Source organism: Nostoc sp. (assembly GCF_036916975.1).
GTDB lineage: Bacteria > Cyanobacteriota > Cyanobacteriia > Cyanobacteriales > Nostocaceae > Nostoc.
Genome location: NZ_JBALFF010000001.1, coordinates 1 through 43,831, shown reverse-complemented (window position 1 = coordinate 43,831; position 43,831 = coordinate 1). Strand labels below are relative to the sequence as shown.

Annotated in this window: 41 protein-coding genes and 1 pseudogene; 27 read left to right on the top strand and 15 right to left on the bottom strand. The window is 41.2% G+C overall.

All coding sequences use genetic code 11. The features are described from left to right. On the top strand, nt 1-187 hold a 187-nt coding region (locus V7K73_RS00205), incomplete at its 5' end, for a hypothetical protein (protein WP_334876033.1). A 244-nt stretch (nt 188-431) separates the two neighbouring features. On the opposite strand, the gene V7K73_RS00200 is transcribed toward V7K73_RS00205, so the two are convergent. From V7K73_RS00200 to V7K73_RS00165, 8 genes and pseudogenes are all read right to left on the bottom strand, one after another. Further along, nucleotides 432-1,034 carry a Uma2 family endonuclease gene (locus V7K73_RS00200; protein ID WP_334876031.1) on the bottom strand — a complete coding sequence of 201 codons (603 nt, stop codon included), beginning with the start codon at nt 1,032-1,034 and terminating at the stop codon, nt 432-434. A gap of 224 nt (nt 1,035-1,258) precedes the next feature. After that, nucleotides 1,259-1,759 (bottom strand): annotated as a pseudogene (locus V7K73_RS00195) (DUF3598 family protein). Between the two features lie 264 nt (nt 1,760-2,023). Next, nucleotides 2,024-2,524 (bottom strand): CRISPR-associated protein Cas4, encoded by a 501-nt coding sequence (gene cas4 / locus V7K73_RS00190; protein ID WP_334876028.1) that lies wholly within the window; start codon nt 2,522-2,524, stop codon nt 2,024-2,026. A 23-nt stretch (nt 2,525-2,547) separates the two neighbouring features. After that, a complete protein-coding gene (gene cas6 / locus V7K73_RS00185) occupies nt 2,548-3,426 on the bottom strand; it encodes a CRISPR system precrRNA processing endoribonuclease RAMP protein Cas6 (RefSeq protein ID WP_334876026.1) in 879 nt (292 codons plus the stop codon). Next, a complete protein-coding gene (cas5d, locus tag V7K73_RS00180) occupies nt 3,395-4,126 on the bottom strand; it encodes a type I-D CRISPR-associated protein Cas5/Csc1 (RefSeq protein WP_334876024.1) in 732 nt (243 codons plus the stop codon). The genes cas6 and cas5d overlap by 32 nt, the downstream gene beginning before the upstream one ends. Next, the gene (gene cas7d, locus V7K73_RS00175) at nt 4,110-4,571 is read right to left on the bottom strand and encodes a type I-D CRISPR-associated protein Cas7/Csc2 (protein ID WP_334876022.1); all 462 of its coding nucleotides are present in this window, start codon (nt 4,569-4,571) and stop codon (nt 4,110-4,112) included. The genes cas5d and cas7d overlap by 17 nt, the downstream gene beginning before the upstream one ends. A gap of 45 nt (nt 4,572-4,616) precedes the next feature. Next, nucleotides 4,617-5,375, bottom strand: coding sequence for a type I-D CRISPR-associated protein Cas10d/Csc3 (gene cas10d / locus V7K73_RS00170; protein ID WP_334876035.1), 759 nt, complete (start codon nt 5,373-5,375; stop codon nt 4,617-4,619). A gap of 233 nt (nt 5,376-5,608) precedes the next feature. Continuing rightward, nucleotides 5,609-6,880, bottom strand: coding sequence for a hypothetical protein (locus V7K73_RS00165; RefSeq protein WP_334876020.1), 1,272 nt, complete (start codon nt 6,878-6,880; stop codon nt 5,609-5,611). Nucleotide 6,881: 1 nt separating this feature from the next. Here V7K73_RS00165 and V7K73_RS00160 point away from each other — a divergent pair, with 1 nt between their 5' ends. The 3 genes from V7K73_RS00160 (at nt 6,882) to V7K73_RS00150 (ending at nt 7,667) form a co-directional block, all read left to right on the top strand. Beyond that, nucleotides 6,882-7,106: a hypothetical protein gene (locus V7K73_RS00160; protein WP_334876018.1), complete on the top strand. Its 225-nt coding sequence runs from the start codon at nt 6,882-6,884 to the stop codon at nt 7,104-7,106. Then, nucleotides 7,107-7,448 (top strand): hypothetical protein, encoded by a 342-nt coding sequence (locus V7K73_RS00155; protein ID WP_334876016.1) that lies wholly within the window; start codon nt 7,107-7,109, stop codon nt 7,446-7,448. Between the two features lie 81 nt (nt 7,449-7,529). After that, nucleotides 7,530-7,667, top strand: coding sequence for a hypothetical protein (locus V7K73_RS00150; protein WP_334876014.1), 138 nt, complete (start codon nt 7,530-7,532; stop codon nt 7,665-7,667). Nucleotides 7,668-7,766: 99 nt separating this feature from the next. Here the strand turns inward: V7K73_RS00150 and V7K73_RS00145 are convergent, their stop codons facing one another. Continuing rightward, on the bottom strand, nt 7,767-7,961 hold the full coding sequence (locus V7K73_RS00145) for a hypothetical protein (protein WP_334876012.1): 195 nt from the start codon (nt 7,959-7,961) through the stop codon (nt 7,767-7,769). 43 nt (nt 7,962-8,004) lie between these two features. On the opposite strand from V7K73_RS00145, the gene V7K73_RS00140 reads away from it, so the two are divergent. After that, on the top strand, nt 8,005-8,286 hold the full coding sequence (locus V7K73_RS00140) for a hypothetical protein (protein WP_334876010.1): 282 nt from the start codon (nt 8,005-8,007) through the stop codon (nt 8,284-8,286). Here V7K73_RS00140 and V7K73_RS00135 read toward each other — a convergent pair. Then, on the bottom strand, nt 8,167-8,841 hold the full coding sequence (locus V7K73_RS00135; protein WP_334876008.1) for a phospholipase: 675 nt from the start codon (nt 8,839-8,841) through the stop codon (nt 8,167-8,169). The two genes, V7K73_RS00140 and V7K73_RS00135, sit on opposite strands and share 120 nt — an antisense overlap. Before the next feature lie 23 nt (nt 8,842-8,864). On the opposite strand from V7K73_RS00135, the gene V7K73_RS00130 reads away from it, so the two are divergent. From V7K73_RS00130 to V7K73_RS00110, 6 genes are all read left to right on the top strand, one after another. After that, nucleotides 8,865-9,620, top strand: coding sequence for an AAA-like domain-containing protein (locus V7K73_RS00130; RefSeq protein ID WP_334876006.1), 756 nt, complete (start codon nt 8,865-8,867; stop codon nt 9,618-9,620). A 405-nt stretch (nt 9,621-10,025) separates the two neighbouring features. Next, complete coding sequence (locus V7K73_RS00125) at nt 10,026-11,441, top strand: AAA-like domain-containing protein (protein WP_334876004.1); 1,416 nt, start codon at nt 10,026-10,028, stop codon at nt 11,439-11,441. Nucleotides 11,442-11,775: 334 nt separating this feature from the next. Further along, nucleotides 11,776-13,074 carry a lipase family protein gene (locus tag V7K73_RS00120; RefSeq protein ID WP_334876002.1) on the top strand — a complete coding sequence of 433 codons (1,299 nt, stop codon included), beginning with the start codon at nt 11,776-11,778 and terminating at the stop codon, nt 13,072-13,074. Between the two features lie 136 nt (nt 13,075-13,210). After that, the gene (locus V7K73_RS29725; RefSeq protein WP_442936714.1) at nt 13,211-13,315 is read left to right on the top strand and encodes an RRXRR domain-containing protein; all 105 of its coding nucleotides are present in this window, start codon (nt 13,211-13,213) and stop codon (nt 13,313-13,315) included. 328 nt (nt 13,316-13,643) lie between these two features. Then, nucleotides 13,644-14,918: an alpha/beta fold hydrolase gene (locus V7K73_RS00115; protein ID WP_334876000.1), complete on the top strand. Its 1,275-nt coding sequence runs from the start codon at nt 13,644-13,646 to the stop codon at nt 14,916-14,918. A gap of 217 nt (nt 14,919-15,135) precedes the next feature. Continuing rightward, complete coding sequence (locus V7K73_RS00110; RefSeq protein WP_334875998.1) at nt 15,136-16,230, top strand: hemopexin repeat-containing protein; 1,095 nt, start codon at nt 15,136-15,138, stop codon at nt 16,228-16,230. Between the two features lie 156 nt (nt 16,231-16,386). Here the strand turns inward: V7K73_RS00110 and V7K73_RS00105 are convergent, their stop codons facing one another. Beyond that, nucleotides 16,387-16,605: a hypothetical protein gene (locus tag V7K73_RS00105; protein ID WP_334875996.1), complete on the bottom strand. Its 219-nt coding sequence runs from the start codon at nt 16,603-16,605 to the stop codon at nt 16,387-16,389. Nucleotides 16,606-17,170: 565 nt separating this feature from the next. Between V7K73_RS00105 and V7K73_RS00100 the strand changes: the two genes are divergently transcribed. The 11 genes from V7K73_RS00100 (at nt 17,171) to V7K73_RS00050 (ending at nt 37,673) form a co-directional block, all read left to right on the top strand. Then, entirely contained in the window at nt 17,171-18,034 is an 864-nt protein-coding gene (locus V7K73_RS00100) for a DUF4231 domain-containing protein (protein ID WP_334875995.1), read from the top strand. 51 nt (nt 18,035-18,085) lie between these two features. Continuing rightward, nucleotides 18,086-19,525, top strand: a complete 1,440-nt coding sequence (gene gntT / locus V7K73_RS00095) for a guanitoxin biosynthesis MATE family efflux transporter GntT (protein WP_334875993.1) — start codon at nt 18,086-18,088, stop codon at nt 19,523-19,525. A 486-nt stretch (nt 19,526-20,011) separates the two neighbouring features. Beyond that, nucleotides 20,012-23,416: a non-ribosomal peptide synthetase gene (locus V7K73_RS00090; RefSeq protein WP_334875991.1), complete on the top strand. Its 3,405-nt coding sequence runs from the start codon at nt 20,012-20,014 to the stop codon at nt 23,414-23,416. Further along, on the top strand, nt 23,413-29,547 hold the full coding sequence (locus tag V7K73_RS00085) for an amino acid adenylation domain-containing protein (RefSeq protein WP_334875990.1): 6,135 nt from the start codon (nt 23,413-23,415) through the stop codon (nt 29,545-29,547). Before V7K73_RS00090 ends, V7K73_RS00085 begins: the two co-directional genes overlap by 4 nt. A 108-nt stretch (nt 29,548-29,655) precedes the next feature. After that, nucleotides 29,656-31,821, top strand: a complete 2,166-nt coding sequence (gene pabB / locus V7K73_RS00080; RefSeq protein ID WP_334875988.1) for an aminodeoxychorismate synthase component I — start codon at nt 29,656-29,658, stop codon at nt 31,819-31,821. Nucleotides 31,822-32,035: 214 nt separating this feature from the next. After that, nucleotides 32,036-32,632: a hypothetical protein gene (locus V7K73_RS00075; RefSeq protein ID WP_334875986.1), complete on the top strand. Its 597-nt coding sequence runs from the start codon at nt 32,036-32,038 to the stop codon at nt 32,630-32,632. Nucleotides 32,633-32,648: 16 nt separating this feature from the next. Next, complete coding sequence (locus V7K73_RS00070) at nt 32,649-33,308, top strand: cupin domain-containing protein (RefSeq protein ID WP_334875984.1); 660 nt, start codon at nt 32,649-32,651, stop codon at nt 33,306-33,308. Nucleotides 33,309-33,414: 106 nt separating this feature from the next. After that, entirely contained in the window at nt 33,415-33,705 is a 291-nt protein-coding gene (locus V7K73_RS00065; protein WP_334875982.1) for a chorismate mutase, read from the top strand. Nucleotides 33,706-33,798: 93 nt separating this feature from the next. Further along, on the top strand, nt 33,799-35,214 hold the full coding sequence (locus V7K73_RS00060) for a GNAT family N-acetyltransferase (protein ID WP_334875980.1): 1,416 nt from the start codon (nt 33,799-33,801) through the stop codon (nt 35,212-35,214). 94 nt (nt 35,215-35,308) lie between these two features. Next, nucleotides 35,309-36,286, top strand: coding sequence for a hypothetical protein (locus V7K73_RS00055; RefSeq protein WP_334875979.1), 978 nt, complete (start codon nt 35,309-35,311; stop codon nt 36,284-36,286). A gap of 241 nt (nt 36,287-36,527) precedes the next feature. After that, nucleotides 36,528-37,673 carry an aminotransferase class I/II-fold pyridoxal phosphate-dependent enzyme gene (locus tag V7K73_RS00050; protein ID WP_334875977.1) on the top strand — a complete coding sequence of 382 codons (1,146 nt, stop codon included), beginning with the start codon at nt 36,528-36,530 and terminating at the stop codon, nt 37,671-37,673. A 677-nt stretch (nt 37,674-38,350) separates the two neighbouring features. Here the strand turns inward: V7K73_RS00050 and V7K73_RS00045 are convergent. Then, entirely contained in the window at nt 38,351-38,632 is a 282-nt protein-coding gene (locus V7K73_RS00045) for a hypothetical protein (RefSeq protein ID WP_334875975.1), read from the bottom strand. A 202-nt stretch (nt 38,633-38,834) separates the two neighbouring features. On the opposite strand from V7K73_RS00045, the gene V7K73_RS00040 reads away from it, so the two are divergent. From V7K73_RS00040 to V7K73_RS00025, 4 genes are all read left to right on the top strand, one after another. After that, on the top strand, nt 38,835-39,056 hold the full coding sequence (locus V7K73_RS00040; protein ID WP_334875973.1) for a hypothetical protein: 222 nt from the start codon (nt 38,835-38,837) through the stop codon (nt 39,054-39,056). A 268-nt stretch (nt 39,057-39,324) separates the two neighbouring features. Beyond that, on the top strand, nt 39,325-39,963 hold the full coding sequence (locus tag V7K73_RS00035) for a MarC family protein (protein ID WP_334875971.1): 639 nt from the start codon (nt 39,325-39,327) through the stop codon (nt 39,961-39,963). Between the two features lie 193 nt (nt 39,964-40,156). Then, a complete protein-coding gene (locus V7K73_RS00030) occupies nt 40,157-40,435 on the top strand; it encodes a DUF2934 domain-containing protein (protein ID WP_334875969.1) in 279 nt (92 codons plus the stop codon). Between the two features lie 105 nt (nt 40,436-40,540). After that, complete coding sequence (locus V7K73_RS00025) at nt 40,541-40,738, top strand: hypothetical protein (RefSeq protein WP_334875967.1); 198 nt, start codon at nt 40,541-40,543, stop codon at nt 40,736-40,738. Between the two features lie 198 nt (nt 40,739-40,936). Here V7K73_RS00025 and V7K73_RS00020 read toward each other — a convergent pair whose 3' ends face one another. The 3 genes from V7K73_RS00020 to V7K73_RS00010 all read right to left on the bottom strand — a co-directional run bounded on the left by V7K73_RS00020 (nt 40,937) and on the right by V7K73_RS00010 (nt 43,182). After that, the gene (locus tag V7K73_RS00020; RefSeq protein ID WP_334875965.1) at nt 40,937-41,578 is read right to left on the bottom strand and encodes a phosphatase PAP2 family protein; all 642 of its coding nucleotides are present in this window, start codon (nt 41,576-41,578) and stop codon (nt 40,937-40,939) included. 95 nt (nt 41,579-41,673) lie between these two features. Then, the gene (locus V7K73_RS00015; protein WP_334875964.1) at nt 41,674-42,861 is read right to left on the bottom strand and encodes a DUF2252 domain-containing protein; all 1,188 of its coding nucleotides are present in this window, start codon (nt 42,859-42,861) and stop codon (nt 41,674-41,676) included. A gap of 153 nt (nt 42,862-43,014) precedes the next feature. Next, the gene (locus V7K73_RS00010; RefSeq protein WP_334875962.1) at nt 43,015-43,182 is read right to left on the bottom strand and encodes a hypothetical protein; all 168 of its coding nucleotides are present in this window, start codon (nt 43,180-43,182) and stop codon (nt 43,015-43,017) included. Between the two features lie 174 nt (nt 43,183-43,356). On the opposite strand from V7K73_RS00010, the gene V7K73_RS00005 reads away from it, so the two are divergent. Continuing rightward, nucleotides 43,357-43,653: a hypothetical protein gene (locus tag V7K73_RS00005; protein WP_334875960.1), complete on the top strand. Its 297-nt coding sequence runs from the start codon at nt 43,357-43,359 to the stop codon at nt 43,651-43,653. Nucleotides 43,654-43,831: the final 178 nt, after the last annotated feature.

Here is a 43,831-nt window from a genome sequence, read left to right as displayed (position 1 = left end):
TATGTACTCAAATGTTCCATCGGAACGCCATCGCTTTAACCATCGGTGGGATGAGCTTTTAGATGCCCACACATCACCATGTGGTAAGTCACACCGCTTACCTGTCGAAGTTTGGTTTCACACTAACCCCGCAGCATCAGACACTAATTTTGAAGCGGCATTACTAAATTTTATTTTTAGAGAATAGTGTTCGTGGCGGTTGTCGCTCAAATGTGATGAAAAGATTTTGGTTGATACGGAAAGAGTTCAGTCTTGATGATTTACGTCAAGATGAAAGAATTTATAAATCTTTTGATGAATTCATTGCGGGAGTTTCAACCAATGGCTAAAAAACAAAATTGCTCTGATTTACCCAGTGCCTCTGCCAATTTACCAGGGTGAGTTAATGTTTTCTGGCTTACTTGATATTTTCGTAAAAGAGTTAGCCACGCCTAAAAATTAATGCGACGATAGATTTCAGACAGAGGAATTTCTACGTTGTTTAAACTGTGCAGAACAATCCCATGCTCAAGGTGAGAGTGAACTTGCCATAGCCAGCGATCGTTACTATTACGATCCAAGTTATGATACTGCTCTATGTAGGGTTCAGTTTGGCTGACAAGCAGATATTCACAGAAACTGGCAAGAGAACGATATTTTCTGAACTTGTCCCCTCGATCATAAGCTTCAGTAGAGGGTGATAAAACTTCGACAATAAGCATTGGATTCAGAATTTCATCATTGCGATTGCCATTAAACTCTGGTTCACCATTAACAACCATCAAATCAGTATAAGTACCGCATTGATATTCAGGAATCCAAACTCGCAAGTCGCTGTTATACAAACGAAAATCCGTGTCTCTCAGTAAAAATCCTAAGTAAATTAAAAAGTTGCTGGCGATCGCACTGTGAGATTCCGAACCTCCCGACATAGTAATAATCTCTCCATTGCGGTATTCATGGCGTTCTGGGTTGGTTTCTTCCATAGCCCGGTACTCGTCTAACGTCAGGCGAGTTGTTATTACATCTGGGGGACTGGTTTGAGCAAAAACCATAATTAACCTCTTAAATAATTAGCTCTAAAACTATTATCAGCAAAGGAAAGAAGAATTGCTATTGAACGGTGGAATGCCGCAGCCTCCAAGTGGGGCTACGATGTGCTTCCATCGGCTGGTGCTGATATGTTTTATTGCCTTTGGGCAAGAATTTATCAAATACCGATAAACGATTCCTTATAAAAGTGCCTAAAGTCATAGTAAAACATTTTTCAAACAACCTCTTAAACGTTGGATATCAGGAAATTTAATTCAGTTGACCAATATTTACTATGGAACCCATTACAATCTTCCCGAATATTTGCTATATGAAATAAATTTCCGCTCTCGTCGTAAACAATACCTACACTATGCCGTAAATCTTCATATCGAAAGAATAATTCTATCCCAAAATACGAGTTGGGTTTTAACTTCACTGTTGCCCAAGTAGCATGACCCTCAGCAAAGAAGTATCCTCGCATCGTCTCGCGTGATGGGTGAAAAAGCCCATTATCTAAGCTATTTGGCAGAAAATTAAATTACCAACTCTCTTGCTTATTTTCGCCATTTGCATAACTATAAGTATTAGTATGGACAATTTTAGTCTTTTCGAGATTGCTTTTAAAACTTCTCAGACTTTGAAATGATTCTTTGACATCACCAACTGGTGTATATCGCGTCCAAATTCCATGCCAATTGAGCAAATGGTTAGTACAATAATTCCAATTTCGTTCTTTTGCATCCATAATATTTGTGTCCAAAATATATTTAAAATCTCCTTGTTAAAAATAGTATTATAATCTCTACCAATTCACCAACGGCAAAGAAATACTGGTAGAGACGGCGTGGTCTTGGGAGTGGGAACGAGTGCTGGAATATGCCAGAAGTTGAAATGGCGATCGCTAAACGAGGTTGCCATAAGCATAGCTACTCATTTTTAATCCCGCGAACGGGTTTCATTTATTTGAAAGTATAGGTTTGGTTCTTATGCAACTCTCTATTGACAGGTTTCAATCCTGCGAACGGGTTTCATTTATTTGAAAGCTGGAGGAGAGAACAATAAGCGGGCGCGGGCTGTTTAAAAGTTTCAATCCCGCGACCCTTTCGCGGCGACGGTTGGCGTAGTAGAAAATTTCCCCGAAAGGAATAGAGCCTCCCATGCGTTCTTCGAGACACAAAGCCGCACCACATAGTTGAAAATGATCGCTCTTGTGGTTCGCCATCCGCCCTTTTTTAAACTCCAAAGGGATTAACTGCTTATCTTTTTCTTCCACAGCATCGATAATTCCATTAATCAGAAGGCGATCGCTCCATACCCACTGATGCCGATAAATTACCTTATCACCTTCAACCTCCTTCCCTTCATCATCAACATTGCGGTGTAAATGGCGACCAATGATAATATGTTCGTTATCCGCATTTTCCCCAAGTTCATATTCCAAAAAGAAACGACGAGGGCAATATTCCCAAGCATTTAAATAAGCTAAGGGAAGATAGTATTGTTCGTTCATGGTTTGTTAGAAAATACAAATTTTTAAATAGTAACTGATGAAGGGTTATGGGTTTTAGACTTCTTCAGATTGAATGGCTTTTGCGCCACGTTTATTTGCAAAGCGAGTTGCGTCTGTCCCATTCCTATAGCAGTTTTACGCCCGACACCAGCGAAGAAGGCAAAATTTGCCAAAATGGTTGCAATCCGAGCCGTTTCAGGGCTATTAAATCTGTAGCGAACCCAACCCTGCGCCCCAATTTCCGTACCTCCTTCCATTTTAAGTGCATAGGTTTTGAGGTCGTAAGCTGTAACTAAAGCATTCCAATCACAAGTCGGGAGATGATATTGTTCTGGTGCAAAAATATTCCACCGCCGATGCAGCGAGTTAAATACCAATTCGGGTAATGGAAAGGTCTGTACACTTTGATTTTGCTTGAAGCTAGTAGGAGAGAGAAAATGCATTTCAATATCGGTCAAAACTTGCATTGGGTGTGACAGTAATGCATAATCAGCCGCACCTGCTAATTGATGCGTTTCCGGCAACGCGTACATATTCCGCAGTACAAATGGAAAATCAGCCAACACTAAAGATTGGGTTTCTGACTGTTCAAACCCACGCATCAAAGGCTCAACTAAACTTCCATCCAATAAACAAATCCGAAAATAAAAATAATCTCCTACACGCACCCCACCCTGACGACGGTTTCCCAATAAGCCCGAAATAGCCAATGGTGAATTTTGACTAGCATGGATAGTTTCGGCAACAGATGGGTTTGCAGCAGCGAACCATTTAAGTACTAGTGCGTGCAATCCACGAGATAAAGTAGGTGATATGTTTCCCACATCCGCAGCTGCAAGTTCGATAACGATTGAATGTAATGTAGAACATTTATGCTGTTGCAACAACATATCCGGCTCCATAAAATATTCCTGTTGATAGATAAATTTCTTCTGGCATTTGTTGATATTGTTCTACAGATAATGTAGTTTTGAAAGTTTGCCAATCATCTTTTTTAGTCACTGAATACTCTCCATGTAACTGTGCCTGACTTACTAAACTAACAGGAGGCATTACAATGCGGTTATAAAGCAATATGCGAGTATCGCTTGATAAATCTAATGGATTTAAAGGATGCAAACATATGTAATCACCAGATTTAGATTGCATGACTTGATCAGGGATTCTTACCGCTTCAACTCTAATTTTTGATGCCCATTTTCCTAAACGTATCCAACGCGGTATTTTCAAAGTCTCTGGAGCAATAATATAAGTCCGATATTGGCTGCCAACAGCTAATTCTTTAGCTCGACCGTAATTAATTGGGTAATTTTTATCTGCACCTTTATCCCCGAACTGTTTTGACTTTCCATAATAGCCAACTTGAGCAGCTTTAAAGGTATTAATTTGATATGACCAATTGATAGGTTGGGCAGGAAATACATAAATACCCGCTTGATTTAGATGAAGAAGATTTTGTTCAGCACTTGCATCTAAATATGTCGGTTTTTGTGCTAGCTCCCCTTGCAGCCTATATGGTTGGGGAATATAGTGAATTGCAAAAAGTGCAAAACTTAGCGCCCAATTATGTAAATATTTTTCAGTCTCATAGAGAATCCCCATCTCTCGTGTGTTCGTAAGCGCTTAAAGAAAAAGCAGAGTCGGAGTATACTTTAGAACGTTCTGACCCACTATCACCGATCGCAAATCCATAGATAATACAATCAGGGCATTTTTTACAGGATTTTTCACCGTTGTATTCGCAGTATTTATCTTTATTAGTTTCGTCTGCGCTAGTGAGGTTTAAGCCACGAAGTAGTTCGCGTCCAGCAAGTCGTTCGGGAGTAGTTTGTTTGCGCTTGAACATTACCAAACGGCTGATTTGTTTTTTACTTTCATCCGTCATTCCTAAACCCGCCTGTGTTCGTGCAGTATTAAGAATTCCATCAGTTTGGAATACAGGGAATGATTGACTATGACGCAGCAGGATGAAGTGTATATACTTTCCAGATGCCAAGCGAGGAAACGCAGATTGGAATTGGGGTTTTAGAGTTTTGAGAATACTCATGATTTTGCTCCTGATAATTTAGAAAGGGGAATCAAAGATAGAAGTTTAGGATGATTTAGCAGATTTTTCTTGCAAAGCTAACCAACGATAGGCAAACTCTGCACCCGATTTAATTCGATTTCGATTTTCTTGCAATAAAGCGCGATCGCCTTTATAAAGGTCAAGAAATAGTTCATGTACACAGGTTGTCATGAATGTATGAATTGCAATTAGTTCACGTTCCTGTCGTATAGACCTATCTATTGATTTATCCATTATTAAAGGACGTTTATAAACTTCTTGACGTTCTAATCCATCCTGAAGCTGTCCAGAAGCTTGAAAAATTAAATCATCTACATCTACTTGCTGAGGAACTGACAAAATCATTTCCAAAGCTTTAGAAATTGGTAGTAAAATTGTGTGGCTAGACTCTCCTAAGTTTGCCTGGTAAAATATACGATATTGTTGAACTAATTTTTCAATTAATTTCATTAGATAAACTCCTTTATTTGTTTCTGAACTATCTTGTTTAACCCAAAGCTGGGCATATCGCCAATAACGTTTAACTTCTTCTTGGCTAGGTATATCTCGTTTATCGCGTCGTAATCCTTCTGTTGCTAAAGAAAAAATGTTAAGTACATTTGTTGTTACCTCACGAACTGTTTTAATTAAATCTCGCCACTTGGCATCTGGTGGCAAACTACGAGTATCTAAATGGAGACTGTAAGCAAATAGAAGCCGCTGTATTGCATTTTCAAAATCCTGAATTCGCAAGGAATTAGGCAATCCGAGCAAATTCCAAAATGATGCAGGTGCATCAAGGATGACAGACTCCCTGAAATCACTATCACTGTTGTAAAGTGGAACATGACTTTAATGAGCAAATAGGTTGTTTTCCCGCCTTTGTTTTAGCGTCAGTATAAACTGTAAATTCGGCCTCAAACGAAGGATGATTACTTTTCCATCCTTTAACTTCTAAATACTCGATTAAGTAAGTATAGAAAATATCTTGTATAGGGCTAGAATATGATGTTAATAAGTTATTTTCACCCCCCCACTTAGCTACATCTTTCGCCCATATCTCCATGCGTTCTGAGATATCTTCTAGCTTTAAAGTTGCATGAGTAGCAACATAATATGCTGCTGCATGATACCAACCATAATTGACACCCCCTGATTGGAACTGAGTTTCTTCGGGAGATACTTTGTCTTGAATTCCTAAAGTGATGAGCATCCAATCTATATTGACACTCCCTCGGTTCAACACCACAATCCTGATTTTCAGCCAACAAAGAAGCAGATTCACCCTGTGCAAAATCTACAAGCGTCAGCGATGTGCAGTCCGTTACCGCAGGTAACTCTTCTTCCAACTCTGACACGCCTTGAACAGTCTGAGGCGACGCGCCCCCCAAGGGCGCGTGAGCCGTCTCCTCCTCACGCGGAATTCGTGTAAGCGTGTCAGAGATACACCTCTGAATCCGCTTGTACGGTGACTGTGGTTTGCTAGCAGCAGCGATTAATTCTGTTTCCTCGGTGGTAAGTTCCGCCCAGTAGTCTGCTTTTATTACCTCGTACTCTTGCGCCACTGCCCAATAGTCCTGCCACGTACACCCAGGTTTTGCAAGTACCTGCCGAATATCGGTAACGGCTTGGGGCAACATTTCCAATTGCTCGGCCCGATATGCGATCGCAGTTGGTGTCGGCTCACTCCCCAAGATTATCGCTGCCGCTTCAAGCGCTTGGGTATTGTTCATAGCGCTGGCTAAGTTCTTCAATGCCATACCCATCAGCCGTAAGCATTCCTGAGCATTTTCTTTTGGCGGTTCCTGCGCTAGCGATCGCAAATCAATAGTTTTCTCTAACGCCTGTTTTACCTGCTTGTTCAACGCTTTGGTCGCCTGTTGGCTCATAGTATTTACCCATTCTTGAGAAGGGCGCTGTTCAACCGCGTTTTCCAAATCCTGAATACGCTGCCTAAGCTGTTGGTTCTCAGTTTCCAACTGCCGTAGTGATTCCATTTCGTCTAGGCGCTGCTGCAACTGAATATTTTGCTCTTTCTGCTGCTTGTACAGATTTTGCAGAGATTGGATTTGCTCAATTACTTGTTCTTCTGCTCTGGCCGATACTTCCGCTTGCAAACCAATTCTCAATTCCTGAGAAAGTCGCTCTAACTCAAGCTTATGTTGCTCTTTAATTTGGGCGATCGCTTCCGTATATTCTGGTGAATATTTCCGCTCTCTGGTAAACGGAACGCTGGCAGCATCACAAAAGCGATCGCCCCGTCTCGCAAACTCAGCGATCGCCTTTTCCCCAATTACGGAGATTTCCATTATGAACTATACAACACATACACAGCAAGCAATTTCTACTTCTTCTCATGACGAGCAAGCCCTAGCCCAAGCTGAACTATACACCCACCTCGAATCCCAAGCCGAAGCTGTAGCCCCAACCCTTGACCCCCTGACTGCTCGTGACCGCCGCATCATCAGCGAGATTATTCAGGTGAAACCCGAATCAGTGCGTACAATCTGGATAGAAGGCGGCATTACAGTATAGGTGCAATTAGTCAGTGCCGGACGGCTACCCTTCGACCGCAACTGGTTCGCTACAAGAGTTGCAGAAGTAAAAGCGACGTTACCAGAAACCCCACGGGAACGGAACGAGCGCTTGAGCGATGAATTAGAGGAAGCTTGCACTGTTTTTGGTCTGTACCACGGAGAGATTGACTGGCTCTCGTTTAGCACCAAACTTTACCGAGACGGGCATAATGTCTGCTTCATCGGGTGCAATCAACAAGGCTGGTACGCAAGACCAAGACAGTACGGAGTCAATCGTGTGGCTGCTAGTGCAGAACTTGTGATTGGGCTGCTGGGAGTCCGAGCGACAGTAGCGGCGTAAGTTGCTGCAAGTGAGAAAGGCGATCGCACATCAAGACAACTGCGTAGTTTACCGCCGTAGGCATCGCCTCTGCAACAGAATTTGATTAGTGCCATCGCCGAAATCTGTGTTTCTCCGATGCAGGAAATAGAGGCACTGAGGATTTTGATTTATCGGGGAGAAGCAGCTTGTCGGCAGTACTTGCGTTCGGTGCTAGTCAAACAGAGAAAGGCTTCTTGAAGAAGAAGAGGCAGGGAAGTAGGAGGAGCTTTGCTAGCAAGAGGAGAAGAAGAATTACTCTCAGATAATTCTCTTTTCTCCCTTGCCTGTATTGCTCCCTCATGACTCGGCTAGACTTTCTGAAGATGGAATCAAACCCAATTGATGACGGGCAAGAGTTCCTTGAACGTGAAGCGCAAATCCTTTTTCCCAAAACAGTCGATGCATTTCTGACTCATTCCATCCTTCCATTGCTTGAATCCGTTTTGCTGCTTCATACAACGGTTCTGGAATAGAAACTGCGATTTGAATCATTTTTGGTGTAGTTTTCTTAGGCAATCGCTACAGCGATGTACAAGTGATAGAAGCACTCCGAATCATGCGTGACCACGGGGCAGAGGTTGACCCCGACTCTGACTCTTTTAGCCCAGACATCACAGAAGAGTTGGAGAAAGTGTTTGAACTGGCTGGTGCAGCAATTAATAACCATTTGCACCTGCCAGCATCAGAACAAGAAGCATCAGCGATTCAACAAGCAACCAATATGGCGGCTAGTATCATCCCGAACGTCAATCATCAGATGATGGCGGGAATGATTCGAGTGGTGATGAATGGCGCGGTAGCCCAAGCAAGCTTTTGATTCCACACCTACCGTCAGCGATCGCGGATCGTGAAAAACTTCAGGTAGTCTTTTTCCCGGCCAAATATCTTGGCGAAAACTACTGGCAAACTCCCGCAGCAAAGTAGATGTTGGCACTTCACTGTTGTGCGGTCGGTTGACATTAAGAAACATTCGCACATTTAATTCTGGGCTTAAATCCATTCGTTCTGCCAGCACCATAAATAACTCTCGTGCTTTTTGTTTTTTATCAATAGCAAAGCTAGAAATGAGAACGCTTATTTTGGCAGTGTTAAACAACTCGCGCACAACAACACCAGTATCGCGGCTTTGAGAACCAGCAATTTCTGGGCTAGTCCAAACCAAATCAACGCGATCGCTCACAGCTTGGGATGTACTTCGTTCTTCTGCCAGAAGTCGCAGTGTATAAGCAATATGCTGAGAATGTACGCCGATGACATTGAGACGGTTAAGTTCATCAACAATGTCTCGATTTAAAGCCGCAGGGATGTAGTTCGCTACATTCGATGTGGAAAAGGGCGGGGAAAGTCTGCCAGTTTCCAAAGCGACTGCCAAGAGAAGTTCAAAATAATCGCATTTTGATATTTATTGATAATATTAATAGCCTGCTAAGTTTGAATTTCCCGGTCAACAATTTTTTTATCTGGATTCGTTACTGTTACGAGCAGCAGGCACACAACCCAAACTTTAAACGTTTGGGTTTTGCTTTGTTTGGTGTAGCTAGTCCATCTAACCTAATTGTTGATCGACATGGAACCCCCTTTAAGATTGGTCAAGCAATTAAATTATGTGACTTTCAATCACATGAACTTATGCCCCTGCTTGAAGGTTTACAAGAAGTAGTCAGCCAGCCACAGGCAATATTGCTGCATATTATCCATTGGACAAGAGGACAGCCGTTTCTCACCCAAAAGCTTTGTCAGTTAGTTGTGCAAGTTGCCTTAGAAAATTATAAGGCACCGATTACCATACCGAACGGTACTCAAGGATATTGGGTAGAACAGTTGGTGCGATCGCGCATTATTCAACATTGGGAATTCCAAGATGAACCTCAACATCTCCGTATCATAAGAGATCGCTTACTTTTTGACGAACACAAAGCAGCAAAGTTATTAAACATTTATCAACAGGTGTTACAAGTAGAGGAACTAAGGAATAGGAACCCGATAGAGAACTTGATACCAGCCGATAATAGTGAAGAACAGACAGAACTGTTGCTATCTGGTTTGGTGGAAAATTATAACGGCTATCTGAGAGTTAAAAATCCGATTTACCGGAGCGTTTTCACTCCTCAATGGGTATCAAGACAGCTAGAAAATCTTCTCTTTTATTGATAGGAGCTAGTAATCAGAATACATTTGTTAGATAATATTTTTGCAACACACCAACAAAAAAGGCATAAATTATATAAGTTAAAAATATCACATTATTTAATCACATTTGTACAAATTCAGGCAAATACAAGTCCTTTATTTCTTCAGAGAGCTTTTGGAAGACTACCATCAAAACACCGAGTTGAAAAGTAGGAAAAGTAGGAAAAGTAGGAAAAGTACATAATTGATGTGAGCATTTACTATCAAGCTAATATAATGGAACTTAGTTTATTAGAGATCCTATGGATTTTACGAAAAATGAAAGAATAGTGTATTAAAAATTGCTACGTTAAATTCCAGTTTCAGTAGACAAATAGAAAAAATATTGCTTGTGACACTCATTTATAATAAACATACGCAATACTAATGTATAAAAATAAACGAGTACGAGGAGTTGTACTAACATCCACAGGAATTAAACGGTTACAATCAGCAATTCTTTCTGTGGAGATAGTAGAAAATAAAGGCGAACACTTGAATTTAGAAGAAATAAGCTCGCGCATTCATGTTTCTACTAGAACTTTGAGTAAATTATGGTCTTTAAGTGAAAGTGTAGATCAAAAAACTATAAAACTCTGCTTTAGCGCTTTTAATCTAGAATTACACAGCGAAGACTACACCATAGTCAAGAAAGCAAATGAGACTGAAACATCTGAGTTATTGTCTATTGCAAATATAGAAGAAGATTTTTCTCAACGTTCCGAATTAACCTCATTTGTCGAAGAACATGACACACAAACTGAACAGATAGAAAATCTTTGGTCATACCCGGATGGCCCCGTACCTTTACATTCTCACTTTTATATTGAACGTCCTCCACTAGAGAGAAAGGTTTATCGAGAAGTAACTACTAGTGGCTGCGTGATTCGGATTAAGTCTCCCAAGCAGATGGGTAAAAGTTCTCTTGTGTTGCGGCTTTGTGCGTTTGCACAGAAACTTGGGTATCAGACTGTGAATCTGAATTGCTACCAATTCGATAGTGAGTGTCTAACTGATTTAAATAAACTGTTGCGTCGTCTTTGCTGGAAAATTGCTACTCAATTAGGTATTGACCCCAACCTCAAAGAAAAATGGAATGAAGAAATTGGCTACAACTTGAGCAGCGGCTTTTACTTAGAAAACTATTTGCTCGATCAATGTCCAAGCCCAGTGGTTTTAGTGTTGAATGAAGTTGACCGTTTTTTTGAATATCCTCACATTTGTCATGAGTTTTTTGCTTTGTTGCGGTCATGGTGTGAGGAAGCACGACAGAATCCCAAGTGGAAAAAGCTGAGGTTAGTAATGGTTTACTCAACCGAAGAGTACATCTCTACGGGTATCAACCTCTCTCCTTTTGATATTGGTCTACCTATTCGTCTGAACGATTTTACTCAACCACAAGTAGAAGATTTAGCTAGGCGGTATAGTTTAGACTCGTTTAAAGCTAAAGATTTTGCCCAATTAATGTCATTAGTAGGAGGACATCCAGCACTAATTCAGATGAGTTTGTACTATCTTAGGTTTCAAGAAATGACCCTGCAAGAAATAATAGAGGAAGCGATGGCCAATGGTGGCATCTACCGCGATCATTTATGGCGACAGTTGATGAAACTGCAAGAAAATCCTAGACTTGCAAAAACTTATGTTGAAATTCTGGCAGCAAAGCAAGGTATTTCTCTTAATCCTATTGAGACTTACAAACTTGAAAGTTTGGGATTAATTCGCTTTGAGAGCGATCGCATCTTACCGCGTTACGGACTCTACCGCGCCTATTTTGCAAAACAGCTATGCGAAGTTTCTTAACTATCTTAACTTTCCTTGCATTTTCGCTTCTTAGCTGAGAATATCTAAATGCGTAGATACCATAGAAAATTAATCGTTTTCCGGTTCGCAATCAGAATGATCTGCAACTCTCAGTTTGCGATCGCTGCCTCATCAGTCTGTATTTTTCCAAAGTGATGAAACCCTTGTGAATAATACATTTGCACTTTTCTTAGTGCCATTCATCCATACTGTTATAAAGCAGTTATAAAGCATATATGAGGATATCGTTAAACGTTTAATAACTGTCTTAACTGTCCTTGCTTCTCTATCTCAATTCATGTTATTTTACGTACTTGCACTTAGATAAACCATCATGAAGGATAAAAAAATGACGGTACAAGACCAGACTCTTTCTACTCTTTCTGAGAAACAGACAACGTGGGCTCTTGGATGGTTAATTAATGAAATTGCGACTGAAGAAGTACTGCCATCTGATGATCATATAGTATTGCCAAATCCTGCTCAGAAGTTGGAAGACTTGCTCGCTCGCCGTATAGACTTTTACCTGAAGGAAGATCCGAAGCTTACAAAATTTATTGGCGGGTGGGAGCAGGTCTGGGGGCCGTTTGTTTACCTAGCTCCGCCTCCATTTAATCAATATGCAACTAATGCAATTTTTGTGGCAAAGCAAGACAATAAATACGTTATTAGTGTTGCCGGTACGAATCCTAAGTCTCTTCACAACTGGTTGATTGAAGATTTGTACGTTGCAGTCCGAGCGGATTGGGGTGATTATGCTGACACAGATCCACTACTTCCTGCCAAAATATCTATGGGAACTAAGATTGGTCTTGACAATCTCTTAAGACCACATCCAGGATCATCGACAACTATCGTTGATTTTCTCACAGACCTGTTAAAAGAAGCGGGCGGAAAAATAGATATTACAGTAACGGGTGCTAGTCTAGGCGGTGCGTTGTCTCCTGTCCTGGCACTTGCTTTAAAGGAGAAAAAAACAACATGGGACCCAAATGAACAAGCTACATTAAAGGTTGTTACATTTGCTGCACCTACACCAGGCAATTTGGCTTTTGCACAATACTATAGCCTGCGACTTGGAAATACCACAACACGCGTTTGGAATAGTCTCGATATTGTTCCCCATGCCTGGAATACGAGTCTGCTGAGTCAACTTCCCAGCCTTTACGATCCTGAGATTAGCTTTAACCCTCTTATTGACAAGTACGTGAAGATAGCTAAACGTTTGTCAATTCTAGGAAATTATACTCACCTTATCCCGAATGCCCCTCCATTAAAAGGTACATTTCGACCTATACCTATAAAACAAAATTCAGAAAAAAGTTCTAAGCAAGTAGAACTAGATGTTCAGTCGTTAAAGTCTCTCAAATCAGCACAAACACAAGAAACACAATATTTGTCTGTGTCAGATGAAGATATCGAAAGATTCGGTCAATTCTTGCAACAGGCTGTGCAGCAACATATATATGCGTACTTCGATTTACTGGAGTTTCCATTAGAGCTAACAGAGTTTCTTACTGATAAAGAACAACTCCCACCGGATTTAAGACTTGAAGATGCACAGCCAAAGGCTACTAAGAGCGTGGTTAGTAAACTGTTGGAATACTCTGCGAACCCTGATGTAGAGCAGTAACCCTTAAACGAATGGCACGCTTGAAAAGATGAAACCCTTGTTAGGGCGTTTGTGTAGGGGTGTGGGCGTGTAAGGCTATAGCGGATATATTATAATTCCAATTGACTTGTTTGGATTTTAATTTAAATCTAATTCTTTGCCCTACACCCCAAGAAAGAGCAAACCTAGATTTTTAAATCGTACTCGCCCCCAGGGTTGGTTAGCGCCAAGCCTTAACTCTTTTCTTCGGTTTCCAGACTGACGACATGGTTCGAGCTATTGTTCCCACTGGGAAGTTTGCAGGCGTTCATGTTGGTAGGCTAACAGTCCCTTGAAAGTGGCGTTTTTGAAATGAGAACAACGCCCTTGCTTGGTTAGCCCAGTCCGGCATAAATACTGCAAACTAATTCACAGAGTTGACGGTTACAGTTATGCTCTATAGTCCGCGAAAGTGACCACGGGGATACTCCCCGTGGCGCATTTCGCAGCTTTGTCCACCGAAGCAGCGATTAGAGGCATACCGATCGCTTTGGGACAGTTAAGCAATAAAATCTAGAGTTTAAAAAGCAAATATCTACCTAAAACTAACCATGAAAAAGGCATTATTGTGCTGCTTTGCAATAATTCTAGCAATGTGGGTTGCGGTAAGCCCTGCGATCGCGTTATCGCCTGACAAGCCGGGTTTACTGCCCACATTCTACGACGTACCTGACGATCTCGTGCCTGGGGAGCCGGGTTCGATTATCAAGCTTGAGAGCGTCGATGCACCTGAAAATGCACGGGCTTGGCGCGTGGTCTATCGGTCGCAGAAAGCCTCTGGAGACCCGGTTGCCGTGTCAGGGCTGATCATTGCACCAAAATCCCCTTCACTAGGGAGCAAACTTCCCGTTGTCAGCTGGGCGCACGGTACTGTTGGTGGTGCGCGGTATTGCGCCCCGTCCAACGTTCCTAACCCGGTTACTGATTTCGTCGGCTATCCCTCTTTCAATAGCACCGTGCCGAATGACTATGGCATACCCGGACTATCGACCTTTATCAAGGCGAAATACGTCGTTGTGGCGAGCGATTACCAAGGCTTGGGTGCTGGAGAAAAACACGAATACGCCGTTGGTCTGAGCCAAGCACGGAACGCACTCGATATTGTCAAAGCAGCCCAGACAGTGACACCAGCAGGCAAGAAGGTCGCGCTACTGGGATGGTCACAAGGCGGACTGGCTGCGGTGACTGCGGGCGAAAATGCCTCCTATGCGCCTGATCTGGATATTGTGGGCATAGCGGCCTTGGCCCCGGCAAACCCAGCATCCTTTGTGATTCCCGAAATTGCTGGGCAATCTACCGGAGGCCCCCGAATCGGTCGGCTGATTCTCCTGAACACAGCTTATACCTGGGCGTATCCCGATTTGCATCTGAGTGACGTATTCACCGAGACTGGGATGGAAGCAGCCAAGGCCGCTGCTCGGCAGTGTATTCAGCAGTTGTCGGTGACAGGGGACACCGCAGAAGCACAAAACGATAAACCGGATATGACAAAACCAGCAGACCCTTCGGTTCTGTTCAAACCGACAAACGCCAATCTTCACGCATGGGTAGCTAAATTCGCCGAAAATGCGATCGGAAGACATCTTTTTCAGTCCCCTGTGCTGGTCATGCAAGGGACTGCCGATGACATAATCCCTGCGGCTTCCACAGACCTTTATGTAAAGGACGCTTGTAAATTCCGCGCCCCGATCCGTTACATAAAATATAAAGCAAAAAACCATCGAACTCTATTACCGGCTGCGGAGGATGACTTTACAACTTGGATCGCCAAGCGATTCGACAATATAGCGGCACCCTCCAATTGCCCCGACGGTGAAATTCAGTAAATTCGGGGAAACCTGGTAAAAAGGCAACTTTTAGCTGAATTCATCCCACGCTTCCTTTCGAGGTCATGCTTTGCCATGAGTATCGAAAGCTTAAATTAGCTGATAACGGTTGTAAAAGATCCTAAAGTCACACCCGTACTACGAGCTACAAAAGTTTTTTCCTGAATCAGGAAATGCTCGGTCTGCAAATTACATTCAACTTCAATGGAGAATTCAAATGGAAAATCAAAAAAGATATGTCAAGTTATCTGTGGGCTACGAGCTTTTAGGAGTTAAATACGAATACAAACACTTTTTTACATCGACCTGTACAGAATCGTACAGCAAGTATCTGTGCTTATCTACTGACGATGCCTATGTTGCGTATTTGACAATGGAGATTTTCGATACTGATCGATGTTCCTTCAAGTTTTATGATGGCCCCTATAAAGACCAATGGATATGCAATGATGGCGGCTATCTCTACGTAAAATCCGACTACAGTCATTTAGCTGGTAATTTCAGTGATAACGGATCTACCGTAAAATTATGGACTATTCAGAATGGAACTAAATATTGGTTCAAAAAAGGGAATAAGTACAAAAATGATTATTGCGGCGATTATTTCTATATCGTGACAACGACTAATGAGAGTGATGCACTCACTTTTAGTATCACAGACATTTCTTCTGGTCTCCTCAACCCCCGCGATCGCCCCATCCCAAATCCTTTCAAAAAAGCTTATTTTTTCAAAGGAGACCAGTATATCCAGTTTGATATTGCTGCTGATCGAGCCGATGAGGGTTATCCAAAACCGATTAAAGGCAATTGGCCGGGATTAGATGCCTTCGCTGACGGGTTCGATGCTGCCGTCCATTGGGACAATGAGAAGATTTATGTGTTCAAAGGCTCTGAGTATATTAGCTACGATGCGCCTACTGCTCAAATTGATAGTGGTTATCCGAAACCGATTAAAGACAATTGGGCTGGAATGGATGACTTCAATAAAGATATTGATGCTGCCGTCAATCTAGGGAAGGGCAAAGTTTATTTCTTCAAAGGCCATTATTATACTCGTTATGAGATTGCTGCCGAGCGAGGGGTAAGTGCTAGTTATGATATTTCATCTTATTGGCCTGGAGTTCGTTTTAACAATATCGATGCCGCCCTGAATCTAGGTAATGGTAAAGTTTATTTATTCAAAGGATCTGAGTTTATTCGCTACGATATTGCTGCCGACAAAGCCGATGAGGGTTATCCAAAACCGATTAAAGGCAATTGGACTGGACTAGATGCCTTCGCCGATGGAATCGATTGTACAACTGCGTTTTAGCCAACGATTTTAGCCAGAAGCTCAAAATCTTCAAAACCATCGATTTTTGGCGTTCCTGAATCGAAGTATGAATTTACATTTTTCGAGATAACTAAACAACAATTCTTTCCCCCCGTCTTCATATTTAAGGCGGGGGTTATTTATAAATCAAAAATATTATGTCCCATCTAGAGCTATCAGCAAATTATTTTTAAAAGAGCGAAATTCTGATAAATGTTTACCGTTCTCTAATACTTTGGAAATCAAGGTAAACACTGGAAACACAAGGGTTGGTTTTATATCATCAAGTAAATCTCGGATATGGTTATTGCTCGGAATTTGATATACCCCAAACGGCAGGGGAAACGCATCTAAATTGTCTTGACAAAATACCATCTTAATGAGTGAGCATATAAGAGAATCTTTAATTTAATTCAAATGCGTATAAAATTTTTGATGAGCGCCTTAATTCAGTATCAGCATCGTTAGCTACATCTAGCTTTTCTTTCTCTTCATTGACTCACAAATCGCGTTGCTCCCATGTTGTAATAGCCAAGTATTATAAAGTTATTATAAGCAACTAAGATGTTATGTAAAATTTGTTTAAAGGTTGTCTTAACTTTCTTAACTGTCCTTGCATCTTTAAAACCGATCACGAGATAATACAAACATTAGTTCTAAAAAAGTCCGCAATTAATAGACCAATCATAAGTAGACTTTTATGAACAGGGCGGTCTTGTTGACATGATGCGACCGCCCTGGCTAGTATTCGGGACATTATTCGCACAATGATAATGATCTTGACAGAAATTGAAAAGCGGATATAAAAGCCGATTTTTAGTTTGTCCGATTTAATTTCTGGCACTTCCATCGGAGGAATTCTGGCACTCGGATTAGCTAAACCCCGATTAGGTTTAGGTGTATTCGCTAAATTTCCTTGTAAAAAGTTGAGTAAAATAAAATGACTATTTCTGAGGCAACTGATTTTGAACAACAAAACCCAAAAAAAATTTTCAATCCTGATGAAAATTCATTATTGATCTTGAGCCAGAAAAAACTCTTTACTTTGAAAGTAGTTGAGTATTTATTACTTGCGGCTTTTTTCTCTGTCGGCATTTTTATTATTTTTTATTCTGATGATAAAACACTTGTCACTACTGGAGTAATATCTTTAACTATTTCTTTTTTTTTGTTATTAATCAATAGAGAGTTAGTTCAAGGCGTTAAAAAGTTTATTAATAAGTTAGAGATTACTAGAAAAGCACAACTTTATACCTATCTATTGAATAATAATTCGGGCAATAAAGATACAGCAACTCTAACAAGAGAGAAAGCTTTACAGTATTGCCAAGATTTGATTGACGATTATAAAAGAGTTCGGAGTTCAGCGAGAAACCTTTATTATGGACTACAAATTGCAACAGTTATTTTATCAGGAGTTACACCAATTCTAGTCTTGGTAGACAAATTAGAAGCAGGACAAGCTTGGCTCAAGTGGCTACCTGTTCTCTGTCCAGCTATCGCCTCTATAGTCGCTAGTATAGTTACCTCTTTTCCTTTCCAGAAAAATTCGATTGCTGCTAATACCGCAGTTGAATTGTTGGAGGCTGAACAAGAGAAGTTTATATTGGGGGTGACTCCATCTTACCGTTCCTATGATGTGTCCGACGAAACTCAACAGCAGCAAAGGGCTAGCCAAGCATTAGAATATTTTATTGTGCAAGTGAATAATATTCATCTCAACCAACTACAACAAGCTCCTGAACAACAGTCCGAGAAGGCAGAATCATCTTCACCTAATGAGTTAAAGCAAGAGCAAAGTTAATAACATTTGGCAGCAATTTTAGCTTAACTTAGGTTACAGGGTGCAAAAACAATGAACATAAGATTTACAAACCAATATGAATTTATACCGCGCTACTTTCGCCTAGCTCTTGCCAACGTCCTATCGAATATTATGGTACCACTGGCTAATTTAGTCAGTGTCATCTTCTTAGGTCATCTTGAAGAAATTCACCACTTTGCTGGAGTCATCCTCGCTGGAAACTTGCTTAACTTTCTCTACTTCGTTTTACTCTTTTTACGAATGGGAACTACTGGAGTAACAGCGCAAGCAGTCGGGCGAGATGACCGAGAAGGTGTATTGTTGGTAGGACTGCGTAATGGTTTAATTGCTCTGGTGCTGGGGATTGCGATTATACTCTTGCAATACCCTTTGGGAGAGCTTGGGTTTGCCCTACTAAATGTTACCCCAGAGATCAAATCTTCAGGTCTTGCCTATTTCAACACCCAAATTTGGGCAGCGCCTGCGGTTTTGATCAATTTTGTATTGATAGGTTGGTTTCTAGGACGGGAAAAAAATAGCTTAGTTGTGGTGTTGTCAGTCGTTGGGAATGGAGTCAAAATCGCACTTGACTACTTGTTTATTATCCACCTGGGATGGGAAAGTACAGGGGCAGGAATTTCTTCTGCAACAAGCCAATATCTATCGTTATTGGTGGGATTGATCTTTTTTTGTACAGAAATCCAGTGGATTGAGGTACGAGCCGTAGCTGTAAAAATATGGGAAATCTCAGCTATAAAATCTAACTTGACCCTCAATGGAAACATTTTTATCAGCAATTTAGTTCTTATGTTTATCTCCTTAACATTTAACTATCAAGGAGTACAGATGGGGACGATGATTTATGCTCAAAATGCCTTGCTGGCGCAAATAAACACTTTGAATACATATTTTGTAGATGGACTGGGATTGGGTACAGAAACTTTGGTCGGAAACTTTAAAGGAAAAGGAGCTTCACAACAATTAGCACCCCTGGCTGGTGTTTCTGTTTTAACTGCTCTGACGGTGGGAATATTTTTCGGCGGTGTGTGTGTGCTATTTCCCGATACTGTTTTTAGCTTGTTAACTAACCACACCGAAGTCACTTCTAACATAGAGACTTTTGTTCCCTGGTTGCTACTCGTCCTGGTACTTAGTTCAATAGATTTCACGCTCGAAGGATATTTCTTAGGTTTGGCACAAGGAAATACCCTCCGCAATGTTAGCTTAATTGCTGTTGCATTGGGTTTTGTACCTATGTATTTTGCTGCGATTAAGTTTTCGAGTAACCATATTTTGTGGTTAAGTCTATGTTTGTTTTATGCAATCAGAATGGTGATGTTTGGCGTAAAATTGCCTGGTACATTTGGGGGTGATGTTGAGGATGGTGGTATTTCTCTTCCGGCTTTAGAAGCAAATAATGCCTTGCCTCTGGCTTTTGAAAAAACCCGTGAACAGATAACGATAGAAAATTTGCAGGTAGGTCAAGATTGAGCATTGATTTACCAATTAATCTTTTGTCTATAAAATTACAATGGCTATACAAGCTAGTACCTCGCATATTTTTAATAAGTTCCGTGGGTTTAAGTCCCCGGTTCTATAACCAGTAAGTTTTGTGTTGGGGTTAAATCACTATTAGAAAACTTAATGATGAATTAGGAATTATTTAAAATTGCTTATAGAGGTAATAAAAGATTAAACCTTATTAATAAAAAATGTTTTATGCAAATGCGTCTTTGCTGTATAATGAATTTAATTTTTATAAATAAACAAAAAAAATACCTGCAAAACAATTAATAATAACTGTCTGTACCTAAGTTATATTGGGAAGTTATGGAGCGGCTAGTAAAGTGAATAGTGAATCACTTGTGTAGAGTATTGACTTAGTAATTTAAATAAGGCTTTTGATAGATAGCATAAGCAAAAATCAGCGCCTACGCTTAAATTCACAGATAACCAAGTTTGGATAATAAATTAGCAATGCACAGCAATTCTTCTTTGGAAAAGAAGCCACACCTTACAGAGGACGCAAGATCATTTCCCCTCTCTTACGGTCAACAAGCGATGTGGTTTCTTTACCAGATAGCACCCCAGAGCATTGCTTACAATATATATACGACAGTGTGGATAAGCTCAGAGTTAGACTTGGGGGCATGGCATAGAGCGTGGCAACATATTATAGAACGTCATCCTATTCTGCGAACTACCTATAAACAGCATGAAGATCAACCTGTTCAAATAATTCACCCATACCAAGAAGTAGATATTAAGGTAACAGATGCTTCTTTTTGGGATTTAGACTATTTAAAGAAACAAATTCTGGCAGAAGCTGAACGTCCCTACAACTTGGAAACTGGTCTAATACTGCGGGTACATCTGTTTACACGGTCAGCTACCGAACATATCCAAGTACTCGCCATGCACCACATTGCTGGGGATATGTGGTCTTTTGACATATTATTAAAGGAACTCCGAATCCTGTATACCACTGAAGTAAAAAAATTGTCTCAAGCTTCCTTTGAGGTTATTAAAAATTTAGATATTTCAAATTTACAAACAAATAATATTCTCCCTCTTCCCAGGCAATCATACACAGATTATGTGCTTTGGCAGACCAAGATGTTGGCAAGTTCTCAAGGTGAGCAAATCTCGGCATATTGGCAACAAAAATTAGTCGGTGAGTTGCCGATTTTAGATTTGCCTGTGGATAAACTGCGACCAAGTGTGCAGACTTATTGTGGAGCAACACAGATCATCAAGTTAGATGAAGAATTGCTTCAAAGGCTGAGGAAGTTGTCGGAATCTGAAAAAACAAGCCTTTATAGAATTTTCCTCGCGGCCTTTTTCGTACTGTTTTACCGCTTATCGGGTCAAGAAGACATCTTAGTGGGCTGTCCGGTGGCGGGTCGGTCTGGTCGAGAGGAGTTTGAAGGAATTGTCGGCTACTTCACAGACCCTGTTGTTTTACGGGCAAATCTGGCGGGAAATCCCACCTTCAAAGAATTTATCGCTCAAGTAAGTCGCATAGTTTCTGAGGCTAAAAAGAATCAAGATTATCCTTTTCCCCTATTAGTAAAACAGCTTGCGCTTAACCAAGATCCTAGCCGTTCCCCTGTGTTTCAAGTTTCCTTAACTTGGCAAAAGCATGGCTGGTACGATAATGCTGAAAAATCATCTCTAGTGATGTCGCCATACCTGATAGAAGGACACCAACGAGGCGCAGCATTTGATATAGATTTGGCGATTATTGAAGCTGGTAGTGAGTTTGATTTTTGCTGGCAATACAACACTAATTTGTTTGATGCTGCCACTGTAGAACGAATAGCAGGAAATTATCAAACTTTGCTCTTAAGCATCTTAACCAATCCAGAACAAAATATTTCAGCCTTAGCATTGTTGACCGAAGCAGAAAAACACCAGTTGTTGGTGGAGTGGAACAATACTACAAAAGAATATTTACTCGATAAGTGCATCCATCAGTTGTTTGAAGAGCAAGTGGAACGCAACCCTGATGCGGTAGCAGTGGTGTACGAAGATGAACAACTGACCTACCGAGAATTAAACGCCAGGGCGAATCAACTGGCACACTACCTGCAAAAACTAGGTGTAGTACCAGAAGTTTTAGTGGGGATTTGTGTAGAGCGATCGCCATTAATGATAATCGGGTTGTGGGGAATTCTCAAAGCAGGTGGTGCATATCTGCCTCTAGATCCAGCCTATCCAAGCGATCGCTTGGCTTATATGTTGAATGATTCTCAAGCGCAGGTATTGTTAACTCAACGGCAGTTAGTAGACTCAATACCAAATACCTCGGTACAGGTGATCTGCTTAGATACTGACTGGGAGTTGATCGACACTCGTAGCGAGAAAAACCCACAAACTGAGGTAAAAACCAATAATTTGGCTTATGTGATTTATACCTCTGGATCTACGGGAAAGCCGAAAGGGGTGATGATTGAACATCGATCTTTGGTGAATTTCATTCAATCGCTAAAAGATGAGTATGGGATCAGGGAAAGCGATCGCGTCCTCCAATTTGTATCTATCAGTTTTGATGGCGCAGCCGAAGAAATCTATCCTTGTCTTACCTGTGGTGCAACGCTAGTGTTGCGTACTGCCGAGATGTTGAGTTCTGTCTCCACATTTTTGCAGAAATGCTGGGAATGGAAGCTAACAGTATTGCCGTTGGTAACAGCGTACTGGAACCAGTTAACGTCGGAATTAGCAACAACAAATCAGACTCTACCGACCTCAGTCCGACTGTTGTGTATTGGGGGAGAAACATGGCTACCAGAAAAATTAAAGCTGTGGCAAAAATGTATGGACGAGCGATCGCGTCTCCATAATTTAAAAGAACCGCCGCTATTGATGAATGGATACGGACCTACGGAAGCAACGGGATTGGCAACGATTTATAACTTATCGAAGCTTGTAATAGACGATACACGACCGCAGCAACTGATTGGTAAAGTTCTTGGTAATGTGCAAATCTACATCCTCGATCGCTATCTGCAACCCGTCCCGATTGGTGTAGCAGGTGAATTGCACATCGGAGGTGTCGGTTTAGCCAGAGGTTATCTCAACCGTCCAGATTTAACAGCCGCGAAATTTATTACTCACCCCTTCAACAAATTAGAACGTCTCTCTTACGAAGTTCCTCATCTTGGGGAGACCCCAAGACCGGACTTCGCGCTCTATAAAACAGGAGACTTGGCTCGTTATTTACCCGACGGGAACATCGAGTTTTTGGGTAGAATTGACAATCAAGTGAAGGTGCGGGGTTTTCGGATCGAACTAGGGGAAATCGAAACTGTGCTTATCACCCACCCGCAAGTATCAGAAGCAGTAGTGATCGACTCTGATGATATTCCGGGGTCTAAACGCCTAGTTGCTTATGTCGTGACTCGCTCCAAGCCGGAAATTAAAAATCAATTGCGTTCTTTCCTCAAACAGAAGTTGCCAGACTACATGGTACCATCTGCTTTTGTGGTTTTGGATGCTCTGCCCCTCACTCCCAATGGCAAGGTCGATCGCCGTGGACTTCCTAAGCCTGACCAAACTAGACCTAATGTAGAAGCAAATTACGTTGCGCCTCAAAGTGATGCAGAGCGAAGCATTGCTGCTGTTTGGCAAGAGGTACTTCACTTAGAAAGTATAGGTATCTACGACAACTTTTTTGAAATTGGTGGTCATTCCTTGCTTGCCACCCAAGTTATATCTCGGCTGCGTAAAGTCTTCCAGATGGATCTATCCTTACGCACCTTATTTGAAGCACCAACTATAAGTAGTCTTGCTGAGTATTTTGAGATGATTCATGAGACATTACCAAGACTCGAAGGTTCTTCTAATATTTCTGATGATGAGTACGAGGAGATTGAGATATGAATACATATAATTTCCTGTCTTATCTGCGTAGTTTAGATGTGAAAATATTTCTTGAAGGTGAGCGGCTACGATGCAAAGCTCCTAAAGGAATCTTGACTCCACAACTCCAGGCTCAAATAGCTGAACGCAAAGCAGAGATACTGGCATTTCTACACCAAAATACTCTTTCTGCAATTGAGCCAGTTAGCAGGACAGGAAACCTGCCGCTCTCGTTTGCACAAGCGAGATTGTGGTTTCTTGACAACTTACAGCCCAATAGTGCATTTTATAACATCCCAATCGTCTGGCGTTTTAACGGTCAACTCAACGTAGCTGCACTACAGTCAAGCCTGAACGAAATTATTTGTCGTCATGAAGCGTTACGCACAAACTTTGTAACACAAGAGGATCAACCCGTTCAGGTTATTGCTGCAACTCTTTCTTTGCAACTAGAAATTGTGGACTTGCTTCATCTGCCTCAAGGGGAGCGAGAAGACGATATGCAACGATTGGTTACAGCTGAAGCAGTGCGACCATTTGATCTAGAGCGAGAACCTTTAATACGTGCTACTCTCTTTCAGGTTGGCTCAACAGAATATGTGTTTCTGCTAACAGCACACCACATTATTTTTGATGGTTGGTCAACGGGTGTATTCGTCCAAGAGTTAACAACACTCTATACTGCATTCTGTACTGACAAACCCCTCCAAAAAGTTTTGGAACTACCCGAATTACCTATACAATATGCCGACTTTGCTGTTTGGCAGCGACAGTGGTTGGAACAAGAGGCGTTTGCACAGTTATCTTATTGGAAGCAACAACTTGAAGGCGCTCCTACCTTACTAGAACTTCCCACTGACAGACGAAGACCTGCGGTACAAACAAACCGGGGAGGTCATCAACAATTTATACTTCCTCTGTCGCTAGGTGAGGCGATCGCCAATCTTGGCAAACGTGCGGGAGCAACCCCGTTTATGACGTTTTTTGCGGCATTTGTTACCTTACTTTATCGCTATACAGGGGAAAAAGACATCGTAGTGGGTACGCCCGTTGCTGGTCGCAATCAACCGGAAATAGAAGGGATAATTGGTCTTTTTGTCAATACTTTAGTGCTGCGTACTGATTTGTCAGGCAACCCCAGTTTTGAACAGTTGCTGATTATGGTGCGGGAAGTAGCACTGCAAGCTTATGCTCATCAAGACCTGCCCTTTGAGAAATTGGTAGATGCTTTGCAACCTGCACGTTCTTTAAGTCACTTGCCTCTGTTTCAGGTGATGTTCGATCTCCTGAATGTTCCTATACCATCTTTGGATTTGCCTGAGATAACTGTAAGTTCATTTCCGATAGAAACGGGAACAGCAAAGTTCGATTTGGCTCTATCAATTGAGAATACTGGTTCTGAATTGATAACCGAATGGGAATACAATAGCGACCTGTTTGATGATTCAACGATCGCTCGGATGGCAAAAAATTTCCAAACGTTGGTGACAGGAATTGTCGCTAATCCCCAGCAGCCCATTTCCCAATTACCACTGCTAACAGAAATTGAGCAACATCAATTGTTAGTTGAGTGGAATAATACTACAAAAGATTATCCATTAGATAAGTGCATCCATCAGTTGTTTGAGCAGCAAGTGGAGCGCAACCCCGATGCTTTAGCTGTGGTGTATGAAGGGGAACATCTGACCTACAGAGAATTAAACACCAAGGCGAATCAACTGGCACACTACTTGCAAAAACTAGGTGTGAGTCCAGAAGTTTTAGTGGGGATTTGTGTAGAGCGATCGCCATTAATGCTAATCGCATTGTGGGGAATTCTTAAAGCGGGTGGTGCTTATGTGCCTTTAGATCCAACCTACCCAAGCGATCGCTTGGCTTATATGTTGAATGATTCTCAAGCGCAGATATTGCTAACTCAACGGCAATTAGTGGACTCATTACCAAATACTGGTTTACAGGTAATCTGCCTAGATACCGATTGGGAGTTGATCGGCACTCACAGCGAGAAAAACCCACAAACTGAGGTAAAAGTCAAGAATTTGGCTTATATAATTTATACCTCTGGGTCTACGGGAAAACCGAAAGGAGTGATGATTGAACATCGCTCTTTAGTAAATTTCACCCAATCGGCAAGAGATGAGTATGGGATAAACGATCGCGATCGCGTCCTCCAAGCTGCATCTATCAGTTTTGACTCGGCAGGCGAAGAAATCTATCCCTGTCTGATCAGTGGTGCAACGCTAGTGCTGCGTACTACCGAAATGTTGAGTTCTGTCTCCACATTTTTGCAGAAATGCCGGGAATGGAATCTGACGGTATTGATATTGGTAACAGCGTACTGGCATCAGTTAACGTCGGAATTGGCAACAACAAATCAGACCCTACCTCTATCAGTACGACTGTTTGCTACCGGAGGAGAAAATTTGCTGCCAGAAAAATTGAAGCTGTGGCACTCGTGTATGGAGGAGCGATCGCGTCTCCATAATTTAAAAGAACCGCCGCTATTGATGAATGGATACGGTGCTACAGAAGCAACGATATTCACAACATTGTATAACTTATCGCAGCTAGTAATAGAAGATACACGACCACAGCAACTGATTGGCAGAGCTATTGGTAATGCACAAACCTACATCCTCAATAACGAACTGCAACTCGTTCCCATTGGTGTCCCAGGCGAATTGCATATCGGAGGTGTGGGTTTAGCCAGAGGTTATCTCAACCGCCCCGATTTAACCGCCGCGAAATTTATTACTCACCCCTTCAACAAATTAGAACGTCTCTATAAAACAGGAGACTTGGCTCGTTATTTACCCGACGGCAATATCGAGTTTTTGGGTCGAATTGACAATCAAGTTAAGGTGCGGGGTTTTCGGATTGAACTAGGGGAAATCGAAACCGTACTCATTACCCACCCGCAAGTATCAGAAGCAGTAGTGATTGATTCTGATGATATTCCAGAGTCTAAACGCTTAGTTGCTTATGTAGTGACTCGTGCCAAATCCGAAATTAAAAATCAATTGCGCTCCTTCCTCAAACAGAAGTTGCCAGACTACATGGTTCCATCTGCCTTTGTGATTTTGGATGCTTTACCACTTACCCCTAATGGCAAGATTGATCGTCGTGGACTTCCTAAGCCTGATACAGCACGTAATGAACTAGAAAAAGATATAGTTGCACCGCGCACAGAGTCTGAAGAAATACTAGCCAAAATCTGGTGTGAAGTTCTGCACCTAGAACAAATTGGCATCCATGACAACTTCTTTGAACTGGGCGGAGATTCCATTCTCAGCATTCAGATTATTTTTAAAGCAAAACTTGCTGGACTGCAACTGAGTGCCAAGCAGATATTTCAACATCAGACGATCGCTGAATTAGCAGAAGTGACTAACATTACTCAAACGCTGAGGGCAGAACAAGGGCTAGTAACTGGGACATTACCTCTAACACCCATTCAGCAATGGTTTTTTGCACAAAATTTCCCAGAACCTCACCACTTTAACCAGTCATTGCTGCTGAAAGTACCGCAAACACTCGACCCCAATCTTTTGTCGCAGGTAGTGCAACAATTATTGTTACATCATGATGGACTGCGCTTACGTTTTGTGCAGTCTGACTCAGATTGGCAACAGATTAACACTAATCCTGATGATACTATTCCTTTTTCTCATGTAGATATGTCTGCAATACCAGACGCAGAGCAAAAAGCTGCGATCGCATCAGCTGCTGATTCCCTACAAACCAGTTTAAACCTTTCTTCTGGCCCAATAATGCGAGTAGCGTTTTTTAGTCTTGGTACTAAAAAAGCTAGTCGATTACTAATAGTCATCCACCACTTAGCAGTAGACGGCGTTTCTTGGCGGATTTTGTTAGAAGATTTGGAAACAGCTTACCAGCAAATCAGTCGCGGTGAAAAGATTCAGCTTCGCCCCAAGACAACATCTTTTAAACACTGGGCTGAGAAACTGAATTCTTATGCAAGCTCAGATATTGCAAAGAAAGAACTGACTTATTGGCAAGGCATCTCACATACACAGATAACCCGTCTACCAGTAAATTATGCATTAGGTGCAAACACTTTAGCATCTACCCGCATAGTATCAATGTCACTCTCAGCAGAAGAAACTCGCACTTTGTTGCAGGAAGTTCCCAAAGTTTATAAAACTCAGATTAATGATATCCTGCTGACTGCTCTGGTGCAGACTTTAAGTAAATGGATTGGCAGTAACTCTGTGTTACTTAACCTTGAAGGGCATGGACGGGAGGATCTTTTTGAAGATGTAGACTTATCCCGGACAGTCGGTTGGTTTACGACAATTTTCCCCGTACTTTTAGAGTTAAAAGCAACAGATAATCTAGGGGATGCAATTAAGTCTATCAAAAAACAACTCCGTGCCGTACCTAATCGAGGCATCGGCTATGGTGTGCTGCGCTACTTGAGTGAGGATGTAGAAATTATCTCTCAACTCTCGGCAATGCCACAACCTGAAGTAAGTTTCAACTACTTGGGGCAATTCGATTGGGGAATGCAAGAAGATTCTTTCTTAAAACTAGCCCCGGAATCAATGGGAGCAGAACATAGCCAGCAAGAAACTTGTAATCATCTACTAGATATTAACGGACTCGTAGTAGAGAGTCAGTTCAAACTGGATTGGACATACAGCGAAAATTTTCACTCCTCTGCCACAATTGAAAATCTCGCCCAAGATTTTGCAGCAAACTTGCGATCGCTAATTGCTCATTGTTTATCTGTTGATACTGATGAATCTGAAAAACCAGTAAATAATTTCCAGCTTCAGGAAAATAAAGTTTTAGTTCCCCTACATTTATTAGAACTTCCACAGGATATCTCTGATTCACTACCTGACGATACAGAATTGGCATATCCTCTTGCCAGAATGCAAGAGTTTATGTTGCATCATTACTCAAATGATCATCAAAAAATGGGGGTTTATCATGGACAGGAATCATTTGATATATATGATGACAATCTTTCGTTAAATGCCTTTAAAAAAGCATTAGAAATGCTAGTGCAGAAACATCCGACTTTGAGAACCGTATTTATCACTTCTAACGGAAAACCAGTATGCCAGGTGATTAAAAATAATCTGAAATTTTCCATCCATGAGCAAGACATTAGCAACATCAAATCGGATGAACAGGAAAATTACATTGATGAGGTTGTAAAGCAAGACAGGCAAAACTTGTTCAACGTTGAAAATCCCCAGGAGCCACTTTTTCGAGTATGGCTTTTTCGGAAAGCCAAGAATAGATTTGAATTCTTAATGTCAATACATCATGCAATTACAGATGGCTGGAGTAGTATTGAATTCCTTAACCAACTTTACGACTTATATTCTGCTCTCAAGAAAGGAGAAGAAATAACAGTATTACCTGCCGCCAATGTGTACAAAGAATTTGTCGCTTTGGAGAAAGAGATAATTAGCTCACCAGACGCATCAAATTTCTGGAAGCTTCACTTAATAAACTATAAGTATAAACCATTGAAGCCTTTAAGCGCTTTAGTAAATCAAGTAGAAACTGTTGGCGAAGAATACCATTTTGACTCAGAAATAATTACTGGCTTACGTGACTTCTGTCGAAAATTAAAAGTTTCACCAAAAGCAATTTTCTTGAGTACCTACGTTGACCTAATTGGTACTGTAATGAAAGAAAATACAGTTTCTGTAGGAGTTATTTCTAATGGTAGGACAGAAAGATTATCTGATCCATTTGGAGCTTTGGGTTTGTTCTGGAATATTGTTCCCTTGTGTCAACCAATCATAGGAGATAAAAATGTCCAAATTAAAAATGTGCAGGAATCCCTAATTGATATCGAACCTTATGTTAGATATCCACTTCTACAAATTTTGTCAGACCAACAAGAAATAGAGTTGTTTCTCGCTACGTTTAATTTCGTGAATTTCCATAATGATAAAAATAATTCTGAACATCTTGGCTTTAAAATATACCGGAGAAGGTTACATGACAAGTTCAACTTTCCTTTAAATTATGCTGTTTCAATGGAATCAGTTTCAGGAAATGCAAGCATATATGTGGAATACGATCAGATGTATTTTAGTAGTCAAGATATTCGCTCAATGCTTCAAAATTATCTTGAAATATTAAAAAATACAATAAATAGTGGGTGACAGAAGCTCTATTTATAACTGAATACTTGACAAATATCCTCTGAGATTTAAAATCTAAAATTCTATTCCTTATTCTTTCCCAAGATTTACAACACAGAGACTCACAAGATGAAAACCCTACTTATTGACAATTATGATTCTTATACCTTTAATCTTTACCAATTAATTGCAGCAGTCAATGGAGAGTATCCTACTGTAATTTACAACGATCAATTTGCATGGGATGAACTGCAACAGTGGGAATTTGACAACATTGTAATTTCACCAGGGCCGGGTCGTCCTGAGAATCTCAAAGATTTTGGAATCTGTCGTCAAGCTATTCAAAATACCCAAGTGCCGCTTCTAGGGGTTTGCCTTGGACATCAAGGACTTGGTAATGGGTATGGAGGAAAAGTTATTCATGCGCCGGAAGTTCGGCATGGTCGCCTCAGTGATGTTTATCACAATAGTACTGATTTGTTTGCAGGAATTCCTTCTCCTTTCTCTGTTGTGCGCTACCATTCCTTGCTGGTTTCAAATGATCTACCAGACTGTTTAGAAAAAGTAGCGTGGACAGAGGACAACCTGGTGATGGGAATGCGCCATCGCTCTTTGCCGCTATGGGGTGTGCAGTTTCATCCAGAGTCAATCTGTACTGAGTATGGACAAACCTTGTTCGAGAATTTTAGACAGATTACCTTAAAATTAGCCCAAGAGCGCCGCAATAGTCAGAAAAAACAGTATTGGATAGGAAATAGCGGCACTGCTCCAATACCTTCAAGTTCTTCTCGCCAAAAACAGCAACAGGAATTTGAACTTTGTACGCGCAAGCTAAATCTGTGTCCCGATACCGAGCAGATGTTTGTGCATTTGTTTGGCAACTCACCAAATGCATTCTGGTTAGACAGCAGTCGTGTTGAAGCCGGTCTTTCCCGCTTTTCCTTCATGGGAGATAACAGTGGCGAAAACAGTCTCCTAATTCATTATCAAGCGTTAACGCAAGAACTCACCGTTACCAAGTCCGATACCATCAGCCGTAGAACAGAGGGGATTTTTGACTATCTCCAGCATGAAATTGAACGGCGACATTGCTCATCTGATGATTTACCCTTCGATTTCAACTGCGGGTTTGTGGGTTACTTTGGATATGAACTAAAGGCAGAGTGCGGAGCTAAATTAAACTACCCCTCTACCTTACCCGATGCCATGTTTCTGTTGGCCGATCGCATGATTGTAATCGATCACCAAGAGCAAACCCTCTATCTACTCTGCCTAATTCAGCAGGGACAAACAGCCGCCTCTGAAGCCTGGTTTGAATGGATCAGACACCAAATTGACAATCTTCCTCCCCTGTCACCTGTTGTTCCAGAGAAGAAAGAGACACCTGTTATCTTCCGATTAAGTCGGTCTAAAAAGACTTATCTTGATGATATTGAGAGATGTTTGCAGGAAATTCACGAAGGAGAAACTTATCAAGTTTGTTTAACAAATAAAATTCACACAGACACGACACCCGATCCACTAGCGTTCTATCGTTCATTACGCCGCATCAATCCTGCTCCTTACTCTGCATTTTTGCGTTTTGGCGATGTAGCGATCGCCTGCTCATCTCCAGAGCGATTTCTGCACATTGATCGCCAAGGTTGGGTAGAAACAAAGCCTATCAAGGGAACGCTACCACGAGGAAAAACGCCCAAAGAAGATTTTATTCTGCGTGAAAGATTGTGGAACAGTGAAAAAGATCGAGCGGAGAATCTAATGATTGTAGATTTGCTTCGCAACGATCTAGGACGGGTTTGTGCAGTCGGTACTGTTCATGTTCCCAAATTGATGGATGTAGAAACTTATGCCACGGTACATCAATTGGTAACGACCATTCGCGGTCATTTACGCGCCGATATGAGCGCCACAGACTGCATTCGTAATGCCTTCCCCGGCGGTTCTATGACGGGCGCTCCCAAGCTCAGAACCCTTGAGATTATTGATCGATTAGAGCAGTCAGCACGGGGAGTGTATTCAGGAGCGATCGGCTTTTTGGGATTGAATGGTTCAGCTGACTTGAATATTGTCATTCGCACTGCTGTGTTGACTCCAAAGCAAACCTCAATTGGCGTTGGCGGCGGCATTGTAGCGCTTTCTGATCCTGAGATGGAGTTTCAAGAAACAATGCTAAAAGCAAAAGCATTAATTCATGCCATGATGCTCACAACGCATGGAACCCTTGATCCTAACCAATATTACATCCAGGGAATAGAAACAGAGGCTTTTGATAGCTCTAAAAAAGTGCGGGCATAGGTAAATTCTTGAAAAAACTCTGCGTACCTCTGCGCTTACCTTTGCGTCCCTCTGCGTTTAAAACAATTAATCCAAAACTTTACTAAATACCCTTTTCCCCCTCCTCTTCATTTAAATCTAATTCAAGTAAGTCCAAAATTATCTTAATTTGCGAACAGTTGCCAACACTTTTTAATCAGTTAGATAATCCAATTCACATTCACAGATTCCCGTCATGAATAACCAACTAATTTTCGCAACATTAGGGCCTACTGGCACTTGCCATGAGCTTGCAACAGAAGCTTACATTAAGTTTCAGGAAGTTCCTAATGCCAAAGTTGAACTATTTGACGATCTTTTACAAGCACTGGAGCTACTACATGATGGTAAAGTTGACTTCATCATTCAAAACTCTGCTCATCCTAAAGTTTATGAATTAACAGAAAAATACTTTCGAGAAGTATTCGTGATTGATAGCTTTTTATGTCCAACTCGTGCTATGGGAGTACTGACACGTCGTGATGTAAAACATCCTTGTAGTTTAGGACTAATGCCTGCTACGCAAGCTTATGTCAATACAGAACGTTGGGATACCTTTACCTATGAGACAGCGAAGCCCGTGGTGGGACAAAACTTGCTGCTGGGTAAGTATGATAGCGGGATCGCAGCTTTGCGCTTTGCTGAAGAAAATCCTGATGTATTAGTAGTTGATGAAGTTATTGGCTCTATCCAAACGGCTTGGCTTGTATATGGCCGCCAGCAAAATAGGCAGCAGGGAGTGATTGGGATCAAAAATCCCAAACTTTTCCAATCAGAACTTTTTCATGCATAGGTAATCATATTAAAAAATGTCAGTATTTTTCCCAGAACCTCAAACCATAAAGATTCGCCCAGACTTAGAATTGACTCTTTTCCAGTGTCAAGAAATAGTCATTCAATTAGCTAATATCTCGCCAGGAGCAATTTTTGAGCCTCATCAACATCCAGAAAGTCAAATGGGTATGATTTTTAATGGTTGTGTGGAAATCAATGTCGATGGTAATAAAGCAATTTTAGAGCCATTTCAGCAAGTGTATGTAGCGGCAGCCAATATTCCTCATGGTTCTGTAATTCTTTCGGAAGAAACCATTCTAGGAGTTGAGATAAAGTATCTAATAAAATCTCAATTAAATGAACATATTGATGAACCTATCCTCAACTTAAAGCCGACGATAGATAAAACTACAGGTTTTCCTTGTAAATTCGGTGCTTGTTCATGGTTTCAGATAGCGATTCTGGAAATTCCTCCAAATGAAAAATTGCCCAGGTGTACAAGTAGCACAGAGGAAATTGGTATTATTCTCAATGAGCAAATAATGATGAAAGTAGGTGAGGAAGAAAAACTTCTAGAGTATGGTACTATTTATCATGCTCCCGCAGGCGTTTATCATAGTGGGTATAACGCTTCAGAGCAAAGCATTTCTTTAATTAAAGTTTCGCTGCCATCTTATGCCCATTCGGTTGCTTGAAGAGGCTAAGAGGCTGTCTCTAAAGAGATGTAAAGTGGAAAAAATTAGGCGATCGCTTAATTTGATGAGCAGTAACAAGTAATTAGTGAAAATGGTAGTGGAAACCATGAGCGGATTAGAAGGTTTTAGACAAGAAATTGATGCCGTGGATTCTCAGATTGTTGAGGCATTAGCCAAGCGATTTGAAATTTGTAAACGGGTGGCTAACTTTAAGAAGCAACAAGGCATTCCCATGATGCAACCTGATCGAGTGGAAGCAGTGAAACAACGTCGTCGGGAACTGGGGATGCAGCATGGACTAGATGGAGAGTTTATGGTTGCAGTGTACAGCCTCATCATTCAGGAAACCTGCCGTATGGAAGATGAGATTATAGAAGCGCAACCTCAACACCACTAATTTTTCAGCAAAACCCATGAGTATGGTATCTACGTTAATTTAGACCAGTTGATCGTTAAGTATAATTTTTCACAACTAATTGAGGATTGCTATATGGCTTTAGAATTTTGCTCTTGGACTTACCTCAATGGACGTATTGTGCCAACTGAGCTTGCATGTTTGCCAGCAGATAACCATGCTGTAAATTTCGGAACTGCTGCCTTTGAAGCATTTCGAGTTTACTCCACTCCCAATGGCTCAAAGATATTGGGATTAGATTTACATCTCAACCGATTAAGACTGTCAATGTTATCTTTGGGACTATCCCCTATAGAACCCGAAGAAATTACCAAAGCGTTATGGCAAACCATAAATCAGAACAATTTACAACAGGGATATGTGCGTTTGCTAGTGTATCCAAACGGAAATTGTTTAGCGTTAGATCCTTCCCCATTCCCAACGGCAGCACTGGTTATGGCTTGGCGCTCTGACAGTTCAGGATTTTTACCACCACTGACTTTAGGGATTAGTCATATCCGTCGTCCCTCAGCCGGTTCTACGCTGTCTAGGGCTAAAATTAGTGGCTTTTACGCTGTCGAAGCTGCTGCCGATCGCAACGCCAAACAACAAGGATTTGACGGTAATCTCATGTTAAATCCAGATGGAACCGTCTGCGAGATGACAGGAGCAAATATTTTTATCGTCAAAGACTCTATTTTGTATACTCCTATTCTTCCTCAGAGTATTGATGGAGTCACAAGGCGGTTGGTGATTGAATTTGCGAATATGTTGAGTATCCCTGTAAAAGAAGTACCCCTGCCTCTGGGAGACTTAATGGTAGCTGATGAAATATTTGTGACTGGAACATATCACCAGATCCGTCCTGTGGCGGCGGTGGGTGGACAGGTTCTTAGTAGCCAATTTCCGGGGCCTATCACCCAACTGCTTCAAGAGCGTTTCCAAAAAATGCTTGACAACCCAGAAGATGAAATCGCATCTCGTTGGCTGACAGGTTCGGTTTTAGAAAAATCTACGCCCAAGCCTGTTGCTCGACAAGCATACCAGATTCGTTCTGCTGAGTTAACTGACATTCCCGGCATAATTGCAGGCATCAGTTCTTTGTTAGCAGAAATAAGAGGTATTCCAGAATTTCAACTTCCTGCCGAGGCAGTAGATGTTTGTCAGCGTCTGATTGAAGGAAAATATCCTGGTGCTATTTTTGTGACAAATCCACAAGGGGACAATCATTCTATTCTCGGTTTGATTACTTTAAGTGTGCAAGAAACGATTCATGTGGCAAGTAGTTATGTACTAATTCAGGAACTATGGGTTCATCCAGACCATCGAAGTCAAAATATCGGTGACAATCTCATTCAAGCTGTTGAATCCTACAGTCGTCAACAAGGAATTTCTCGGATAGAAGTTTGTTTACCAACCCATGAATTCCCTAGCTTTTCTAACACTTACCATTTTTATCAAAAGAGCAACTTTCATGATTTTGGCCCGCGGATGCGGAAGATGCTGGAATAGGCTATTTACCACAATAATTTAACCCGTGAAGGTTAATTAAAGTAGTAAGGAACGACATGACAACTACAAATATACGTCTGTAGAAGGTGATTGCATGAGTCATTTGTCCCTAGAGGTGAGCTTGCAAAGAGAAATGCAAGGAGCATCTCCAATCATTGTTACTTCTGAGGGGAATACAGCTGGCAGAGAAATTGAAGAACGCAGCCAGTGTATTATGAAAGGTCTAAAGAGACTTCCTCAATCTCATTTTTCAACAGCAGAGGTTAGCGATCGCTACCTTGATAGCATTCTTCAAAAAATTCATCATCAGGATTATCTTGCATTTTTAGCTCATTGGAATCGAGCGTTAGTAGGAGAGGAGCTACTGTTTGAGTATCCCTATGTTGACCAGGGAATTCAGCCAGATACTCCTCTATTTGAGGGAGTCTACGACTTGTCTCGTGAAGGGGCTAGAACTGCAATTTCAGCAGCACAGCAAGTTGTCAATGGCGCTTCCTTGTCCTATGCTTTGTGCAGACCTCCCGGACACCATGCTGGTTCTGCCTGGTTAGGAGGATATTGTTTTTTGAACAATGCAGTTGCTGCTGTAGTTACTCTTCTGGAATCTGGGATCAAACCCGTAGGACTGATCGATATTGACTTTCATTTTGGCAATGGTTCTGCTGCTTTATTAGCATCACGACCAGATGTTTGGTTTGGTTCTATTCACAGTTCCACAATCGTTAGTTATCCTTACAAAGAAGTTCAACCTGCTAGCGATCGACAAACTTTCACTTCTTTTTCCCATCCACCTAGTTCAGAAGAATTTTTAACTGAAGTTGAGCGGCTAGTTAAAAAGTCATTAGATTTTGGTTGCGCGGCTATGGTTGTTTCTGTTGGCTATGACATTATTATCAATGATCCTCATGGAGGTTGGCATCTGCCACCTTCTATTTTTGAGGAAATTGGTCAGATTCTTGCCCAAGCATCTATGCCACTTTGTTTAGTACAGGAGGGAGGCTATCTGTTAAATGCTTTAGAAGAATGTGCCTATAAATTTGGGTCAGGATTGTTAGGGTGTGAGGAGAAGTAAGCGCTAACAAAGAAAATAATAGGCGATTCTTCATTAGTAAAGGCATTGGAAGACAGATAATATCTATTTTGTCTTGATAATGTAGGGTTAAAGCACATTAAGTGGTGGTGGAAAATCATTTCTAGTACTTATCTGATAGTGAGTTTGCACTCAGAGCAAATGTTTGTTTCCCCACCACTGCATTGTGTTCCTTCAATAAGCTTTGACTACACATTTATCAAAAATTACGTTGTTTAGTACTATGAAATTTTCTACATTTAAACTTGAAGAATATTTTTCTCACTCAGAGTTTAAAGCTTCTTATCTTATGGGTTCTAGCGATGCTGAAAGTTTTTCTTTACAAGAAATTTTAGCATTGGGTGATGATGAAACAAGGAGTATATGGGAAACATTGCGATTAGGGTATACTGAAGTTCAAGGTAGTCCTCTTTTAAGAAATGAGATTGCACACCTCTACCCGGGGTTACAGGCAGATAATATATTGTGCTTTGCAGGTGGAGAAGAAGCGATATTTTGTACCTTTTTGTCACTACTTAACAAAGAAAGCCATGCTATAGTTGTTACTCCTTGCTATCAATCCCTCCATACATTAGCTCTATCATTTGCAGGAAGCGTTACGACAATTGCACTTGACGAAGCTCAAGGCTGGAAGCTTGACCTTGATAAAGTCAAAAATGCAATTAGGCCAAACACAACACTAATAATTTTCAACTTTCCAAACAATCCTACTGGAGCATTACTTAATGAAGATGAAGTCAAAAATTTGATAGATATTGCATCAAGTCATGATATATACATTTTTTCTGATGAGGCATATCGATTGTTGGGAAGGTCTTCTGTGACCTGGGATGCTCCTGTTGCTTCTTTATATCCAAAAGCAATTAGTTTAAGTGTTATGAGTAAAGCCTTTGGTATGGCTGGACTTCGCATAGGCTGGATAGCAACGCAGAACAAGGAACTACTCAAGTCAATTGAGTTTACAAAGCACTATACAAGCATTTGTAATAGTGGGCTTTCGGAAGTGGTTTCTCTGATCGCACTTCGTGCAAAAGATATAGTCCTTAAAAGGAATTGTGAAATTATTGACAATAATCTATCCATTCTCGATAACTTTTTCAGTGACAATCACACTCGCTTTTCTTGGGTACGTCCTTCTGGTGGATGCGTAGGACTGGTTACTTTTAATATAGCAACACCAATAGACATATTTGCTCAAGAGTTGCTAGATAACACAGGTGTTTTTATTATTCCAGGTTCTATTTTTGATATAGAAGGCAATACATTTCGGATTGGGTTTGGAAGAAAAAATTTTCCTGAAGCCTTAGAAAAATTTGAAGCATATGTGAATAGATATGCAAAGGAAAGTAGTTATACCAATTCTTTATAACCCACATTCCGCACCCACAACTGTCACATCCCAAAGAAACGGATATATTTAGTACATAGGAACTAATGATTGAGAGAATTGACTAGAATTCATTAGAGCTAAATAGGAATTATTATGATTAACTTAGATATGCAGTCAGGGCAAACGCATCTTATTAGGAGAGCGATTTTTTTCGGGGGACATGGGCAAGAATTAACCAAGGGGTTTAAACATTAATCATCCCAAAGACCTTGAAACTGGCATCACTGTATCCAACCGGGTAAATTGTACGTTAAGACTGAAAGTGCGATTCGTTAGCTAGAAACTAGAGCCTGTAAAGGTTTCAGAGGATTAGCTGCTAGGTAATGATAACAGAACCTTGACAACTGAATGACCATGAGGGTGAAAACCCCTCCCTCCAGGTGCAGGAGTGAAAGCATACAGAACACGGTAAAAAACTGTGTCCCCTACGGTAGAGGATAGCCTACCAATCCGTAAAGCGGAGGCTTCTCATTACAATTCAGTTTAGCTACAATTTCATTTAAAATAGATTCACGCTGTCCTCCTTTAAACTCATCTGATACCCTCATGGACAGTATAGATTGTTCTCTCATAAAACCTAAAAATATATAATCCCTTAATGGGCTATCAACACCCGCTTTTTTAGATTAGTATATGATACTACTCGAAAATCTCTTTTAAATTTCTTCTGGAATTATTTCGTACCAAAAAGATAAATCCCTCACTTTGTGAGAACCTGCTTGAGGATGCCGCCCTATACCAAACCCATCTTTATACTGCAACCATGATGTCCGGTATAGTCCTATGGTATCGCCAGTCACCTTACTCAAAACTTGATAGGCAAGATTACCTAAAATTGATGCTCCTGCGATCGCAGTAGTAATAGTGCTAACCTGCGGCGAAACTACAGCAAGTCCAACTAATGTACCTACTGCTCCTTGTAACTCTGTTGATTGCAATTGCTGGGATAATAACGTAGCTAAATCATCCGTATCTTTGCGATCGCGGGATACTGTGATAAATATGTCTAAAAAGTGCAGAGCATTGCCATAAAATATCAGTAGTCAATTCTCACCCGTAGGAAGACGATCTTGGTCGTCACTCCCCTCATTCCTGGGGAGAGCGAACGTACAGGGATCAAGAGACGCACTGTTAGGTCGCTTGAATGAAGGGCGTAGCTTGCCGCCTTTGGCATCGCTCATCATCACCCATATAATTTATATAAAGTTTCCTCGCTTGAATCATGCTGCTTTAACTGTGACCTTTGCTAATACTGTCTCCAAACGGCGGGTAAATTCTGAGGAGCGATGCCGAATAGCCCACCGCATGTATCGCTATGCATCCTCGCTTGAATCAGGAGAGCGATCGCTCAACCTGAGTTAAACTATTTTTGCTAATGCTGTCTCTAAACGGTTGGTGAATTCTGAGGTGCGTAGCTTGCCGCCAACTCTTAGAGACGCTCTGCGCGTTCGGCATCGCCCTATAAAGGTTTCTTAGAGGAAACCTCTATAGTTGGCACAAGTAATTCTAAAGCGATCGCATCGGCGGTGGTTCTTGGAGTTTTTTGTGAAAGCAGTAAAATGGGTACAACCGCACCCCCACTGTCTGCTAAACTCTGCTTCTAGGAAACCCAGATATTCAAATATTGATAATGTCGTTAATTACAAATACATTCTTCACTTTTGTGGCTCTTTTCCCAATCGCCAATCCAATCGGTGCAGTTCCGGTTTTTTACAGCTTAACAGCGATGGAAACATCATCTGAGCGTCATCGGCAGGCGATACAAACTGCCATAAATGTAGTCTTAGTTTTAGCTGTGTTTTTAGTAGCTGGTAGGTGGATTCTAGAATTTTTTGGAATCTCATTAAATGTGCTACGGCTGGCAGGAGGATTACTTGTTGCTCATACAGCGTGGGAAATGGTTACAGCCCGTCAACGACTAACTCCATCAGAAAATGATGAGGCTATAGATAAAGAAGATATTTCTTTTACACCAATGGCAGTGCCATTAATCAGTGGGCCTGGAGCAATTGGGGTAGTAACTAGTTTATCCATTAGCTTTAAGCATTGGGCAGACTATCTTGAGTCTTTAGTGGGAATTGTTTTAATAGGTATAAGTCTTTATGTGTGCCTGGCCTTAGGAGAACCACTTATTAAGAAGTTAGGGAAAAATGGTGTGGGAGCCTTAAATCGAGTTTTTGGTTTTTTCATCCTAGCAATTGGTGTGCGGTTTATTGCCGATGGCTCTATTTCCTTGTTGAAAGAGGCGTTCCATATTCAAGTTAAATAATCTTTAACTTAGAAAAATTTCAGAATTTATGTATTTGAATAAATGTGATGAAAAAAACGTAGGCTTCTTGAACCGTAGGCATCGCTCATCATCACCCATATATAAAGTTTCCTCTCTACGAGACGCTACTCGCGTTCGCTTGAATCATGCTGTTTTAACTTTTAAATAAGTTCCTTTCGAGAGGAAAAAATATATGCCTTACGATATTACGATGTGTCCAGGACAAAATTGCCCAATCAAACAAAATTGTTCCCGTTTTACAGATGAAATTCTGGGTCGTCAGGATTTTTTTGGAGAAGCTCCCTATAATTTTACTACTAATTCCTGTGAATATTTTATTAGGAACCACCCAGCTCAAAATGAAATCCGTTTGAAAGCTTATGAAATCTGGCAACAAATGGGCTATCCAAATGGCAAGTCTGTAGAACATTGGCGAATGGCTGAAAAGGAGTTAATAGATTTGAAAATTTAACTTTACTTTTGTAAATTAAGCTCTGAAGTTAACTGTTAACAATTAGACCTGTTGCAAAAAAATTTTATGGTACATGGCGGGCGATCGCTTGGTTTCCTCGCTTGATTGAAAGATAAACACAATCAAATTACTTTACCTAATACTGTCTCCAAACGGCTGGTGAATTGTGAGGAGCGACGCCGAATAGCCCACCGCAGGTATCGCTTTTTTCCTCTAAGAACAGGGAGCGATCGCAATCAAATTACTTTACCTAATACTGACTCAAGACGGTTGGTGAATTGTGAGGAGCGTCGCCAGTGTTAATCAAACAACGCTATGGCTACCAAGAATTTCACTCCCGAACAGAGGCAGCAACTCGAACAATGGCAGCAACAGCATCAGTAAGATAAATTTTGGTATTGGGGTCAAATGAATTGAACTTTTCAACACCCTAGAATCGGCCCCATCGACTTGCCTCAACATTTATGCGATCAGAGACGCGATTTTAACAGAATTTGTTTACTATTGATATCTCCGGCGAACTTGATGTGGGTTGATTAGCACGCTGACTCCAAGTGTCCAGCCCAATGCCACCATCCACCCTGCTAATACATCACTTGGATAATGGACTCCTAGATACAAACGTGTCCAACCAATTATTAAGACAAACAGGGTTCCGATAATCAGAACAAACCAACGCCAACGGCTGTTCCAACTCAAAATGCTCAAAGCTGCCACTAAAGTCATACTAGCCATAGCATGACCACTAGGAAAGCCATAATCAAATTCTGGAGCGGGTGATGTCCACAGATGAGGACGTGCTCGGTGCAGCAACAGCTTAACCGTCTGATTAATGATTATACTGCCCACCGAGGCTGTGAAAAAGTACTCTAAAGCACGCCACCGTTGTCGAATCAGTAGGAACAGCGCAATCATTACTGCTGCTGGAAATACCCCCCAAAACACCCCTAACTTCGTCAAGTGTGAAACAAAAACGTCTAGTTTCGGTTGGGCAGTGCTGTGAATAGCTAATAATAGGGGAACATCGAACCAAAATCCGCCTTGTTTCCAGACATCCTCTGCTAAGTCCACAAATATCAGTAAGGGAATAAATCCGCCAAGCAGTAGGAGCAATACTGCCCTCCGACTTCTGGTGAGGCGCATCAACTTGCTCCCGCATTAATTAATCTTTCTCTAATACTAGCGGCATTAGTAGCCAAACAGAATTAATTACATGGCGATTCTTAACTAGACAAGATTCATGATTTTTGACAGAATTCTTGGTAATCTAGTTCTACTTGTAAAGAGTAGCTGATTGCATACTCAAGAATTTGATTACGCCAATCAGACAAGTGAGCAAACTTGATTAAATCATCTGCTCCCGCAGAACCTTGTCTACCACCACTGCGTAATTGATCCCACGCTATTACTTCACCCATTGTCTGCATCAACTTCTCTAAACGTTCCAGCTTTCCATCCCACGCCTGTAAACTCACCCGATCTTGTACTGGCTGCAACTCTCGCAAAACATAAGATTTATTCCCCTCAACTATTACCCCTAAAAGAGCAGGTGGGGTTCCTTGCACCCGTTGTTGGATAGCTACTACCCGTGCAGATTCACTTGACCAATCCGGCTGAGGTAGCGTTAAATAGGGTTGTAATGAGCAAGTTTGTGTTTGCTTCAAATCTAAGAGATAATTGCCATCAGGAGAACCTTTTCCTTCTACCAAAACTGCATAACGTTCTAACCCTAAACTACCTGTACCAGCTATTCGCTGTTGTACATCTAAAACTTGATAAAAATCAGCATCTTTTTGTGTAGATTTGTGCCAATTGGAGATGAGTTTTGTGATTTTTTGCTGTGATGATTCTGTAGCTTCAAGAATGTGTTTATTGTCAATAATTAAGTGCCGCTTACCTTTCTTTGACTTGGTGTGCTGCTCTAAAAATTCTGGACGAAGGCGGTTTTTTAAACTTTTTAATAAATCTTTAACTAAGCCGGAAGCGGTTTCCTTTTCCACACTTCTAGCAGTACCTTTAGCTAAAGCATTGCTGTAAGCATCAAGAAAGTAATTGCTCAAATGCAATGCTTCTGATTCATTCACCTTCAGCGCGTGAGAGCCAACTATCACACTGGTAATGAACCTCACCACATCCCAGGTGCAAGGAGCAAGACAGGCTTCATCAAAATCATTAAGATCAAAGTAAACTAATCGATTATCACCTTTATAACTACCAAAGTTTTCCAGGTGCAAGTCACCACAAATCCATACTGGCGGGGCTGCATTCAGTGGGGAATTTTTAGGGAAGTCTTCGTAAAATAAATGACACGTCCCGCGATAAAAAGTAAAAGCATCAGAACGCATTGCCTTGTATTTTAATTCAAGTAGTTTTGGGTTGCGTCCAAGGTTAAAGCGATGAATTCTGTCAATGATATTGTTTGTCATAATTTTTTGCTCTTGAAATGAATGGTCTGGTGACTTATCATTACCCATTGATAGCAGAGTAATTTGAAAAAGGCAGTTCAATCTTGAGGCACTTATGTTGCTCCCGATCGATGCCTAGGTTGGCAAGCTACGCACAACCTGAGTTAAACTACTTTACCAGTGCTGACTCAAGACGGCTGGTAAATGCTGAAGGGCATCACCGATAGCGTAGCGTAAAGCCTTCTCTTCTCTTTCAGAGACGCACTCGCGTTCGAGAGGCTTCTCTTTCAGAGAGGCTAAATCACTACCAGATAGCCTTACAGAAAAACTTAGATTTAACATTTTTCTAGCTCACTCCTGACACAGTGACTTTAGTCATGGTCAGACTCATGACTAAAGTCAGAGGTGGTTTTGCAAAGAGGTAAATATGATTGTGACATCAAGCATCGGTATTAAGAGATGTTGAAAAAATCTTAATTTCTCGCTTGCTTACTAAAATTATTTGAGGATATTTGCATGAAACGTTTTGCTTATGCTGCTCTGTGCGCTGCTGTAATTTTTTTGCCGACAGTAGCTTCGGCTCAAGAAGTCTATCATCGGGAAGTACATCAGCAACATCGGATTACTCAAGGTGTTGAAAATGGCAGTATTAACAAACGTGAATATCGTTCATTGGAACGGAAAGAAGCATCTTTAAATGCGGCTCGGAGACATGACTTGAGAAATGGACGTTTAACTAGTCGGGAACGGCAACAACTCAACCGCCGAGAAAACTCCATTTCCCGTTCTATTTATCACGATAAGCATAACTAAGGATTTCTTGAACAGAAAATAGTTAATCAGTAAACCAAAAAGTTTTTAAGAGAAGAGCAATCGCTAATCAAACTTACGTACTTTAAAGTGCTAAATAGCACTTTAAATCCCTATTTATATAATTAATATTTATACTGCTCTGAAAGGTTTCAAAAAATGAAATGATGAGAGTGGTGTG

Bases quoted from the DNA above. Each gene is read 5' to 3' on its own strand.
- V7K73_RS00060 (WP_334875980.1), top strand. From the start codon at position 33,799: ATGGCTTTAGAATTTTGCTCTTGGACTTACCTCAATGGACGTATTGTG.
- cas7d (WP_334876022.1), bottom strand. From the start codon at position 4,571: ATGAGTATTCTCAAAACTCTAAAACCCCAATTCCAATCTGCGTTTCCT.
- V7K73_RS00145 (WP_334876012.1), bottom strand. From the start codon at position 7,961: ATGATTCAAATCGCAGTTTCTATTCCAGAACCGTTGTATGAAGCAGCA.
- V7K73_RS00200 (WP_334876031.1), bottom strand. From the start codon at position 1,034: ATGGTTTTTGCTCAAACCAGTCCCCCAGATGTAATAACAACTCGCCTG.
- V7K73_RS00160 (WP_334876018.1), top strand. From the start codon at position 6,882: ATGAACTATACAACACATACACAGCAAGCAATTTCTACTTCTTCTCAT.
- V7K73_RS00110 (WP_334875998.1), top strand. From the start codon at position 15,136: ATGGAAAATCAAAAAAGATATGTCAAGTTATCTGTGGGCTACGAGCTT.
- gntT (WP_334875993.1), top strand. From the start codon at position 18,086: ATGAACATAAGATTTACAAACCAATATGAATTTATACCGCGCTACTTT.
- V7K73_RS00085 (WP_334875990.1), top strand. From the start codon at position 23,413: ATGAATACATATAATTTCCTGTCTTATCTGCGTAGTTTAGATGTGAAA.
- V7K73_RS00035 (WP_334875971.1), top strand. From the start codon at position 39,325: ATGTCGTTAATTACAAATACATTCTTCACTTTTGTGGCTCTTTTCCCA.
- V7K73_RS00015 (WP_334875964.1), bottom strand. From the start codon at position 42,861: ATGACAAACAATATCATTGACAGAATTCATCGCTTTAACCTTGGACGC.
- V7K73_RS00070 (WP_334875984.1), top strand. From the start codon at position 32,649: ATGTCAGTATTTTTCCCAGAACCTCAAACCATAAAGATTCGCCCAGAC.
- cas6 (WP_334876026.1), bottom strand. From the start codon at position 3,426: ATGGAGCCGGATATGTTGTTGCAACAGCATAAATGTTCTACATTACAT.
- V7K73_RS00090 (WP_334875991.1), top strand. From the start codon at position 20,012: ATGCACAGCAATTCTTCTTTGGAAAAGAAGCCACACCTTACAGAGGAC.
- V7K73_RS00010 (WP_334875962.1), bottom strand. From the start codon at position 43,182: ATGTTAAATCTAAGTTTTTCTGTAAGGCTATCTGGTAGTGATTTAGCC.
- V7K73_RS00115 (WP_334876000.1), top strand. From the start codon at position 13,644: ATGAAAAAGGCATTATTGTGCTGCTTTGCAATAATTCTAGCAATGTGG.
- V7K73_RS00065 (WP_334875982.1), top strand. From the start codon at position 33,415: ATGAGCGGATTAGAAGGTTTTAGACAAGAAATTGATGCCGTGGATTCT.
- V7K73_RS00075 (WP_334875986.1), top strand. From the start codon at position 32,036: ATGAATAACCAACTAATTTTCGCAACATTAGGGCCTACTGGCACTTGC.
- V7K73_RS00020 (WP_334875965.1), bottom strand. From the start codon at position 41,578: ATGCGCCTCACCAGAAGTCGGAGGGCAGTATTGCTCCTACTGCTTGGC.
- cas4 (WP_334876028.1), bottom strand. From the start codon at position 2,524: ATGAACGAACAATACTATCTTCCCTTAGCTTATTTAAATGCTTGGGAA.
- V7K73_RS00050 (WP_334875977.1), top strand. From the start codon at position 36,528: ATGAAATTTTCTACATTTAAACTTGAAGAATATTTTTCTCACTCAGAG.
- pabB (WP_334875988.1), top strand. From the start codon at position 29,656: ATGAAAACCCTACTTATTGACAATTATGATTCTTATACCTTTAATCTT.
- V7K73_RS00105 (WP_334875996.1), bottom strand. From the start codon at position 16,605: ATGGTATTTTGTCAAGACAATTTAGATGCGTTTCCCCTGCCGTTTGGG.
- cas5d (WP_334876024.1), bottom strand. From the start codon at position 4,126: ATGGGGATTCTCTATGAGACTGAAAAATATTTACATAATTGGGCGCTA.
- V7K73_RS00055 (WP_334875979.1), top strand. From the start codon at position 35,309: ATGAGTCATTTGTCCCTAGAGGTGAGCTTGCAAAGAGAAATGCAAGGA.
- V7K73_RS00125 (WP_334876004.1), top strand. From the start codon at position 10,026: ATGTATAAAAATAAACGAGTACGAGGAGTTGTACTAACATCCACAGGA.
- V7K73_RS00005 (WP_334875960.1), top strand. From the start codon at position 43,357: ATGAAACGTTTTGCTTATGCTGCTCTGTGCGCTGCTGTAATTTTTTTG.
- V7K73_RS00100 (WP_334875995.1), top strand. From the start codon at position 17,171: ATGACTATTTCTGAGGCAACTGATTTTGAACAACAAAACCCAAAAAAA.
- V7K73_RS00165 (WP_334876020.1), bottom strand. From the start codon at position 6,880: ATGGAAATCTCCGTAATTGGGGAAAAGGCGATCGCTGAGTTTGCGAGA.
- V7K73_RS00030 (WP_334875969.1), top strand. From the start codon at position 40,157: ATGCCTTACGATATTACGATGTGTCCAGGACAAAATTGCCCAATCAAA.
- V7K73_RS00120 (WP_334876002.1), top strand. From the start codon at position 11,776: ATGAAGGATAAAAAAATGACGGTACAAGACCAGACTCTTTCTACTCTT.